Consider the following 57,671-nt stretch of genomic DNA (forward strand, 5'->3'; position numbering starts at 1 on the left):
GCTGACGCGGCCCTTCGGTGCTTGCGGAAAGCCTGGACTTACATGTCCATGCCCATGCCGCCCATGCCGCCAGGCATGGCCGGAGCCGCGGACTCTTCCTTCGGAGCCTCGGCGACCATGCACTCGGTGGTCAGCATCAGCGAGGCCACGGAGGCGGCGTTCTGCAGCGCGGTGCGGGTGACCTTGGTGGGATCCAGGATGCCCATCTCGATCATGTCGCCGTAGGTGTCGTTGGCCGCATTGAAGCCGTAGTTGCCCTTGCCGGCCAGCACGGCGTTGATCACCACGGAGGGCTCGCCACCGGCGTTGGCCACGATCTCGCGCAGCGGGGCTTCGATCGCCTTCAGCACCAGCTTGATGCCGGCGTCCTGGTCGGGGTTGTCGCCCTTGATCTCGCCAGCGGCTTGCTTGGCGCGCAGCAGGGCCACGCCACCGCCGGCCACGATGCCTTCTTCCACGGCAGCGCGGGTGGCGTGCAGCGCGTCTTCCACGCGAGCCTTCTTCTCCTTCATCTCGACTTCGGTGGCGGCACCGACCTTGATCACCGCCACGCCGCCGGCCAGCTTGGCCACGCGCTCTTGCAGCTTCTCGCGGTCATAGTCGCTGGTGGCTTCTTCGATCTGGATGCGGATCTGCTTGACGCGGGCTTCGATGTCGGCGGCCGCACCATTGCCATCGATGAGGGTGGTGTTTTCCTTGCCCACTTCGACGCGCTTGGCCTGGCCCAGGTCGGCCAGGGTCACCTTCTCCAGCGACAGGCCCACTTCCTCGGCGATCACCTTGCCGCCGGTCAGGATGGCGATGTCTTCCAGCATGGCCTTGCGACGGTCGCCGAAGCCCGGTGCCTTGACGGCCACGACCTTCAGGATGCCGCGGATGGTGTTCACCACCAGGGTGGCCAGGGCTTCGCCCTCGACATCCTCGGCGATGATCAGCAGCGGACGACCGGCCTTGGCCACGGCTTCCAGCGTGGGCAGCAGGTCACGGATGTTGCTGACCTTCTTGTCGTACAGCAGCACGAAGGGGTTGTCGAGGATCGCGGCCTGCTTCTCGGGGTTGTTGATGAAGTAGGGCGACAGGTAGCCGCGGTCGAACTGCATGCCTTCGACCACGTCCAGCTCGTTGTTCAGGCTCTTGCCGTCTTCGACGGTGATCACGCCTTCCTTGCCGACCTTGTCCATCGCGTCCGCGATGATCTGGCCGACGTCGGAGTCGCTGTTGGCCGAGATGGTGCCGACCTGGGCGATTTCCTTGGAGGTGGTGGTGGCCTTGGAGGCTGCCTTCAGCTGGGCGACCAGGGCCTGGACGGCCTTGTCGATGCCGCGCTTCAGGTCCATCGGGTTCATGCCGGCGGCCACGTACTTCATGCCTTCGCGCACGATGGCCTGGGCCAGCACGGTCGCGGTGGTGGTGCCGTCACCGGCGTTGTCCGAGGTCTTGGAAGCGACTTCCTTGACCATCTGGGCGCCCATGTTCTGCAGCTTGTCCTTCAGCTCGATTTCCTTGGCGACCGACACACCGTCCTTGGTCACGGTGGGGGCGCCGAAGGAGCGCTCCAGCACCACGTTACGGCCCTTGGGGCCCAGCGTGACCTTGACCGCGTTGGCCAGGATGTTCACGCCTTCGACCATGCGGGCACGGGCTTCGCCGCCGAAGACAACGTCTTTTGCTGCCATGTGTATTTCTCCGAAATCTCTAGATGAATGGGTTCAGCGGGGCGGGCAGGATTACTTCTGCACCACGGCGAAGAGGTCTTCCTCGCGCATCACCAGCAGTTCCTCGCCATCGACCTTGACGGTCTGGCCGCTGTACTTGCCGAACAGCACGCGGTCGCCGACGGCGACGTTCAGGGCCACGAAATCGCCCTTGTCATTGCGCTTGCCAGGACCCACGGCCAGCACTTCGCCCTGATCGGGCTTCTCGGCGGCGTTGTCGGGGATGACGATGCCGGAGGCCGTCTTGGTTTCGTTTTCCAGGCGCTTAACGATCACGCGATCGTGCAGAGGACGCAGTTTCATCTGATCTCCTTGACTGACTCGGTACTTGATTCCTGGGCCTGCCCACCATCCCGTGGTGCGGCGGGCCCCCTCACAAGATGGGGGCCGGGGGCGCTGTGCGCCTTCCGGCTGTTAGCACTCGGTGTGCTTGAGTGCTAGCAGCGGAATTATAGGGATGAGTTTTCCGGTTTCAAGAGGGGCGTGAATGGAGAGGCGACGCCGCACGGCGCCCCGGCCACCCGGTCTCGTGACCGTGGGACAACGGCGCGGTGTCCCGCCTTGCGGTTGCAAGAGCTGTGCGGAGCGGGCGGTCTGCCAGGGCGCGATGCGCGCCGCTTCTCCTCTGTGGCAGGCGCTTTGGGCTGGGGCGAAGTAATAAATTTACTTGCCTCCCCCGTGCTTACACCACATTGATCAATTTTCAGGGCGATCCCTAGCATGGCGGCGTAAGGAAATGACATCCGCCGAGTCCGCCTCGGCAGCTCCATGCGCCCCACCCGTTTGGTCCATCAGCTCAACCAGCAACTGCCCGCGCTGCCGTCCGCGCAGCAGAACGTGGTGCGCCTGATCCTGGCCGACCCCCGTGCGGCGATGGCGGCCACGGTGGAACTGCTGGCGGACCGGGCCGGGGTGTCCATGCCCACCATCGTGCGCACCTGCCGGGCCTTCGGCTTCGACAGCGTGCGCGAGTTCATGGTGGCGCTGGCGCAGGACATCGCCGTCGGCGGCTCCTACCTGCACCGCAGCGTGACACCGCAGGATGCCCCGCGCGAGGTGATCGGCAAGCTGATGGCGGCGGCGAGTTCCTCGCTGGCCCGGCTGCGGGACGAGCTCGACGAGCGCGCCGTGGTGGCGGCCGCCGACGCGATGGCGGGAGCCGAGCGCATCGACTGCTATTCGGCCGGCGCCACCTCGGCCTTCATGGCCAGCGACCTGCAGAGCCGGCTGTTCCGGCTGGGGTTGCACAGCAATGCCTTTTCCGACGCCCACCACCAGCTGGTGTCGGCGAGCAGCCTGGGGCGGCGCGGCGTGGCCTTCGCGGTCTCGCATGTCGGGCGCATGCCGCATCTGCTGGAAGCCGTGCGCTTTGCCCGTTCGCAGGGGGCGACCGTGGTCGCGCTGACCCAGCCGGAGACGCCGCTGGCCCTGGCCGCCGACATCGTGCTGCGGGTCTCGGTGCCGGCTGACGCGGTGATGCGCGTGGGCACCGAGGCCTACATCGCCCACCTGATGGTCCTGGACGTGCTCACCGTGCTGGTCGCCCAGCGTCTGGGCCCGCGCGCGGCCGAGCGGCTGCAGCAATTCAAGCGCGTGCTCGAGGACCACGGCATCGACAGCGATTCCCACTCGGCCCTGGCGTCCTGGGGCTGGCCCGCGATCGCGCGGCCGCCAGACGCCGCGGAGATGCCGCAGCACAGCCGCGCGCCGCCCGGCCCCGATCCCTGAGGCGCCCGGGCCGCCGACGCGCCCCGCCATTCCCTTTGCGAGATCAGCGCCCGCGCGACGGGCGAGGGACTCCCTTTGCCTGAACGCTCCGAGGCAGAGGTCTTGCGAGGAGCGAAACACCGAATCAACAGCCAAGGAGAATTCAATGAAACGCATCGCGATCGCATCGCTGGTCTGCCTGGGGACGGGCGGCGCGCTGGCCCAGTCCAGCGTCACGCTGTACGGCGTGTTCGACACCGGCCTGCGCTACACCAACCATGCCGCCGCCGGCGGTGGCCACAAGTCCGAGGTCGCGCCGGGCCTGATCCAGGGCTCGCGCTGGGGCGTGCGTGGCAGCGAAGACCTGGGCGGCGGCATCAGCGCCCAGTTCAACCTGGAGTCAGGCCTGAACCCCGACACCGGCACCTCGGGCCAGCAAGGTCAGATCTTCGGCCGCCAGGCCTGGGTGGCGCTGGGCACCCCCTATGGCAGCCTGACGCTGGGCCGCCAGTTTGGCGTGGCCTTCGACACCATGGGCAGCTTCGATCCCTACGGCATCGGCAACCAGGGCGCGATCAGCTGGCACCTGGACCTGACCGGCGCGCGCTTCGACAACACGGCCAAGTACAAGGGGGTCTTCGGCCCGGTAGCGGTGTCGCTGGCCTACAGCGCCGGCGAGCAGGCCGGCAGCCTGCGCAAGGGCCAGACCCTGGGGCTGGCGGGCGGCTACACGGGCAGCAACTTCACGGTCAACACCGGCGTCCAGCAGTCCTCCGACATCAACCTCAACAAGTCGACGGTCTGGATGATCGGCGGCACCGCGACCCTGGGTGCCTTCAAGGTGCTGGGCGGCTACGTCAACAGCAAGCGCGACAAGGGCTTCATCCGCTGCGCTGACAACAACGCGACCAGCCTGGCCGCCAGCACGCCCGCGGCCTGTGGCGTGTCGGCCTCCAATCCCTATGGCATCAACAGCGCGCTGTCCAACACCAATCTGCGCGCGGGCTCCACGCTGGGCAAGGCCAGCTCGGACCTGCTGTTGCTGGGCGGCGCCTGGCAGGCGACCGACGCGCTGCAGTTCACGCTGGGCTCGCTGTACGAGAAGGTCAAGGTGGACGCGGCCAACGTCGCCAACGCCAAGCGCGCCACGCTCTACGCGGTGGCCGACTACTACTTCTCCAAGCGCACCGACGTCTACGCCTCGGTGGACTACAACCGCGTCGCCAGCGGCGCGAACGCCGGCGGATCGGTGGCGTCCTTCAACGGCTTCAACTCGCAGACCGGGCTGATGCTGGGCATGCGCCACCGCTTCTGATCGACGTCGAACCATGCACCGGGACCGGCTTGCGCCGGCCCGCCCTGCGGGGCGCGCCGGACTTGTGCCGCCGCAATGGCCGCGCGGTTCAGCCGCGCGGCTTGTAGGCGACGGCGTCGATCTCGACGCGCGCGTCCACCATCAGCCGCGCCTCGGTGGTGGAGCGTGCCGGCTTGCTGCCAGGGAAATGCTCCAGGTAGACGCGGTTGAAGGCGCCGAAGTCGCGCGCATCGTGCAGCCAGACCGTGGTCTTGCAGACGTCGTCCAGCGTGCAGCCGGCCAGCGCCAGCACGCGGCGCAGGTTCTCCAAGACCTGGCGGGTCTGGATCTCGATGCCGCCGGACACGATCTCGCCCGCGTCGTTGGCGGGCACTTGGCCGGAGACATAGACGAAGTCGCCCGCGCGCACGGCCGGCGTGAAGGGGCGGGCCTGGCGGTCCGAGGCCAGGGGCGGGTTTCCGAAGTACTCGAGCGTCATGAGCGTCAGCCGCGAAGGCTGCCAAGTGGAAGAGGTATGAAAGTTACTTTCACAAAATCTGGGACAAATCCGGGATAACCCCAGCAAATGAGCGAATGTCACTTACTTAGAGTGGAGATTCTGAAATGAAATTTCAATCAACAACCGGGGTCCGGATCATGCGTCCAGTTCTTCGCCGTACGCTGCTGGGGGCCAGCGCTGCCACCGTCTTGGGGGTGTCTGTCCTGTCGGGTAGCGCCTTGGCGCAGACGGGCCATGCGGCGCTCAATCTCGCGATGGTCGGCGAGCCCCAGACCCTGGACCCGATGGCCACGACGGCCGATCTGGTCGGGACCATCATGCAGCACGTGTACGAGCCGCTCTACACCTTCGACGCGAAGTGGGCGGTGGTGCCGCTGCTGGCCGAATCGCTGCCCCAGGTGTCCAAGGACGGGCTGCGGTACACGATCGCGATCCGCAAGGGCGTGGCGCTGCACAACGGGCGCGAGCTGGTGGCCGAGGATGTGGTCGCCAGCCTGCTGCGCTGGATGGACATGGCGCCGCGCGGCAAGGCGCTGGCCAAGGAGGTGGCCGAGCTGAAGGTGCGCGGCACGCATGCCCTGGAGATCGTGCTGAAGAACGCCTACGCGCCGCTGCTGCCGCAGCTGGCCCTGCCCACCGGCATGGCGGCCATCATGGCGCGCGAGTCCATCGCCACGCCGTTGAAGGACTTCGTCGGCACCGGCCCCTACCGCTTCAAGGAGCGCCGTCCGGACCAGTATGTGCTGCTGACGCGCTTCGATCGCTACACCCCGCGCAAGGAGCCCGCCAGCGGCTACGGCGGCGCGCGCCAGGCGCTGGTGGAGGAGCTGCGCTTCATCCCCGTGCCCAATGCCAACACACGCGTCGAGGGCGCGCTGGCCGGGCAGTTCCATTTCGCCGACCTGCTGCCGGTCGAGGCGCTGCCGCGGCTGGAGGCCTCGGGCGGCAAGGCCGTGCCCGTGATGACGCCGTCCTTCGGCTTTCCCTACCTGGTCTTCAACACCAAGGAAGGCGTGATGGGCAGCGTCGCGCTGCGCCGCGCGGTGCAGACGGCCCTGGGCGCCGGCGAGATGCTGGCCGCGGGCTTTGGCGACACGCGCTTCTTCGTCGCCGAAGGCAACCACTTTCCCAAGGGCACCCCCTTCTATTCCGAGGCCGGCACCGGCGAGTACAACCAGCGCAACCCCGCCAAGGCCCGTGCCGCCGCCGCGCAGGCCGGCTACAAGGGCGATCCCATCCGCGTGCTGACCAGCCGCCAGTACGACTTTCACTACAACATGGCGCTGGTGATGGCCGAGCAGCTCAAGCGCGCCGGCTTCAAGGTGGAGCTCAACGTGGTGGACTGGGCCACGCTGGTCCAGCGCCGCAACGACGCCAAGCTGTGGGATCTCTACATCACCCACTCGGCCCTGTTTCCCGAACCCATGCTGTCGCCGCCGCAGCTGGGCGAGGGCGCGCCGGGCGGGTGGGGCACGCCGGCCAAGCAGGCCGCGCTGACCGCCTTCAACCAGGAGATCCAGCCCACCCGGCGCGCCGCGCTGTGGGGGCCGGTGCAGAAGCTGGTCTATGACGAGGTGCCCTACATCCACGTCGGCAAGTTCAACAGCCTGGCGGCCCGCTCGCCCGCGCTGGAGGGCTACCAGCCCGCGGCCTGGCCCTTCTTCTGGAACGTGAAGCTCAAGCCCTGAGCTGGGGAACAAGATGCGCTACCTCGGCTCCCGCCTGCTGGGCATGCTGATCGTGATGGCCCTGGTCGCCGTGATGGTGTTCGCGCTGACGCGCGCCGCCTCGGGCGACCCGGTCGCCGTGCTGCTGGGCGACCAGGCCAGCGCCGAGGACATCGTCCGCGTGCGCCAGCAGTACGGGCTGGACCGGCCGCTGGTGGTCCAGTTCGGCTACTGGGTGAAGGAGCTGGCGCAGGGCAACCTGGGCCAGTCCATCTTCCTGCAGCGGCCGGTCACGCAGGCGCTGTGGGAGCGCGCCGAGCCCACGCTGTGGCTGGCGCTGATGGCGGTCAGTGTCGCCACGCTGATCGGCGTGCCCTGCGGCGTGGTGTCGGCGGTGTTCCGCGGGCGCTGGATCGACCAGTGCTTCACGGGGCTGGCCATGCTGGGCGCCAGCATTCCCAGCTTCTGGCTGGGCCTGGTGCTGATGCAGGTCTTCGCGGTGTCGCTGGGCTGGTTCCCGGTCTCGGGCTATGGCGATCCGGGGGCGCCGCTGCTGGAGCGGCTGCGCCACCTGGTGCTGCCGGCCCTCGTGCTGGGCCTGCTGAACTCGGCGCTGATCATCCGCTTCACGCGCGCGTCCATGCTGGACGTGCTGGACGAAGACTATGTCCGCACCGCCCGAGCCAAGGGCCTCGCCGAAGGCACGGTGGTGCTCAAGCACGGGCTGCGCAACGCGCTGGTGCCCATCGTCACCGTCATCGGCCTGACCATCGCGTTGATGATCGGCGGCGCGGTGGTCACCGAAACCGTGTTCGGCCTGCCCGGCGTCGGCAACCTGGTCGTCAGCGCGGTGCTGCGGCGCGACTACCCGGTGATCCAGGGCGCGCTGCTGGTCGTGGCCATGGTCTATGTGCTGATCAACGTCCTCGTCGATCTGCTCTATCTGTGGGTCGACCCGCGCGTCAAATACTGAAGGCCCGCATGAAGCTCCTCCTGCGCAAGCTGTTCCGTCGCCGCATCGTGCTGCTGGCCGCGCTGATGCTGGCGGGCATCGTCATCGTCGCGCTCGGCGCGCAATGGCTGACGTCCTACGATCCCAACGACACCGCCGTGATGCAGCGCCTGACGCGCCCCGGCCCCGCCCACTGGCTGGGCACCGACGAGCTGGGCCGCGACCTGTTCGCGCGCATCGCCTACGGCGCCCGCTACTCGCTGCTCATCGCCGCGCTGACCGCGCTGGGCGCGATCGTGATGGGCGCGGCGCTGGGCGTGGCGGCGGGCTTCTTCCGCTGGCTGGATGCGCCGCTGATGCGCGTGGTGGATGCGCTGATGTCGCTGCCGGACATCCTGCTCGCGATCGCGCTGGTGGCCATCCTCGGGCCCTCGCTGCTCAACGTGGTGCTGGCGCTGGTGCTGGTCTATACGCCACGCGTGGCGCGCGTGGTGCGGGCGTCGACGCTGGTGGTGCGCGAGCTGCTGTTCGTCGAGGCGGCGCGCGCGGTGGGCGTGTCCAGCGCGCGCATCCTGTGGAGCCACATCCTGCCCAATATGTGGTCGCCCATCCTGGTCCAGGCCTCGTTCATCTTCGCCTACGCCATCCTCGCCGAGGCGGCGCTGTCCTTCCTGGGCGTGGGCGTGCCGCCCGAGCTGCCCACCTGGGGCACCATGGTGGCGGGCAGCCAGCCGTACGCGCACCAGTTCATGGGCGTCGTGCTGTTCCCGGGGCTGGCCATCATCGGCACCGCGCTGTCGCTGCAGCTGCTGGGCGACGGCGTGCGCGACCTGCTGGACCCCCGCCTGAAGAAGAACCTGTGATGCACCCGTCCCCCATGCCCCCGGAGGCTTCTGCCCGGCTGCAGGTGCGCCAGCTGCGCACCGTCTTTCACACCGACGAGGGCGCCGTGCCTTCGGTGGCCGAGGTCAGCTTCAGCATCGCGCCCGGCCGCACCACGGCGCTGGTCGGCGAATCCGGCTCCGGCAAGTCGGTGACCAGCCTCACGCTGATGCGCCTGCTGTCGCGCAACGCACGCACCGAGGTGTCGGGCCAGGCCCTGTTCCGTACCCGTGCGGGCCAGCTCGTGGACCTGCTCCGATTGCCCGAGAAGGACCTGCGCGCGCTGCGCGGCAACGAGCTGGCGATGATCTTCCAGGAGCCGATGACCAGCCTGAACCCGGTGCTGAGCATCGGCGAGCAGATCGCCGAATCGGTGCGCCTGCACAAGGGCCTGGACCGCGCCGCCGCGCTGGCCCACGCGCGGCGCATGCTGGAGCGGGTCGAGATTCCCGCCGCCGCGCAGCGCCTGCGCGAGTATCCGCACCAGCTCTCGGGCGGCATGCGCCAGCGCGTGATGATCGCGCTGGCCATGGCCTGCGAGCCCACGCTGCTGATCGCCGATGAACCCACCACCGCGCTGGACGTCACCATCCAGGCGCAGATCCTGGACCTGATGCACCGGCTGCAGCGCGACACCGGCATGAGCCTGCTCTTCATCACCCACAACCTCGGCGTGGTCGCGCACCATGCCGACGACGTGGCGGTGATGTATGCCGGACGCATTGTCGAGGCCGCGCCGGTGCGCGATCTCTTCGCGCGGCCGCGCCATCCCTACACCCAGGGCCTGCTTGCCTGCCTGCCAGGCAAATCGCGCGCGGCCGATGGCGCGAGGCCGCGCCGGCTCGCCGCGATACGCGGCCAGGTCGCCAGCCCGCTGCAGCCGCCGCCGGGATGCGCCTTCGCGCCGCGCTGCGACCGGGCCAGCGCCGACTGCGCGCGCGCCATGCCGGCGCTGCAGCCGGACGGTCCCGGACGCCTCACGCGCTGCCTTCTCGTCCACCCTCATTCCAGCCCGGAGGCGCAGTCCCTATGAACACGCCTTTGATCGAGGTCCGCCATCTGCACCGCCGCTTCGGGTCATCCGAGCGCCCGGTGCGCGCGGTGGACGATGTGTCCTTCAGCATCCAGCCCGGCGAGACCCTGGGCCTGGTCGGCGAAAGCGGCTCGGGCAAGAGCACCATCGGCCGCTCGCTGCTGCGCCTGATCGAGCCCAGCGAGGGCGAGGTGGTCTACCGCGGCGAACCGCTGGGCCGGGCGAGCGCGGCGCGCATGCGCCAGCTGCGCAGCCGGCTGCAGATGATTTTCCAGGACCCCTATGCCAGCCTGAACCCGCGCATGCGCATCGCCGAGATCCTCGCCGAGCCGCTGCGTACCCACGGCCTGGCGCGCGGGCCCGGCGAGCGCGCGCGCCGCATCGCCGAGCTGCTGACCCTGGTGGGCCTGCGGCCCGAGCATGCGCAGCGCCATCCGCACGAGTTCTCGGGCGGCCAGCGCCAGCGCATCGGCATCGCGCGCGCGCTCGCGGCCGAGCCCGAGTTCATCGTCGCCGACGAGCCGCTGTCGGCGCTGGACGTTTCCATCCAGGCCCAGGTCGTGAACCTGCTGTGCGAGTTGCGCGAGCGCTTCCAGCTCACGCTGCTTTTCATTTCGCACGACCTGGACGTGGTCGAGTACCTGTGCGACCGCGTCGTCGTGCTCTACCTGGGCCGCGTGATGGAGGTGGCGCCGACGCGCGAGTTGTTCGCGCGCCCGCTGCACCCCTACACGCGCGCGCTGCTGGCCGCCTCGCCGCGGCCCGATCCCGAGCAGCCGCCGCTGCGCCAGGTGCTCAAGGGCGACATTCCCAGCCCGCTGGACCCGCCGTCGGGCTGCGTGTTCCGCACCGGCTGCCCGCAGGCGATCGCGGCCTGCGCCGCCGAGCGTCCGCCGCTGCTTACCATGGCATCCGGCCGCCAGGTCGCCTGCATCAGAACGGAGCTGATGGGCGAGGGCGGCGACGGAGACACCGCATGAACCTCACGCTGCAAGACCTGCTGGACCCGCTGATCGACGCCAGCGCCAAGGGCTTTCCGCCGAACGCGCCGGCGCTGCGCCGCTCCGCGATTGGTGCCCAGGGCTGGCGGGTGCTGGCCGGCGACCTGCCGCTGCCGCTGGCCGTGCTGCGCCGCGACGCGCTGGCGCACAACCTCGGCTGGATGCGCGACTATGCGCGGGCGCAGGGCGTGGACCTCGCGCCGCATGGCAAGACGACGATGTCGCCGCAGCTGTTCCAGCAGCAGCTGGCCGCCGGGGCCTGGGGCCTCAGCGTGGCCAACGTGACGCAGGCCCGCGTCGCGCTGGCGGCCGGCGCGGCGCGCTGCGTGATCGCCAACCAGGTGCTCAATGCGGTCGAGCTGGACGGCATCGCGGCGTTGCTGGGCGCCTGGCCGGCGGCACGGCTGATCTTCCTCGTCGATTCGGTCGCGCAGGTCGAGCGGATCGAGGCCTGGCATGCCGCGCGTGACGGGGTGCCGCGGCTGGAGGTGTTGCTGGAAATCGGCGTGCCCGGCGCGCGCTGCGGCTGCCGCACCCACGAGCAGGCGCTGGCGCTGGCCCGGCGCATCCAGGCCAGTCCGGCGCTGCGTCTGGTCGGCGTCGAGTGCTACGAAGGCCTGGGCGTCAGCGGCGACACCGCCACCGACGCCGGCCCGGCCGACGCGCTGATGCAGCGCGTGCGGGCCCTCGCGCTGGAGGCCGACCGCGCCGGCTGGTTCGACGCGGACGAGGTGATCGTGTCGGCCGGCGGCAGCGCGATCTTTGACCTGGTGGCGGGACAGCTGAAGCCCGCGCTGTCGCGCCCGGTGCGCGCGCTGCTGCGCTCGGGCTGCTATGTGACGCACGACCACGGCTTTTACCGCCGCATGCTCGCCACCGTGGGCACGCGGCTGCGCTGCGACGCCACGCTGCATGCCGCGCTGGAGGTCTGGACCACGGTGCAATCGCTGCCCGAGCCGGGGCTCGCCATCCTGTCGGCCGGCAAGCGCGACCTGTCCTACGACCTGGACCTGCCGGTGCCCATCGCCTGGGCCGGCCTGTCCGAGCGCGCGCCGCGGCCGGCGCCGGCGTCCTGGCGCATCGCCGGCATGAACGACCAGCATGCCTATCTGCGCTGGGATGGCGACGCGGACCCGGCGCCGGACGCCGGGCTGCGCGTCGGCGACCGTGTCGCGCTGGGCATTTCCCATCCTTGCACCACCTTCGACAAGTGGCGCTGGCTGCCGGTGGTCGATGCCGACTACCGCGTCGTCGACGCCGTCGTGACCTGCTTCTGAGGCCCTCATGAACCCCGGCATTCTCGAACGCATCGACGCGATGCTCGCCGACGACGGCGAGCCCATGCCCAGCGCGCGGCGCGAAGTCCTGGAACTGATCCGGCACGACCCGGAGCGTGTCGTCGACGAGGGCTTCGAAGCTCTGGCCGCGCGCTCGGGCTGCTCGGTGCCCACCATCATGCGCACCTGCCGCGACCTGGGCTTTGCCGGGCTGCGCGAGTTCCGCCTCGCGCTGGTGCAGGAGCTGGCCGTGGGCGGCTCGCCGCTGCATCGCCGCGTGCAACTGGAAGACAGCACCGAGCAGGTGCTGGCCAAGGTGACCAAGAGCGCCGCCGCCGCGGTCAACAGCGTTCAGGCGCAGCTGGACCCGCGTGCGCTGGAGGCCGCCGCCACGGCCATTGCGCAGGCCAGCCGGGTCGACTGCTATTGTGTCGGCGCGACCTCGGGCTTCATGGCCTCGGACTTCCAGGCGCGGCTCTTTCGCATGGGCCTGAGCTCCAACGCCTATCTGGACCAGCACCTGCAGCTGGTGTCGGCGGCGACGCTGGATGGGCGCGGCGTGGCCTTCGCGATCTCGCACGTCGGCGGCATGCCCTCGCTGATCGAGGCGGTGGACGTGGCCCGCGCCCAGGGCGCACGGGTGATCGCGCTGACCCAGGCCGGCACGCGGCTGGCGCGCCATGCCGACATCGTGCTGGACATCCGCGTGCCCGAGGACCCGGTGATGCATGTCGGCACCGAGGCCTATCTGGCCCACCTGACGGTGATGGAGGTGCTGACCGTGCTGGTCGCGCAGCGCCTGGGCGATCAGGCGGTGCAGCGACTCAGCGACGTGCGCCGGGTGCTGGCCACGCATGGGCTGGACACGCGCAACCACCCGGTGCTGGCCTGGGGCCGGCCGGCGGTCAAGCGGGAGCGCCAGGCGTGACGCCGGCCCGCCTGCTGCGCGGCGGCTGGGTGGTCGACGGATCGGGCGGGCCGGGGTTCACCGGCGATGTGCTGCTGCAGGGCGACCGCATCGCCGCGCTCGGTCCGGATCTGATCGAGCGGCTGCCCGCCGGGGTCGACGCTCGCGCCGTCGAGGTGCTGGACTGCGCGGACCGGGTCATCGCGCCCGGCTTCATCGACGTGCACACGCACGACGACGCCATCGTGCTCAGCGACCCGGCCATGCTGCCCAAGCTCTCGCAGGGCATCACGACGGTGATCGCCGGCAACTGCGGCCTCTCGCTGGCGCCGCTGGTGACGGCCACCCCGCCGCCGCCGCTGAACCTGCTCGGCGCCGACTCCTTCCGCCATGCCAGCCTGGCCGACTACGCGCGCGCCTTCGCGGCCGCGCGCCCCTGCGTCAACCTCGCGGCGCTGGTGGGCCATACCACGCTGCGCGTCGCCACCCTGGCCGATCTGTCGCGCCCGGCGACGCCGGCCGAACTGGCGCGCATGGGCGCGCTGCTGGCGCAATGCCTGGACGAGGGCGCGATCGGCCTGTCCTCCGGCCTCTTTTACGAACCGGCGTATGCCGCACCGGCCGAGGAGCTGGTGGCGCTGGCGCGGATCGTCGCGCGCCAGGGCGGCGTCTACGCCGCGCATCTGCGCGACGAGATGGCGCAGGTGCTGGAGGCGTTGCAGGAAGCCGGCGACACCGCGCGGCGCGGTGGCGTGCCGCTGGTGATCTCTCACCACAAATGCGCCGGCCCGGCCAACTGGGGTCGCACGCGCGAGACCCTGCCGCTGATCGAGCGCCTGGCCCGGGACCAGCCGGTGGCCATGGACGTCTATCCCTATGTGGCCGGGTCCACCGTGCTGCGCGAGGACCTGGTGGACGGGCGGATCGACGTGCTGATCACCTGGTCGCAGACCCACCCCGAGGCCGCGGGCCGGCTGCTCAAATCGGTGGCGCGCGACTGGGGCGTGGACGAGCGCGGCGCCTGTCGCCGCCTGCAGCCGGGCGGCGCCTGCTATTTCCAGATGGCCGAGGAGGACGTGACACGCATCGTCGCGCACCGCCTGTCCATGATCGGCTCGGACGGCCTGCCGCACGACCGCCATCCGCACCCGCGGCTGTGGGGCGCCTTCCCGCGCGTGCTGGCGCGCTACTGGCGCGAACGCCGCGTGCTCGGGCTGGAAGAGGCGGTGCACAAGATGACCGGGCTCAGCGCGCGCAACTTCCGGCTTGCGTGGCGCGGGCTGCTGAAGCCGGGCTGGTTCGCCGATGTGGTGGTGTTCGACCCGCGACGCGTCCGCGACCTCGCCACCTACGAACAACCCACCGCGATGAGCGAGGGCATCGAGCGGGTGTTCGTCAACGGCGTCGAAAGCCTGCGCGCGCAACTCGCCGGGGGCGGCCCTGGCGGCGCCGGCCGGTTGCTGAAACGATCAACGATGGAGGAGTGGGCATGACCCAGGACAGGACGCAGGACAAGACACTGGATCTCGTGGCGATCGGCGAGGCGCTGGTGGAGTTCAACCGCCGCGATCCGGCCTCCACGGCCTATTGGATGGGCTTTGGCGGCGACACCTCCAACTGCGTGATCGCGGCGGCGCGGCTGGGCGCGCGCTGCGCCTACATCACCCAGCTGGGCGACGACGCCTTCGGCGGCGCGCTGCTGGCGCTGTGGCGGCGCGAGCGCATCGCCACCGAAGGCGTGCGCCTGCTGCCGGGCGCGCCGACCGGGCTCTACTTCGTCGAGCATGGCGCCGCCGGCCACCGCTTCAGCTACCGGCGCAGCGGCAGCGCGGCCAGCCTGATGACGCCGGCCGGCCTGCCGCGCGAGCTCATCGCGCGCGCGCGGCGGCTGCATTGCTCGGGCCTGTCGCAGGCCATCAGCGCCAGCGCGCGCGAGACCGTGGCGCAGGCGCTCGCCATCGCGCGCGCGCACGGCACCCTTGTCAGCTACGACCTCAACTACCGCCCGGCGCTGATCGCCGCCGCGGACGCCTTGCAGCTGCTGCGCGAGACCCTGCCGCATTGCGATCTCTTCCTGCCCAGCGTGGACGAATTCCAGGCCCTGACCGGCCTCTCGCAGCCGGACGACATCATGGCCTGGTGCCGCGACCATGGCGCGCGCGCCGTGGTGCTCAAGCAGGGCGCGCAGGGCTGCACGGTGTGGGAAGGCGGCGAGCGCGTCGCCGTTCCCGCGACGCCGGTGCGGCCGGTGGATGCCACCGGGGCCGGGGACGGCTTCGCCGGCGCCTGCCTGGCCGAGCTGTTGCGCGGTCAGCCGCTGCTGGCCGCGGCGCGCCTGGCCTGCCGCGCCGCGGCGCTCAGCACCCAGGTCCATGGCGCGGTCGATTCCTACCCACGGCGCGATCAGCTCGAGCCGCAGCCCGGCTGATCGGGCCGCGCGAAGGCCTGCGGGTAGCGCCGGCCATACCAGTCGCGCGCGGCCTCGTGCTCCAGGTTCAGGAAGGTGCGCAGCTCGGGGATGGCCAGCAGCAACAGGCCGCTGAGCAGGAAGCCGCCGGCCAGCCCCAGATAGACCGTGGCCACCGGCCAGGCCTGCAGCAGCAGGCCGGCGAGCGCCGGCGCGAGCGCGGCCGCGAGCTGCGCGATGCCCAGCTGCGCCGCCGCCATGCGGGCGCGGAAGGGCTCGGGCACCGCCAGCGTGCGGTGGGTCTGGCCGACCAGTTGCGTGATGGACATCCCCAGGCCGATCAGCGCCAAGCTCAGCACCAGCAGCGCCGGCCAGCGCGCGAGGCCGATGACGGCCATCGCCGCGCCGCACAGCACCACCGCAGCCGCGATGGCCGCCGGCCGGCCGACGCGGCGCATCAGCGCGTCGGCCAGCCCCGCGACCCCGGCCAGCACGCCCAGCGGCAGCGCCGCCGTGCAGGCGCCGAACCAGAGCGCGCCCAGCTGCAGCGACTGCAGCCGCAGCGGCAGCAGCAGGCCGATGGCCGGCGCCAGGAAGACCATCATCAGCGCGCCGGTGAGCGTCCACCAGCGGTCCAGCCGGGCCTGCCACTTCGCGCGCAGCCCGGCGCCCACGTCGGCCAGCCAGGGCGCGGCCGGCGCGCGTGCCGACGGGTAGGGTGGGGCGCCCAGCGCGCAGGCCGCCAGCGCGGACAGCCCGAACAGCAGCGCGTTCAGCGCCATCGCCTGTGCCAGGCCCGTGAAGGCCAGCGCCGCGCCGGCCAGGGCCGGGCCCAGCAGCCCGCCCAGCGCCTGCGCGCCACGGCGCAGCCGGATGGCGCGCGGCAGCGCGCGGGGCGACACCAGCTCGGCCAGCAGGCTGGCCTGCGCGGGCAGCAGCAAGGCATTCGCGAACAGCGACAGCACGCCGCAGGCGGCGATCAGCGACCACTGGTAGAGCCCGCGCCAGGCCAGCAGCGTGAGCAGCAGCGCGTCGACCAGCAGCAGCGCGCGTGCCATTCGGATCAGTCGCGGCTTGGGCCAGCGGTCGCCCATCGGCGCCATCAGCGCCAGCGCCGCCAGCGAGCCCAGCGCCATCAGGCTGCCGTAGCGCGCCAGGTCGGCGCCGCCGCCGGCCTGCGCGATCCACCAGGCCAGGCCGGTCTGCGCCGCGCTGCCGGCGAGCAGCCCCAGCCCCTCGCCCAGCAGCAGGTGCCGCAGATCCCTGTTGCCCGTGGTCGCGGGGCCCGTGTCGATGCCGATGTGGTCCATGGCGCGGCAGTCTAGGAAGCGCGGGCGCGGCCGGTAAGACTCAGGGCCGCGCGCGCCGGATCGATACAGCGGCGCGCTGTATCCATGGCCGGGCGGTGCACCTGTATCGATGCAGAGTCCGCGATTGCGGCTATCGTGCGCAGCTTTGGACTCCCGCCGCGACCGCCGTGACCTCCCGCCCCCACCGCTACCGCGCCCTGGCCCAGGCCCTGGCCGAGGACCTGCGCGCCGGCCGTTTCCCGGCTGGCAGCCGGCTGCCCTCGGTGCGCCAGCTCTGCGAGACCCACCGGGCCAGCCTGGCCACCGTCACCCATGCGCTGCATGAGCTGGAGGATGCGGGGCTGATCGAGGCCCGCGCGCGGCAGGGGTTCTTCGCCCGCGCGACGCCGGCACCGGGCCCGCTGCCCACGGGCGGGGTGGCGCTGGCGCTGGAGGCGCGGCGCGAGCGCCTGATGGCGCTGGCGGCGTCGCGGCCGGACTGGCTGTCGCTGGGGCATCTGGCGCTGCCGCCCGCGCTGCTGCCGCTGGCGGCGCTGCGCCGGCTGACGACGCAGGCGCTGCAGCAGGACGCGGCGTTGCTGGGCCAGGGCAGCGTGGCCGGCTCCGAAGCCTTGCGCGGCCAGATCGCGCGCCGCGCGCCGCGCATGGGCTGCGCCTTCGCGCCCGAAGATCTGGTCGTGGTGCAGGGCGAGTCCGAGGCGCTGCAGCTGTGCCTGCAGCTGGTGGCGCGCCCCGGCGACGTGGTGGCGGTGGCCAGCCCGGCGCCGCTGCGGGCGCTGGAGTTGATGGCCTGCCTGGGCCTGGAGGTGCTGGAGATCCCGCCGCAGGGCGGACGCCAGCGCTGGCCCGCGGCACTGGCGCGGGCGCTGCGCACGCGCCGCGTCGCGGCCTGCGTGATCGAGTCCGGCGCCGGGCGCGTCGATGGGGCGGGCCTGGACGACGCGGACCATCAGGCGCTGGCCGCGCTGCTGGCGCGCCATGCGCTGCCGCTGATCGAATGCGACATGATGGGCGAGCTCTACCGCGGGGCCTACCGGCCGCGGCCGCTGAAGGCCTTCGACGCCGACGACCGGGTGCTGTACTGCGGCAGCTTTGCCTGCACCGCGGGGCCGGGTCTGGGCCTGGGCTATGTGGCGAGCCGGCGCTACGGGCTGCGGCTGCGCGCGGCGCGCGCGGTGCAGGGCGAGCTGCTGCCGGCGCTGGCCGACCGGGTGCTGGCCCGCTTCATGGCCGGCGAGGGCTACGAGCGCCACCTGCGCCGGCTGCGCAAGCAGCTGGCGCTCCAGCTGCGCGCCTACGAGCAGGCGGTGCTGCGCCACTTTCCCGCGGGCACGCGGCTGCAGGTGGGCGAGGTCGGCTATGCGCTGTGGGTGGAGTTGCCCGCGGGGCTGGACGCGCTGGCGCTGCTGGCGCGGGCCCGCGAGCAGGGCTACAGCTTCGTGCCCGGTGCCGTGTTCAGTACCGGGACGGCGTTCGACCACTGCCTGCGCCTGAGCGCGCGCCATCCGCTGGACGAGGCGCACCGGCGCGGCATCGAGGTGCTGGGCGCGCTGGCCTGCACGCTGGCGTCCACGGTCGCGTGCGTGAATACCGCGGTCGCCGCGCCGTGTGGGCCGCGGCGGGCCGGGCGCGAGCGGAAGCTCGCTACAGTGCGGGGGTCAGAAACGGCAGGATGCTGAATCCGTGAGTGCACCAAGAGCCCTTGACCGCGAACAAGGCAAGCTGCGCCGGCCCCAGGCGGGGCGGCGCGCCGCGTCGCGCGGACTGGCGTTGCTGGTCCTGGGTCTGGCGCTGCGCGCGATGGCCGGGCCCCCCGCAACGCCGTCACCGCCAGTGCCGTCCGCGGGCGAGGAAGCACTGCTGGTGCTCTACCGCGACAAGCCGCCCTATTCCTACACCGAGGGCGGCCAGCCGCGCGGCCTGCTGATCGCGCAGACCCGCCTCGTGCTGGAGGCCGCGGGCATTCCCTTCCGACTGGAGGAGGCGCCGCTGAAGCGCATCCAGCGCGTGTTGCAGGCCGACGAGCAGGCGGTCTGCTCGCCGGGTTGGTACCGGCTGCCGGAGCGCGAACGCTATGCCCGCTTCAGCCGCCCCATGTCGCAGGACCCGCCGCAGGGCGTGCTGGTCGGTCGCCATGCGCTGGACGCGGTGCAGGCCCATGCCAGCTTGGCCACGCTGATGGCCGACCGGCGGCTGCGCATGGCCGTGTCGGACGGCATCTCCTACGGACCGCAGCTGGACGAGCTCATCCGCCGCCGCCAGCCACCGCCCGAGCGGGCCACCGTCACGCCAGCCCAGCTGGCGCGCATGCTCGCGGCCGGACGGGCCGACTACATGTTCATCGACCGCTACGACTACGAATGGCTCAACCAGCATGGCGAGCTGGGCAACGGCGCGGTGAGCCTGCAGAGCTTCCCGGACCTGCCGCCCGGGCTGCAGCGCCACATGTTGTGCAGCAGGCAGGTGGACGTGCGGCGCATGAAGGCCATGGACGCCGCGATCCAGCGCCTGGGCCTGCCGGCGCCGCTTCCCGCGCCCTGAGCGCGTCAGGCCGCGCTGAGCACGGCCTGCTTGGCGCCGTTGGCCGGCGGGGGCGGCAGCGCGTCGCGCGCGTCGCACTGCACCAGCAGCTCGCGCTGCCAGCGGTCGTGGCGCTCGAACAGCTCGGCCACCCAGTCGACGAAGACGCGCAGCTTGGTGCTCAGGTGGCGGTTGGGCGGGTACACCACATAGAGCGGCAGCGGGTCCGACTCCCAGTCGCACAGAAAGGGCAGCAGCTCGCCGCTGTCAATGTGAGGCTTGATCATGAAGTAGGGCGCCTGGATCACCCCCAGCCCATGCAGCCCGGCGGTCATGAAGGCATTGCCGTCGTTGACCGAGACCTGGTAGCGGCCGTAGACCTCGTAGCGCTGCCCGTTCTTGCTGAAGTCGAAGGGGAAGCGCTTGCCGGTGCGCGCGGAGAAGTAGCTGACGACCTGGTGTTGGTCCGACTCCAGTTCCAGCGGATGCTGGGGCACACCGTGGCGGCGCACATAGTCGGGCGAGGCGCAGCAGCCATAGCCCCAGTCGCCGATGCGCCGCGCCACCAGCGACTGGTCGGTGATCTCGCCGCCGCGCACCACGCAGTCCACGTTGTCGCTGATCAGGTCGACCGGGCGGTCCGAGACGCCCAGGTCGATCTGGATCTCGGGATGGCGGGCATAGAACTCGGGCAGCGCCGGGATGATGAGCATGCGCGCCACCGACGAGGCCACGTCCACGCGGATGCGCCCGCGCGGCGCCACGCGCGCATGCGAGACCGAGCCTTCCAGCTCCTCGATGTCCGACAGCAGCCGCGTGACGCGTTCGTAATAGGCGGCGCCGTCCGGCGTGACGCTGACGCGCCGCGTCGTGCGGTTGAGCAGCTTGACGCGCAGATGCTCTTCCAGCGACTGGATCAGCCGCGTGACCGCCGTCTTGGGCAGGTCCAGCGATTCGGCGGCCTTGGTGAAGGTGCCGCTCTCCACGACGCGCGCGAAGGCCTGCATCGCACTGAGCTTGTCCATCTGTGATTCCTCTCCTGTCCGGCCAGGCCCGGATGGTGGCGCAGGGATTGTTTCGGCGGCGAAACACTGCATCGCCGCCCGCCCCGTTTATCAAAGGCGGCGCGATCCCTAAATTTCGCGGCATTGCAACATGAACCCCTGCGCCCTGCTGCGCGCAGGCCTATTCCCATGATTGAGCTGCCGCTGACCTCGCGCCGGGACGAGCTGCTGTCGCTGGGGCGCGATCTCCAGCTGCCGGTGCGTGTCTACCGCGGCGCCGCGCGCCGCGCCGGCGCGCCGCTGGTGCTGCACCTGCATGCCGGTGCCTTCACCACGGGCGGGCTGGACAGCGGCGAGCTGGTCGCGCGGCTGCTGGCCGAGGCGGGCGCGGTCGTCGTCGACGCCGACTATCCCAAGGGCGAGGGTCAGGTCTTTCCCGCCGCGCTGACCCAGCTGGACGCCTTGCTGCGCGGCCTGCACCGGCGCCGCGCGCGCCTGGCCGACCCCGACAGCGCGCTGCTGGTGGCGGGCGAGGAGGCCGGCGGCAACCTGGCCGCGGCGCTGGCGCTGATGGCGCGCGACCAGGGCCATGGACGCCTGGCCGGGCAGATCCTGATCGGCCCCATGCTCAATCCCTGCCTGGGCACGGCCTCGCTGCGCGCGGCCGAGGCCGGCGATGCCGACTGCCGCTGGGCCCAGGGCTGGCGTGCCTACCTGGGCCCCTGCGAGGACGCCGACCACCCCTATGCCACGCCCGCCTGCACGCAGCGCCTGGCCGGCCTGGTCCCGGCCCTGGTGCTGAGCAGCGCCGACGACCCAATGCGCGACGAGGCCCTGGCCTATGCGCGCGCCATGCGCCAGGCCGGCGTGATCGTCCACCAAGCGCTGCTGCCGGCGCCCAGCGGCTGGCCCTGCGCGCTGATGCACCCGCTGCCTGCGCCCGCCGCGCAGCCCGCCTGGGTGGGCGCGCTGCGCCAGCGCCTGGGCGACTTTCTTTCGCTCTTCCTGCCGGGCCGGACCGCGCGCCCGCAACCGGCCTGATCCGCCGCATCTCCCCAAGACCTGTCCACGGAGTGACCGCCATGACTTCTTCCCTGATCGCCCCCAAGAACCGCCGCCCGCTGGCCATCGCCGCGACTTCGTTGACCGCGGTCGCCGCCGTCGCCGCGGCCCTGCTGAGCGGGTTGCACAGCCCGCAGGCCGAGGCCAATCCGACGGGCCAGGCCGCGCCGGCCATCCCCGTGTCCGTCGCCGCGGTGAGCAGCCAGCCGGTCGCCGCCTGGGAGGAGTTCTCCGGCCGCCTGGAGGCGGTGGAGCGCGTGGACCTGCGCTCGCGCGTCGCCGGCGCGGTGCAGGCCGTGCATTTCCGCGAGGGCGCGCTGGTCAAGGCCGGCGAGCTGCTGATCAGCATCGACCCCGCGCCCTACCAGGCCGAGGTGGATCGCGCCGAGGCCCAGGTGTTCGCCGCGCAGGCCCGCGTGGGCTACACGCGCAGCGAACTGGAGCGCGCCGACCGGCTGTGGCGTGAGCAGGCGATCGCGCAGCGCGAGCTGGACGAGCGCGCCAACGCCGCGCGCGAGGCCGAAGCCAACCTGCGCGCCGCGCAGGCGGCGCTGCAGTCGGCGCGCCTGAACCTGGGCTACACCCAGGTGCGCGCGCCGGTGGCCGGGCGCGTGGGCCGGCTGGAGGTGACCCAGGGCAACCTGGTCGCCGCCGGTCCCGGCGCGCCGGTGCTGACCACGCTGGTCTCGGTCAACCCGATGTACGCCAGTTTCGACGCCGATGAGAAGACGGTGGCACGCGCGCTCGCCGAGCTGCCCGGCGGCGCCGGGGCACGCCAGCAGCTGGAACGCATCCCGGTGCAGATCGGCGCCGCCGCGAACGGCGACGCGCCCTATGCGGGGCGCCTGCAGCTGGTGGACAACCAGGTCGACCCCAGGAGCGGCACGGTGCGCGTGCGCGCCGTGCTGGACAACCGCGACGGCGCGCTGATGCCGGGCCAATTCGTGCGCATACGGCTGGGCCAGGCGCGCAGCCGCCCCGCGCTGCTGGTCAACGAGCGCGCCATCGGCACCGACCAGAACAAGCGCTTCGTGATGGTGGTGGGCGCGGACAACCTGCTGAGCTACCGCGAGGTTCAGCTGGGCGCGCCGGTGGACGGGCTGCGCGTCGTCACCGCGGGGCTGAAGGCCGACGAGCGCATCGTCGTCAACGGCCTGCAGCGCGTGCGCCCCGGTGCCCGCGTCGTGCCGCAGCTGGTGCCCATGAACGCCCGGGCCGAGCAGCAGGCGCGCGCGGCCGACGGCGCCGGCAAGTCCTGACCCCCGCGCCGCCGCGCAACGAGACAAGACCATGAATATTTCCAAATTCTTCATCGACCGGCCCATCTTCGCGGGCGTGCTGTCGGTGCTGATCTTCGTCGCCGGGCTGCTGGCGCTGCGCGTGCTGCCGATCTCGGAATACCCCGAGGTCGTGCCGCCGCAGGTGGTGGTGCGCGCCCAGTACCCCGGCGCCAACCCCAAGGTCATCGCCGAGGCCGTCGCGACGCCGCTGGAGGAGGCCATCAACGGCGTGGAAGGCATGCTCTACATGGGCAGCCAGGCCACCACCGACGGCTTGCTCACGCTGACCGTGACCTTCAAGCTGGGCACCGACCCGGACAAGGCGCAGCAGCTGGTGCAGAACCGCGTCGCGCAGGCCGAACCGCGCCTGCCCGAGGAGGTGCGCCGGCTGGGGCTGGCCACCGTCAAGAGCAGCCCCGACCTGACCATGGTCGTGCACCTGTTGTCGCCCAACGGGCGCTACGACATGACCTATCTGCGCAACTACGCGGTGCTCAATGTCCGCGACCGGCTGGCGCGGCTGGCCGGCGTCGGGCAGGTGCAGCTCTTCGGCTCGGGCGACTATGCGATGCGCGTCTGGCTGGATCCGCAGAAGGTGGCCGAGCACGGGCTTTCCGCCAACGACGTGGTGCGCGCGGTCCGCGAGCAGAACGTGCAGGCGGCGGCCGGCGTCGTCGGCGCGTCGCCGGGCCTGCAGGGCGTGGACCTGCAGCTGCCCATCAACGCCCAGGGCCGGCTGCAGAACGAGGAGGACTTCGGCGACATCATCGTCAAGACCGGCGCCAACGGCCAGGTCACGCGGCTGCGCGAGCTGGGGCGCATCGAGCTGGGCGCGGCCGACTACGCGCTGCGCTCGCTGCTGGACAACCAGTCCGCCGTGGCCGTGCCCATCTTCCAGGCGCCGGGCTCCAACGCGATCGAGATCTCCAACCAGGTGCGCGCCACGATGGCCGAGCTGAAGAAGTCCATGCCCGAGGGCGTGGACTACGAGATCGTCTACGACCCCACGCAGTTCGTGCGCGCCTCCATCGAATCGGTGGTGCACACGCTGCTGGAGGCGGTGGCGCTGGTGGTGCTGGTGGTGATCCTGTTCCTGCAGACCTGGCGCGCCTCCATCATTCCGCTGCTGGCCGTGCCGGTGTCCATCATCGGCACCTTCGCGGTGATGCACCTGTTCGGCTTCTCGATCAACGCGCTGTCGCTGTTCGGGCTGGTGCTGGCCATCGGCATCGTGGTCGACGACGCCATCGTCGTGGTCGAGAACGTGGAGCGCAACATCGAGGCCGGGCTGAGCCCGCGCGCCGCGACCTACCGCGCGATGCAGGAGGTGTCCGGCCCCATCGTCGCGATCGCGCTGGTGCTGGTCGCGGTCTTCGTGCCGCTGGCCTTCATCACCGGGTTGACCGGGCAGTTCTACCGCCAGTTCGCGCTGACCATCGCGATCTCCACGGTGATCTCGGCGATCAACTCGCTGACCCTGTCACCGGCGCTGGCGGCCCTGCTGCTGAAAGGGCATGACGCGCCCAGGGACGCGCTGACGCGCGCGATGGACCGCGTGCTGGGCCGCTTCTTCGCCGCCTTCAACCGTCTGTTCCAGCGCGGCGCGCAGGCCTATGGCGGCGGCCTGCGCCGCGCGCTGGGGCGCAAGCTGGCCATGCTGCTGCTGTACGGCGGGCTGGTGGCGCTGACCGCGGGCCTGTTCAAGGCCGTGCCCGGCGGCTTCGTGCCGGCCCAGGACAAGCAGTACCTGATCGGCTTCGCGCAACTGCCCGACGGCGCCACGCTGGACCGCAGCGAGGCGGTGATCCGCCGCATGGGCGAGATCGCGCTGAAGACGCCCGGCGTCGAGCATGCGGTCTCCTTCCCGGGGCTGTCCATCAACGGCTTCACCAACAGCGCCAACTCCGGCATCGTCTTCGTCACGCTGGACGGCTTTGAGAAGCGCCGCGGCCCGGGCCTGTCGGCCGGCGAGATCGCGGCGCGCCTGAACCAGCAGTACGGGGCGATCCAGGACGCCTTCGTGGTGATGTTCCCGCCGCCGCCGGTCAACGGCCTGGGCACCACCGGGGGCTTCAAGCTGCAGCTGGAGGACCGCGGCGGGCTGGGCTATGAGGCGCTGGACCAGGCGGTCAAGGCCTTCATGGCGCGCGCCGCCCAGGCGAGCGAGCTGAGCGGCCTGTTCACCAGCTACCAGGTCAACGTGCCGCAGCTCTATGCCGACCTGGACCGCACCAAGGCGCGCCAGCTCGGCGTCGCGGTGACGGATGTGTTCGACACCCTGCAGATCTACCTGGGCAGCCTCTACGTCAACGACTTCAACCGCTTCGGCCGCACCTACACCGTGCGCGTGCAGGCGGACGCGCCCTTTCGCGCGCGCGCCGAGGACGTGGGCCTGCTCAAGGTCCGCTCGGCCGGCGGCGAGATGGTGCCGCTGTCGGCGCTGATGAAGGTGCAGCCCAGCTTCGGTCCCGAGCGCGCGATGCGCTACAACGGTTTCCTGTCCGCCGACGTCAACGGCGGCCCGGCCCCGGGCTTCTCCACCGGGCAGGCGCAGGCGGCCATCGCGCGCATCGCCGCGGAGACCCTGCCGCCGGGCATCAGCTACGAGTGGACCGAGCTGACCTACCAGGAAATCCTGGCCGGCAACTCGGCGCTGTGGGTGTTCCCGCTGGCCATTCTGCTGGTCTTCCTGGTGCTGGCCGCGCAGTACGAGAGCCTGGCGCTGCCGGTGGCCATTCTCCTGATCGTGCCGCTGGGCCTGTTCGCCGCGATGACGGGCGTCTGGCTGGGCGGCGGCGACAACAATGTGTTCACCCAGATCGGGCTCATCGTGCTGGTGGGCCTGAGCGCGAAGAACGCGATCCTGATCGTGGAGTTCGCGCGCGAGCTGGAGTTCGGCGGCCGCAGCCCGCTGCAGGCCGCGATCGAGGCCAGCCGGCTGCGCCTGCGCCCCATCCTGATGACCTCGCTGGCCTTCGTGATGGGCGTGCTGCCACTGGTGCTCGCCCGCGGTGCCGGCGCGGAGATGCGCAACGCGATGGGCGTCGCGGTGTTCGCCGGGATGATCGGCGTGACCGCCTTCGGTCTCTTCCTGACCCCGCTGTTCTATGTGCTGATGCGCGCGCTGACCGGCAACCGGGCGCTCAAACAGCACGGCGAGGGCAGCCATCCCGAGCCGCCGCTGAGTCCGCCCGTGGCGGGCGGCGCCGCCGACGCGCGTCCGCACCCGGCCGCGCCGCGCCATGAACACGAATGAGGAGCGCCTGATGAAACCTGCCCTGTTCCCCTTGCTGGCGGCCCTGGTGCTGGCCGGCTGTGCCAGCGTCCCCGCGCTGGACGAGCGCGCGCTGCCCGCCACGCCGCCGGCCTTCAAGAGCGCGGCCGCACCCGAGGCCCAGGCCGGCTGGGCGTTGGTGCCGCCCGCCGACGCCGAGCCGCGCGGCGACTGGTGGCGCGTCTTCGGCGACGCGACGCTGGACACGCTGGTGAGCCGCGCGCTGGAGGGCAACACCGGTCTGCAGTCCGCCGCCGCCCGCCTGGCGCAGGCGCGCGCGCTGCTGCGCGGCGCCGAGGCCGAGCGGCTGCCGCGTGTCGACCTGGGCGCCGGCGCGACGCGCGCCACCCGGCCCGGCGAGGGCCCGGCGGCGGCGACGCGCCTCAGCGCGGGCCTGAACCTGGCCTATGAGCTGGACCTGGCCGGCCGACTGGCGCAGGGCCGCGATGCCGCGGCGCTGGACGCGCAGTCGCGTGAGGCGCTGCTGCAGAGCGCGCGCCTGCTGGTGCAGGCCGAGGTGGCGCAGACCTATCTCGCGCTGCGCTTCGCCGACCAGGAGCGCCGCCTGGTGCGCGACACCGTGGCCGCCTACCGCGAGACCCTGGTGCTGACCGAGCGCCGCTACCGAGCTGGCGACGTGGCCGAGCTGGACCTGGCGCGGGTGCAGGCCGAAGTCGCCGCCACCGAGGCCGAGGCGCTGGCGCTGGAGCGCCGTCGCGTCGAACTGGAGAACGCGCTTGCGGCGCTGCTGGGCGAGCCCGCCTCGGGCTTCAGGCTCGCCGAGGCCGACGGGCCGGTGCTGTTGCCGCGCATTCCGGCCGGGCTGCCCAGCGCGGCGCTCGCGCGCCGGCCCGACGTGGCCGCCGCGCAGCGCGGCCTGCTCGCCGCGCAGGCGCGTCTGGGCGTGGCGCAGGCCGCCTGGTTCCCGCGCCTGGCGCTGAGCGCCAGCGGCGGCGGCGCGTCGGCGGAGCTGGGCGATGTGCTGCGCTGGTCTGCGCGCGCCTGGTCGCTGGAGGCGTTGCTGTCGCTGCCGCTGTGGGACGGAGGCCGCCGTCAGGCGGGCGTGGACGGCGCGCGCGCCGGCCTGGCGCTGGCGCTGGCCGACTACCGCGAGCAGCTGCTGCAGGCGCTGCGCGAGGTGGAGGACGCGCTCGCCGGCCTGCAGCTGCTGGAGCGCCAGGCGCAGGTGCAGGCGCAGGCGGTGCAGGCCGCGGCGCGTGCCACGGCGCTGTCGGACTCGCGCTATCGCAACGGCCTGGTCAGCCAGCTGGACCTGCTGGACGCGCGCCGCAGCGAGCTGCGCAACCGCCGCGCCGCGCTGCAGCTGCGGGCGGCGCAATACCAGGCCACCGTCGGCCTGGTGCGCGCGCTGGGCGGCGGCTGGGCGGGCTGAGCCCGCCCTCAGGCCTGTTCGCTGACGTAGCGGGGAAAGACCAGGCGTCCGAACAGAATGTCGCGCTGCACGCCGGCCATGTAGGTGGCCATGGGCGAAGGGTCGAAGGCGGTGGTGTCCAGCGGCGCCGGCGGGGCCGGCACCGCCGTGCCGTTGCGCACCGCCTGGCGGTACTCCTCGAGCGCGTTGCGGTCGTAGGGGCAGACTCTGAGTTGGACGTTGGTGACGGACACGCCGGCAGCGGTTCTGGCTTCTCTGCGAAAGCGCGCCATGCTAGCGGCGCCCGCGGCACCGCGGCGTGAATACGCCACGGCCCGGGCCGGCTGCGTGGCCGAGTGTGCGGAAGGCGCCCGGCTGCCTCAGCGCGAGGCAAGACCTGGCCCCTTTGCCGGCACGTCGCAGGCGACGAAGGCCCAGCGCATCGGCGCGCCGCCGCGCCGGGCCCGTTCCGCGTCGGCCTCGAACCAGCGCGCCAGGCGCGAGCGCGCGGCCTCGTCCACCGGGCCGTGGCTCCACTCGATGCGCTGCGCCAGCTCGTGGGCATCGGCGCAGCCGGCCAGGCGGCTGGGGGTTTCCAGAATGTCCACGCGCGGGCGCAGGCCGCGCTGCTCCAGCATGCCCAGCAGCAGCGTGTGCTCGGGCGCGCGCGGCGTGTCGCGGCCCAGCAGTGCCAGCACGCCGGGGTCCATGAAATGTCCGCCGACCAGGTAGGTCAGGTAGATGCGCAGCCGCGCGTGGTGCAGCAGCTTGGCCAGCGCGGCGTCCAGGTCTTCCACCAGCGTGGAGCGGGACGCGATGGCGATGTCGCACAGCGGCACGTTGCGCCAGTCGTCCTCCCAGGCCAGGTGCAGGGTCTCGATGCTGTCCTGGCGCGTCCGCGCGGCCTGCAGCCGCAGCTGCTCCAGCATGCCGGCGCTGTGGTCCAGCGCGAACACGCGGCGCAGCCGCGTGGCCAGCGGCAGCGCCAGCGTGCCGGGGCCGCTGCCCACGTCCAGCAGGGTGCGCGCGCCGCGCAGGTCCATGCGGGCGATGAAGTCCACCGCGTACTGGCTCTGGCGCCGGTTGGCGCCGTAGCCGGGCGCGCGCTGGTCCCAGTCCTGGGCCGGTCGGGGCTGCAGGCGCTGCTGGCGCATCTGTTCGCGGTATTGCGCGGCGTAGTCGTTCGCCGCCAGGGTCGTCGTCATGGGGTGTCCTCGGTGTCCAGGGGCGCGGCGGCCCAGGGCAGGCTGCGCCGCAGCAGGGTCGGATCGAGCGCGTACAGCGCGGCCAGCGCGTCCACGCGCAGCACCTGCGCGGGCCGGCCCTGGGCGCGCAGCCGGCCGCCGTGCATCAGCGCGACGCGGCTGGCGACCTGGCGCGCATGCTCGGGCTGGTGGGTGGACATCAGCACCGCCAGCCCGTCGGCGGCCAGCGCGGCGATCTCGGCAAGCACGCGCTGCTGGTGGCCGAAGTCCAGCGCCGCGGTGGGCTCGTCCATCACCAGCAGCGGCGCCTGCTGGACCAGCGCGCGGGCGATCAGCGCGAGCTGGCGCTCGCCGCCGCTGAGCTCGGTGCAGGGCCGCGCGGCCAGATGGGCCACGCCCAGGCGTTCGAGAGCGGCCAGCGCGAGCGCGCGGTCCGCGCGCGAGGGCGTGGAGAAGCGGCCGATGTGCGCGACCCGGCCCATCAACACCAGGTCCAGCACGCGGTAGGCGAACACGCCGGCATGGGCCTGGGGCACATAGGCCACCCGGCGCGCCAGCTCGGCGCGCGTGGCGCGCGCGCTGTCCAGCCCGGCGAGCTCGGCCTGCCCGCCCAGCGCGGGCAGCAGGCCCAGCAGGGTGCGGAACAGCGTGGTCTTGCCGCAGCCGTTGGGGCCCAGCAGGCAGAGGATCTCTCCGGCCCGCAGCTGCAGGTCCAGCCCCTGGTCGGCGAGCGCGCGGCCGCGGTGGCCGATGCGCAGGCCGCGCAGTTGCAGCGCGGGGGGCGGTGGCGTGCTCACCGCGCGGACCGCCGGCCCAGCAGCCAGAGGAAGAAGGGCGCGCCCACCGCCGAGCTGAGCACCGACAGCGGCAGCTCGATCGGCGCCAGCGTGCGCGCCAGCGTGTCGGCGACGACGACGAAGGCCGCGCCCAGCAGCAGCGCCATGGGCAGCAGGCGGCTGAACTCGGGGCCGGCGAGCAGGCGCGCGACATGGGGCACGACCAGGCCCACCCAGCCGACGATGCCGGCCATCGCGACCGCCGCCGCCGTCATCAGCGTCGCGGCGGCGATCACCGCCAGGCGCAGCGGGCCGACCTGCACGCCCAGCGCCGCGGCCTCCTCGTCGGGCAGGCTGAGCAGGTTGATGCGCCAGCGCAGCGCCAGCAGCAAGGTCGCGCCCAGGCCCAGCGCGGGCGCGGCCAGGCGCAGATCGGGCAGGCCCACCGCGCCGAGCCCGCCCAGCAGCCAGAAGGTGATGGCGGGCAGCTGCACGCTGGGGTCGGCCAGCAGCTTGACCAGCGCGATGCCGGCGCCCAGCAGCGCGCCGACGGCCACGCCGCACAGCACCAGCACCAGCACCGCCTCGTGGCCGCCGGTGCGGCGCGCCGCCAGCAGCACCACGCCCACCGCCAGCAGTCCGCCGGCAAAGGCCAGCGCCGAGACAGCGGCCAGCGGCAGCGCCAGCAGGATGGCCAGCGCCGCGCCCAGGCCGCAGCCGGCCGACACGCCGAGGATGTCGGGCGAGACCAGCGGGTTGCGGAACAGGCCCTGGTAGGCCGCGCCGGCCGCGCCCAGCGCCGCGCCGACCAGCGCGGCGGCGAGCACGCGCGGCAGGCGGATGTGCCAGATCACCGCGTCGCGCGTGGCGTCGGCGCTGGTGCCGTCGCCCAGGAGCCGGGCCCCCAGCGTGGCCGCGAGTTCCACCGGCGACACCGGGAACTTGCCCAGCGCCAGCGCGCCCATCAGCGCCAGCAGCAGCAGGGCGCCGGCGAGCAGCAGCGGGGCCGCCGGCGCGGCGTGTTCAGGCGTCGCCATGCAGCAGGCCCTGCAGCGCGGCGCGGCCAGGGTTGAGTCCGTAGAAGAGGCGGTAGAAGCGCTGCGCCTCGTCCAGCACCTGCGCGTTCGCGGCGTCGACGGGGGCGGGCTGGGCCAGCCGCATCGCCAGCCAGCGCAGGCCCAGCAGGCGGTTCAGCGCCGGCGGCCCGTCCAGCCAGCCGAAGGGCCGGTCCGGCGCCAGCAGCAGCCGGCCCTCGCGCAGCGCGGCCAGACTGCGCCAGCGCGTGTCCGTCATGGCCAGGCGGTGGAACTGGCGGTCCTGGGTTAGCACCCAGTCCGGCGCCCAGGCCAGCACCTGCTCCAGCGAGACGCGGGCGACGCCGGCATGGCCGGTGTCGGCGACGTTGCGGCCGCCGGCGGCCTCGATGATCTCGGCGTTGATCGCGCCGGCGGTAGCGGTCTCCAGGCCGTCGGCGCCACGCGCCAGGTAGACACCGGGCCGGCGTGCGGTGGCACTGCGCGCGGGCAGTGCGAGCGCCTGCTCGGCGTACTCGGCCAGCGCCTGAGCGTGCGCTTCGGTGCCCAGCAGGCGGCCCAGCTCGCGCAGCTGGCGCGGCGAGTCGGCCAGGCGGCCGTCGATGAGCAGACAAGGCAGGCCGGTCTGCTCGGCGACGCGGCGCGCGGTGGACGCCTGGGTGGCGTCCACGCTGCCCGCGTCGACGATCAGGTCGGGCTGGAGCGCCAGCAGCGCCTCCACACTGACCGTGCTGCCGCGCCCGGACAGCCGCCCCAGCGCGGGCTTGTCGCGCAGTGATTCGGGCAGCCAGCGGCGCGCCGCCTCGCTGGGGGCGGCGGGCCAGCCCAGCAGCCGCTCCGGCGCCAGGCAGGCCAGCAGCACGGCGGCCGGCGGTCCGGCCGCGAACAGGCGCATCGGCCGCGCGCGCAGGCGGCCGAAGAGCTGCAGCAGTGGGGCCGCGCTCGCCGTGGGCGCGGCGAGCAGGCGTGCCGCCGGAGCCAGCGCCGGCAGCGCGACCAGCGCCGCCAGCGCGCGGCGCCGGGCAGGGTGCCGGGCCTCAGTCATGCGCGTGGGCGGGCAGCGTGCGGGCCAGCCAGTCGCCGACGATTTCCGCGCGCGCCGGCAGCAGCGCCGCGCCGCCGCTGAAGTGCTGCCAGGCAGCCAGGTGGCGCGAGGCCACCGCGGTCAGCAGCGGCACGCCCGCGGCCATCAGCGCCAGCAGCTCGGCCGCGAAGCCGCCGCCCTCGGCTTCCAGACCGCCGAAGCGGTTGCAGACCACCAGTTCGGGCGCCTCGTCCAGCGCGCGGCGCAGCACCATGCTGGCGCGCGCAAAGCCCTGCGGGTCGGCGCGGCAGGCACCGGACCCCTGGCCCAGCGGCTGCGAGACCAGGTATTCGTCAAAGGTGGCGACGTCCACCAGCACCATGTCGCCGGCACAGCCCGCGCTGCCTTCGGCGCGCGTCATCACCAGCCCGTGCACGCGCCGTCCGGCGCGGCGCTGCTGGCAGGCGAAGCGGGCGAGCAGCGCATCCACGTCCTCGCCGCCGTTGTCCAGGATGGCCGCCACCGGCAGCGCGGGCTCGGCGGAGGCGGGCGCGGCCAGGCCGGCGCGGATCGGTGGCTCGGGGTTGGGCATCATGGGGCGGCTCCGGCAGGGGTGGGCTTAGAAGGTGTGGCGCAGGTTGGCGTACCAGCTGCGGCCGGCGGCGGGGAAGCCGGCGTCCAGTTCATAGAGCTTGTCCAGCAGGTTGTCCACGCCGGCCTCCAGCGTCAGGCGCGCCAGCGGCTGCCAGCTCGCCTTCAGGCCCAGCACGGTGGCGCCGGACAGGGCGCTGGTGTTGTTCACCCAGCGGTGGCTGTCGTGCTCCGCGCTGGCCTGCAGGTCCACGCCGGCGACGGGGGTGACGCGGGCATAGGCGAAGAGCTTGCGGTCGGGCACGCCGGTGACGCGGGTATCGGGGCTGCTGATGTTTTTCTGGTCCAGCAGAGTGAGATGGCCGCCCAGCTCCAGCCAGCGCAGCAGCCGGCCGCGGGCGCCCAGCTCCAGGCCGGTGACGCGCGCCTCGCCGACATTGCGCATCTGGCAGGGCGTCGCCGGGCCGCAGGCGTTGCCGTCCTTGACGAAGACGGACTGGATCTTGTCGTCCGCGCGGCTCTGGAACAGCGCGGCCTCGACGACCAGCGCCGGCAGCGCGGCCAGCGGCCGGCCCTGGTAGCCCAGCTCCAGGTTCAGCGAGGTCTCGGGGCCCAGTGCCGGGTTCTCGACATAGTTGCCCAGGCGCTGCGAGTAGCGGTCCTTCAGCGTCGGCAGCCGGGTCTTGCGCGCCAGCGTCAGGTAGACGCGGTCCTGCGCGCCCAGCGCATGGAAGAGGCCGGCCTGCAGGTTGGTGGCGCGGCGGGTGTCGGGCAACGCATAGGCGCCGCTGCTGCTGTACACCTGCGCGGGGCGCAGCTCGTGGCGCGCCGCGCCCAGCGAGAGCTGCCAGCGCGGCGCGAGATCGATCAGGTCTTCGACGCCCAGCGAGCGCAGCTCGTCCTCGTAGCGCGCCTGGACCGTGCCGTTGGCGTCGGTCTCGCGATGGCGGTCGCGCTTGAGCTGCAGCACGGCGCGCAGCAGGTGGCCGTCCCAGCGCCGCGATTCCAGCTCCAGCGCGCCGCCGCCGCTGCGGTCGCGGTAGTGGCTGCGGCCGCTCGCGACGCTGCCGCGCCCGTTGGTGAGCAGCCGGGTGTAGCTGTCGTCGGCATAGCTGACCACCTCGTTGTCGAAGCGGTCGTGGTAGAGACGCAGCTTCAGCGTCTCGGACTCGCCCAGCGCGGTGCGGGAGAGGAAGTACAGGCTGTCCTTGTCCCAGACCGGCCAGCGCCAGTAGCGCGCGGCCTTGAAGTCGGTGGACGGCGGCTGGCCCTTGCGGCCGTCCTGGCGCGTGTAGGACAGCGTGTACTCGTCGCTGGCATTGGGCAGGAAGCCGAGCTTGAAGGAGGCCTTGCGGTCGCGCCGATCGCTGTTGTTGCGCAGGCCGCCGTCCTCGACGAGGGTGACCGAGGGCTTGAAGTCGGCGGACATCGGCATGCCATCGGCGTCGCGCCAGGACAGCCCCAGCTGGGCATACCAGCGTCCCTGGCGCGTGCCCAGGTTCAGCGCCGCCTTGCGGTCGCCGCCGCGTGCGACGCCCAGCAGCGCGTCGCCTTCCAGCGCCTGCACGGGCTTGCGCGAAACCAGGTTGATCGCGCCGCCCAGCGCATTCGGCCCATAGGCGATGGAGCTGAAGCCCTTGGCGACCTGGATCGCGGCGAGGTCGTAGGTGGAGAAGCGGTTGAAGTCCACATAGCCGTCATAGGGCACATAGACCGGCACGCCGTCGATGAACAGCGGCACCTGGCGGGGGTCGTAGCCGCGCAGATAGACCAGCAGCTCGTTGCGCGAGTTGCTGGACCGGGTGACGCCGGGCAGCAGCGCCACCGCGTCGCCCACCGTCTCGCGGCCGAAGCGGCGCATGTCCTCCTGCGTGACCAGGCTGCCGGCCTGGTCCGTGGGCATTTCGCCGACCTGGGCGCGCGAACCGGTCACGGTGACGGTGCCGAGCTCGAACGGGGTGTCGGCGGCTCGCGCCGCGGGGGTGCCGAGCCAGGCGGCGCAGGCCAGAGTCAGGACGCTGAGGGAGGAGCGCGGGGGGAGCATGTGGGGAAGGTGTGTGGTTTTCGAAATGTATAAGTCAATATAACGATACATCAGGATTCAGTGATTAATGCCGACTGTGCATTGATCTATCGCACGCTCGATGGCGTCGGTTGGGCGTCTATCGTTATGTCATCTGATAAATTTCGGTGCCCGCCGGTTCGCGGCACACTGCTCCCCAGGAATCTGCTCATGACCTTGAAACGCCCGCTCCGTGCCCTGGCCCTGGCGCTGCTTGCCTGCAGCGCATGGGTGGCCCAGGCCGCCGAGGTGACCGTGTCCGCGGCCGCCAGCCTGACCCATGCCCTGCGCGAGATCGCGCCGCTGTACGAGGCCGCGCATCCGGGGCAGCGGCTGCAGCTGAACTTCGGCGCCTCGGGCGCGCTGCTGCAGCAGATCGCCAAGGGCGCGCCGGTGGACGTCTTCGCCAGCGCCGACCAGGAGACCATGGACCAGGCGCAGGCGCAGGGCCTGGTCAAGGCGGAGCAGCGGCGCGACTTCGTGTCCAACACCCTGGTCGTGATCGTGCCGGCCGCCGGCCGCGCGCCGGGCTCGCTGGCCGACCTGGCACGGCCGGGCTTCGCGCGCATCGCCGTCGGGCTGCCGGCCAGCGTGCCGGTCGGGCGCTACACCAAGTCCGTGCTCGATGGCGCGGGGCTGTGGGGTGCGATCGAGCCCAAGATGATCGGCGCCAACAACGTGCGCCAGGCGCTGGACTATGTGGCGCGCGGCGAGGTCGACGCGGGCTTCGTCTATGCCACCGACGCTGCGCTGATGACGGACAAGGTCCGGGTGGCGCTGACCGTGCCCACGCCCAAGCCCATCCGCTACCCGGTGGCGCCGCTCGCGCAGGCGCCCAACGCTGCCGGCGCGGCGAGCTTCGCGAAATTCCTGCTCGGCCCGCAGGCGCAGGCCGTGCTGGCGCGCTACGGCTTCGGCAAGCCCTGAGGACCAAGGAGCCGGCATGGATGCAGCCTGGGTCGCGCTGGCGCTGACGCTCAAGGTCGCGGGCTGGGCCACGCTGATCAACCTGGTGCTGGGCGTGGCGCTGGGCCACGCGGTGGCGCGCTGGCGCTTCCCCGGGCGCGAGCTGCTGGACGCCGCGCTGACCCTGCCCATGGTGATGCCGCCCACCGTGCTGGGCTACTACCTGCTGGTGCTGCTGGGCACGCAGGGCGTGCTGGGCGGCTGGCTGCTGCAGCACTTCGGCCTGCGGCTGATCTTCAGCTGGCAGGGCGCGGTGATCGCCGCCGCGGTGGTGGCCTTCCCGCTCGTGTACAAGGCGGCGCGCGCGGCCTTCGAGACCGTGGATCCGCAGCTGGAGGACGCGGCGCGCAGCCTGGGCCAGGGCGAGGTCGCGGTGCTGCTGCGCGTGTCGCTGCCGCTGGCCTGGCGCGGCATTCTGGCCGGGCTGCTGCTGTCCTTCGCGCGCGCGGTGGGCGAGTTCGGCGCCACGCTGATGGTGGCGGGCAGCATTCCCGGCAAGACCCAGACCCTGTCCATCGCCGTCTACGAGGCGGTGCAGGCCGGGCAGGACGACACGGCCAACTTCCTCGTCGCGGTGACCTCGGTCACCTGCATCGCGGTGCTGCTGGGCGCCGGCTGGCTGGCGCCGGGCCAGGTGCCCGGGCGCGGACCCCTGAGGCGCTGACGATGACACCGGTGTGGGACCTGGCGCTGCGCAAGCGGCTGGATGCGGGCGGCTCGCGCTTCGAGCTGGACCTGAGCCTGCGCAGCGACGCGCAGCGCGTCGTGCTGTTCGGTCCGTCCGGCGCGGGCAAGACCCAGGCGCTGCGCATGATCGCGGGCATCAGCCGCCCCGACAGCGGTCGCGTGGCCGTGGCCGGGCGGGTGTTGTACGACAGCGCGGCTGGCATCTCGCTGCCCGCGCGCGAGCGCCGCATGGGGCTGGTGTTCCAGGACTACGCGCTCTTTCCCCATCTCACGGTGAGGCAGAACATCGCCTTCGGCCTGCGCCGCGGCTGGCTCAATCCACGCCGCGGCGAACGCGCTCCCGAAGTCGAACGCTGGATCGAGGCGCTGCGCCTGCAGGCGGTGGCCGAGCACCACCCGCACCAGATTTCGGGCGGCCAGCGCCAGCGCTGCGCGCTGGCGCGCGCGCTGGTCAACGCGCCGCGGGCGCTGCTGCTGGACGAGCCCTTCGCCGCGCTGGACAAGGGCCTGCGCGAGCGCCTGCGCCAGGAGCTGCTGGCACTGCAGCAGGCGCTGGCGCTGCCCATGATGCTGATCACCCATGACGACGAGGATGTGCGCGTGCTGGCGCAGCAGGTGCTGCCGCTGGACGCGGGCCGGGTCGCGCCGCAGGACGGCCGCGGGCTGGCCGCCGGGTCGGCGAGCGACTAGCGCCGGCGCGGCGCCGTGCAGCGGCTATGCTTCGCGCGCCGGCGTGGTCCGGCGGCGGCGCAACCTTTGGAGAAAGACAGCAGCGATGGCGCGCAGACGCGAGGCAGGTGGCGGCGGACTGGAGGTCCGCGGATCGCTGTGGATCAATGCCGGCCAGCAAAGCCTGGGCGGCCACGGCCGCATGGCGCTGCTGCGCGCGGTGGACGAGCAGGGGTCGATCACGCGCGCGGCCAAGGTCTTCGGCATGAGCTACAAGGCCGCCTGGGAGGCAATCGACACGATGAACCGCGTCGCCGGCGAACCGCTGGTCGAGCGCGCGACCGGCGGGCGTGGCGGCGGCTCCACGCGGCTGACCGAGCATGGGCGCCGTCTGCTGCAGCGCTATGGCCAGCTCGACGCGGCGCACCAGCGTTTCGTCGCGCTGCTCAGCGGCGAGGCCTTCGACCTGGCGGCCGACTTCTCCATCCTGAAGGTGCTGAACATGAAGACCACCGCGCGCAACCAGTTCCATGCCACGGTCAGCGCGCTGCGCGCCGGGGCCGTCAACGACGAGGTGGAGCTGACCCTGGCCGGCGGCGCGCGCCTGGTCGCCATCGTCACGCGCGAAAGCACCGAGGAGCTGGGCTTGCGCATCCAGCAGCCGGCGCTGGTGCTGATCCAGGCCGCCCATGTGCTGCTGGCCAGCGAGCTGGGCGAGGCGCGGGTATCGGCGCGCAACCGACTCGATGGCCGCGTGGCGGCGGTCCGGCCCGGTGCCGTCAATGCCGAGGTGACGCTGGAGCTGGATCAGGGCGGGCAGCTGAACGCCATCGTGACCGAGGCCAGCGTGAAGTCGCTGGGGCTGGTGCCGGGCGCGCGCGCGACGGCGCTGATCAAGGCTTCGGACCTGATCCTGGCCGTCGCGGCCTGAGCTTCTTGTTGGCCTTTTTCGTTTGATGTCCATCAAACGGCCATCGTTCGAGAGCCGTAACAGCGCTATCTGAGACGTGCGATGAGCGCACGGTGACCAAGACGCCCCGCCCGGAACGGGCCGAGTGCTCATGTCCACCCCCAGGAGCGGCAGGGCTGCGTGCTAGCGTGCGGCCTCCTCAATTTGCCGGCATCGGGGGAGAGCGAACCGTGGCGATCTGGAATAAGGCGAGCAAGCGCGCACAGCAGGACAGCAGCAAGACGGCGACCGCTCGCTCCCGGCTGCGCATGCAGGCCTTGGAGCCGCGCGTGATGTTCGACGGCGCGCTGGCGGCCACGGCGGCGCAGGTGCAGGGCGATGCGCTGCACTCGGTGGCGGAGCGCGCCGCGGTCGAGGCGGCGGCACGCGCGCCGCAGGCCGAACGTCTGGCCGACGCGCGCGAGGCCCTGGCCGCGCTGACCGCCCGCCCGGCGGATCAGAAGCAGGTGGTCTTCGTCGACGCCAGCGTGGCGCAGTACCGCAACCTGCTGGCCCAGATTCCGCCGGGCATGGACCTGGTGGTGCTGCAGCCCGGGCGCGATGGGCTGGGCCAGATCGCCGACTGGGCGAAGACCCACCAGGGCTATGCGGCGATCCACATCCTCTCTCACGGGCAGAGCGGAGACCTGATCCTCGGCAGCACCGACCTGACGACGGCCGCGCTGGACGGCCGCCAGGCGGAGCTGAGGGCCATCGGCCAGGCGCTGACGCAGGATGGCGACATCCTGCTGTACGGCTGCAGCATCGGCGCGGGCAGCACGGGCGCGGCCTTCGTGGGCGCGCTGGCGCGCTACACGCAGGCGGACGTGGCGGCGTCGACGGACGCGACCGGCGCGGCGCGGCTGGGGGGCAACTGGACGCTGGAGCGCAGCAGCGGGCCGATCGACGTGGCTGGGTTGGATCTGGGCTATGACGCCTTGCTGACGCGGCCGATCACGGGCGTCACGGACTTCGGCAACAGGGATGGTGCCAACTACGGGCTTCCGGCGGGGACTTCCTCGTACGTCATTCCCGATGTGAACGGTTGGGACTTCACGATGCAACTGGGCGCGAACTTCAACGGCAGCCAGACCGTGGACGTCTCGAAGCTCGGCTCGGTCTCGATCACGACGGTGAATTTCACCACCGACGGCTCGATTCCCATTGCCTACATGGGGGGCAAACCGAATGACGGCAGCCGCTTCACGCTGAACTCGATCGGCGTGGTGGTCAGCGGCTATGACGGCGGCATCACGGGGGGCAATCTCCAGCTGGTCGGCTATGCCAATGGCCAGGCGGTGTCCGGCGCGGTGCTGGTTTTGAACGTCGGAGACGCGGTTCAGAACAACGCCCCCTTCGTCGTCTTCAATGTCTCCGGCAATGCCGCGTTCCAGGGCATCGATTCGTTCCAGGTGACAGCGGTCAATGGTCATTCCGTATTGGGCTTGATTGGCATCGGGGCTATCGATGCCATCGACTTCGGCTTCGCGCCGACGCTGACCGCCAGCGGCGGCGCCAGCGCCTACAGCAGCGGCACGGGCACCCCGGTGGTGGTGGACAACGGCATCACGCTGAGCGACTCCGACAGCAGCACCCAGGCCAGCGCGACGGTGTCCATCACCGGCAACTTCCGCAGCGGCGAGGACGTGCTGGCTTTCGTCAACAACAACAGCACGACCTACGGCAACATCGTGGCCAGCTACAACAGTGGCACGGGTGTGCTGTCGCTGAGTTCCGCGGGCAAGACCGCCACGCTGGCGCAGTGGCAGGCGGCGCTGCGCGCCGTGACCTACCAGGACAGTTCGCTGTCGCCCAACACCGGCAATCGCACCATCAGCTTCGCGATCAATGATGGCCTCAGCACCAGCCTTGCGGTGACCAAGACCTTGACGGTGGCGGCCGACGCCGCGCCGGTGCTGGGCAACCTCAACGGTGACAGCGCCACCTTTACCGAGAAGGGGGGGCCGGTGAAGCTGGACGTCAACACCGCGGCAACGGTGACCGACAGCGACACGCCCAATTTCAACAACGGCAACCTGACGGTGCATGTATCGGCCAACGGCCAGGCCAGCCAGGACGTGCTGGGCGTGGACACCAGCGGCACCGTGTCGCTGAGCAACGGCACCAACGTGGGCAGCGCGGTCTTGGTGGGCGGTGTGACGGTCGGCGTGATCGCGAGCAATGGCGATGGCCTCAATGGCCATGACCTGGTCATCAGCTTCGGCAGCAACGCCACGCCGCCCCGGGTCGCGACCCTGGTCCGCGCGCTGACCTACAGCAACAGCAACACCAACGATCCTTCCGCTGCGACGCGCACCATCAACGTGAGCGTCAACGACGGGCGCGGCGGCACCGGCTCGGCCAACGTGACGGTGGCGATCGCGGCGGTCAACGATGCGCCGACGGCGAGCGCGACGGCCAGCAACCCGACCTTCACGATGAACGGCGCGGCGGTGACGGTGTTCAGCGGCGCCAGCGTGAGCGCGGTGGAGGCGAGCCAGAGCGTGACGGCACTGACGCTGAGCGTGTCGGGGCTGTTGGACGGCAGCAGCGAAATCCTGTCGGTGGACGGCAGCAACGTCGCGCTGGTCAACGGCAACTCGGTGACGACCAGCGGCAACGGGCTGAGCGTGACGGTCTCGGTCAGCGGCGGCACGGCCACGGTGAGCCTCACCAGCAGCGGCATTTCGGGCAGCACCGCCGCCAGCGTGATCAACGGCATCACCTACCGCGACAGCAATGCCAATGCGACGCAGGGCAACCGCGTGGTGACACTGACCAGCGTGAAGGACAGCGGCGGCACCAGCAATGGCGGCGTGGACACCACCGTGCTGGCGCTGGCGTCCACGGTGCGCGTGGCGGTGGTGCCGGTGGTGACGACCAGCGGCGGCAGCGCGGCCTTCGTGGCGGGCGACAACACCGCGTCGACGCCGGTGGTGGTGGACGGTGGCATCACCGTGACCGACGCGGCGAGTTCGACGCTGGCCAGTGGTACGGTGCGCATCAGCGGCAACTTCCAAGCCGGCGAGGACGTGCTGGCGTTCAGCAACACCAACAGCACGACCTACGGCAACATCGTCGCCAGCTACAACGCTGGAACCGGCGTGCTGACGCTGACGTCGGCGGGCAGCACCGCCACGCTGGCGCAATGGCAGGCGGCGCTGCGCGCGGTGACCTATACAGACACAGCGGTCACGCCCCAGGCGGCGACGCGCACGATCAGCTTCCAGGTCAACAACGGCAGCGATCCGAGCGCCACGGTCGTGCGCAGCGTGACGGTGACGCCGGTGGACCAGACGCCCATCGCGACGAGCAGTGGCGGCAGCGCGGCGTTCACGGCGGGCGACAACGCGGCGTCCACGCCGGTGGCGGTGGACCCGGGGCTGACGCTCAGCGACCTGGACAACGCGACGCTGGCCAGCGCCACGGTGAGCATCACCGGCAACTTCCAGAGCGGCCAGGACCTGCTGGGCTTCAGCAACAGCAGCGCGACCACCTACGGCAACATCGTGGCCAGCTACAACGCGGGCACTGGCGTACTGACGCTGACGTCCAGCGGTGCGACGGCGACGCTGGCGCAGTGGCAGGCGGCGTTGCGCGCGGTGAGCTACACGGACACGGCGGTGACGCCCAACACGGCGACGCGCACGGTGAGCTTCCAGGTCAACGACGGCACCAAGAGCAGCGCGGTGGTGAGCCGCAGCGTCAGCGTGGCGGCCACCGACCAGACGCCCATCGCAACGACCAGTGGCGGCAGCGCGGCGTTCACGGCGGGCGACAACACCGCGTCGACGCCGGTGCTCGTGGATTCGGGCATCACCGTGTCGGACCTGGACAGCAGCACGCTGCTCAGTGCGCGGGTGTCCATCACGGGCAACTTCCAGAGCGGCCAGGACGTGCTGGCGTTCAGCAACACCAACAGCACGAGCTACGGCAACATCGTGGCCAGCTACAACGCGGCCACGGGCGTGCTGACGCTGAGCTCGGCGGGCGGCACGGCGACGCTGGCGCAGTGGCAGGCGGCGCTGCGCGCGGTGAGCTACACGGACACGGCGGTCACGCCCAACACGGCGACGCGCACGCTGAGCTTCCAGGTCAACGACGGGGTCAAGGACAGCGCGGTGGCGACCCGGACGCTGACCGTGGCGGCCACCGACCAGACGCCCATCCTGGGGGCCAGCGGTGGTTCGGGCAGCTTCACGGTGGGCGGTGCGGCCGTGCCGGTCGACGGCGGCCTGACGCTGAGCGACCGCGACAGCAGCACGCTGGCCAGCGCGCGGGTGGCCATCAGCGGCAACTTCCACAGTGGCGAAGACGTGCTGGGCTTCGTCAACAACAACAGCACGCTGTACGGCAACATCGTGGCCAGCTACAACGCCGGCACGGGCGTGCTGACGCTGACCTCCAGCGGCGCGACGGCGACACTGGCGCAATGGCAGGCGGCGCTGCGCGCGGTGAGCTACACGGACACGGCAGCCACGCCCAACATGGCCACGCGCACCTTCAGCATGGAGGTCAACGATGGCAGCAAGACCAGCGCGGCGGTGAGCCGCAGCGTGGCGATGGCGCTGCCGGCGCCCGGCATTGCGGGGCTGACGGCGGGCACCGACACTGGCAGCAGCGCCAGCGATGGCATCACGGGCAACAACGCGCCCACGGTGGCCGGCACGGCGGTGGCCGGCAGTCTGGTGACGATCTATGTCGATGGCGTGGCGGTGGACACCACGCTAGCCAACGGGTCGGGGGCCTGGAGCTACAGCTTTGCCACGCCGTTGAATGACGGCACCCATGCGATCCTGGTCCAGGCCAGCCTGGGTGGCGTCAACAGCGCGCCGTCCGCATCGTTGCAGGTGACGGTGGACACAGCTTCGCCGAATGCCCCCGTGGTGACGGGGCTGAGCAGCGCGACCGATACCGGCAGCAGCGCCAGCGACGGCCTCACGGGCAACAACCAACCGGTGATCGTGGGCACGGCTGAAGCGGGCAGCACGGTGACCGTCTACGTGGACGGCGTGGCGGTGGGTACGACGACGGCCAATGGCAGCGGTGCGTGGAGCTATGCGCTGAGCACCGCACTGGCGGACGGCAGCCACAGCCTGCGCGCGACGGCCGCGGACCTGGCGGGCAACGTCAGTGGTCCATCGACCGCGCGCAACATCACGGTGGACACGGCCGCGCCCAACGCGCCGATGGTGACCGGCTTGAGCAGCGCGACGGACACGGGCAGCAGCACCAGCGATGGCACGACGGGCAACAACCAGCCGGTGATCGTGGGCACGGCCGAGGCCGGGAGCACGGTGACGGTCTATGTCGACGGCGTGGCCGTGGGCACGACGACGGCCAATGGCAGCGGCGCGTGGAGCTATGCGCTGAGCACGGCGCTGGCGGACGGCCACCACAGCCTGCGCGCGACGGCGACCGATGTTTCGGGCAATGTCAGCGGCCTGTCGGCGGCGCGGTCGATCACGGTGGACACGGCCTCGCCGAATGCCCCGGTGGTGACGGGGCTGAGCAGCGCGACGGACACGGGCAGCAGCGCCAGCGATGGCATCACCGGCAACAACCAGCCGGTGATCGTGGGCACGGCCGAGGCCGGGAGCACGGTAACCGTCTACGTGGACGGCGTGGCCGTGGGCACGACGACGGCCAATGGCAGCGGCGCGTGGAGCTATGCGCTGAGCACCGCACTGGCGGACGGCCACCACAGCCTGCGCGCGACGGCCACGGACCTGGCGGGCAACGTCAGTGGTCCATCGACCGCGTGCAGCATCACGGTGGACACGGCCGCGCCCAATGTGCCGGTGGTGATGGGGCTGAGCCCGAGCACGGACACGGGCAGCAGCGCCAATGACGGCCTGACTGGGAACAACCAGCCGGTGATTGTGGGCACCGCCGAGGCCGGGAGCACGGTGACGGTTTACGTGGACGGCGTGGCCGTGGGCACGACGACGGCCAATGGCAGCGGCGCGTGGAGCTATGCGCTGAGCACGGCGCTGGCGGACGGCAACCACAGCCTGCGCGCGATGGCGACGGACGCGGCGGGCAACGTCAGTGCGCCATCGGCGGTGCGCAACATCACGGTGGACACGGCCGCGCCCAACGCGCCGGTGGTGACCGGCTTGAGCAGCGCGACGGACACGGGCAGCAGCACCAGCGATGGCCTGACCGGCAACAACCAGCCGGTGATCGTGGGCACGGCCGAGGCCGGGAGCACGGTGACGGTCTACGTGGACGGCGTGGCCGTGGGCACGACGACGGCCAATGGCAGTGGCGCGTGGCGCTATGCGCTGAGCACGGCGCTGGCGGACGGCCACCATAGCCTGCGCGCGACGGCGACCGATGTTGCGGGCAATGTCAGCGGCCAGTCCGCAACACGCAGCATCACGGTGGACACGGCCGCGCCCAGCGCGCCGGTGGTGACCGGCTTGAGCAGCGCGACGGACACGGGCAGCAGCGCCAGCGATGGCATCACCGCCAATACGCAGCCGGTGATCGTGGGCACGGCCGAGGCCGGGAGCACGGTGACGGTCTACGTGGACGGCCTGGCCGTGGGCACGACGACGGCCGATGGCAGCGGCGCCTGGAGCTATGCGCTGAGCACGGCGCTGGCCGACGGCCACCACAGCCTGCGCGCGACGGCGACCGATGTCTCGGGCAATGTCAGCGGCCTGTCCGCGACACGCAGCATCACGGTGGACACGGCCGCGCCCAACGCGCCGGTGGTGACCGGCTTGAGCAGCGCGACGGACACGGGCAGCAGCGCCAGCGATGGCCTGACCGGCAACAACCAGCCGGTGATCGTGGGCACGGCCGAGGCGGGCAGCACGGTAACCGTCTACGTGGACGGCGTGGCCGTGGGCACGACGACGGCCGATGGCAGTGGCGCCTGGAGCTATTCGCTGAGCACGGCGCTGGCGGACGGCCACCACAGCCTGCGCGCGACGGCGACCGATGTTTCGGGCAACGTCAGCGGACCGTCGGTGGCGCGGTCGATCACGGTGGACACGGCCGCGCCCAATGCGCCGGTGGTGACCGGCTTGAGCAGCGCGACGGACACGGGCAGCAACGCCAGCGATGGCCTGACCGGCAACAACCAGCCGGTGATCGTGGGCACGGCCGAGGCGGGCAGCACGGTAACCGTCTACGTGGACGGCGTGGCCGTGGGCACGACGACGGCCGATGGCAGCGGTGCGTGGCGCTATGCGTTGAGCACGGCGCTGGCCGACGGCCACCACAGCCTGCGCGCGACGGCGACCGATGTCTCGGGCAATGTCAGCGGCCCGTCGGCGGTGCGGTCGATCACGGTGGACACGGCCGCGCCCAACGCGCCGGTGGTGACCGGCTTGAGCAGCGCGACGGACACGGGCAGCAGCGCCAGCGACGGCATCACGGCCAATACGCAGCCGGTGATCGTGGGCACGGCCGAGGCCGGGAGCACGGTGACGGTCTACGTGGACGGCCTGGCCGTGGGCACGACGATGGCCGATGGCAGTGGTGCGTGGCGTTATGCGCTGAGCACGGCGCTGGCCGATGGCCGGCACGGCCTGAGCGCCGTCGCGACCGATGCGGCGGGCAATGTCAGTGCGCCGTCGGCGACGCGCACCCTGGCCGTGGACAGCGTGGCGCCGGGCGCACCGGTGGTGACCGGCCTGAGCCCCGCCACGGACACCGGCAGCAGTTCCAGTGATGGCCTGACCGGCAACGCCCGCCCCGTGATCGTCGGCACCGCCGAAGCCGGGAGCACGGTCACGGTCTACGTGGATGGCGTGGCCGTGGGCACGACGACGGCCGATGGCCGCGGTGCGTGGAGCTACGCGCTGAACACGGCGCTGGCCGATGGCCGGCACAGCCTGAGCGCCGTCGCGACCGATGCGGCGGGCAATGTCAGTGCGCCGTCGCTGACGCGCACCCTGGCCGTGGACAGCGTGGCGCCGAACGCACCGGTGGTGACCGGCCTGAGCCCCGCCACGGACACCGGCAGCAGTTCCAGTGATGGCCTGACCGGCAACGCCCGCCCCGTGGTCGTCGGCACCGCCGAAGCCGGAAGCACGGTGACCGTCTACGTGGACGGCGTGGCCGTGGGCACGGCGATGGCCGATGACAGCGGTGCCTGGCGTTATGCGCTCAGCACGGCGCTGGCCGATGGAACTCATGGGCTGCAGGCCACCGCCACCGATGCGGCAGGCAATGTCAGCGTGCCGTCGTCGGCGGGATCGGTCACGGTGGACACCCGTGCGCCGAATGCGCCCGTGGTGACGGGCCTGAGCGCGGACACGGACACCGGCAGCAGCCACAGCGATGGCGTCACGCGCCATCCGCAGCCGGTGATCGTGGGCACGGCCGAGGCGGGCAGCCGGGTGACGGTGATCGTCGACGGTGTGGCGGTGGGCACGACGATGGCCGACAGCCGCGGCGTCTGGCGTTATGCGCTGAACGCGGCGCTGGTCGACGGTCGGCACGACCTGAGCGCGAGCGCCACCGACGCCGCCGGCAATGTGAGTGCCCCGGCCGCTTCGCTGGGCATCACCATGGACACGGTGGCACCGCGGCTGCAGTCGGTGCAGGCGCTTGGCGAACGCATGACCAGTGCCGACACACTGAGCTACGAGCTGGTCTTCAGCAAGCCGCTGAGCGGGCTCGCGACCGAGGCGCTGGAGCTGGTGAGCTCGGGGACGGCTCAGGGCCGTATCGCCTCCATCGAAAAAATCAGCGAAGGCCGCTATGTCGTGACGCTGACGGGCGTGCATGGCGATGGCGATCTGGCGATCGCGCTGAAGGCCGACGCGGTGGCCGACGTGGCCGGCAACCGCAATGCCCAGCGTGTGCTGGCTCCGGCGTATCAGGTCTACACCCCTGTCGTGCCGCTCTCTCGACAGGAGGCGGAACCGATCCGGAGCCCCGTCGCGGTGCTGTCCGACTTGGGCCCGATGCCGTCCGCGCTCCTGGATGCCCTGGCCGGCCTCGGTCATTCCAGGCTGTTGACGGAGATCGTGGCTCCCCCGGTGCTGGCCGAACTGGGCCATCCCGACCATGTGGGCCGGTCAGCGTTGCTGGGCCAGGATCGCTTCCACGTGGTGTCGATGGGGCCGTTCGATGTCATACCGCTGCCGGTGGCCGCCACTCCGGCGCCGGCGTCCCCCGCCGCCGAGGCACCGCGGCTTGCGCCCGATCCGGACCGCCAGGAGGCGCGCGTGAGCCAGGGCTCCGCCCAGGGCCTGCCGCCCGATGCCATCGCCCCGCGCGATGGCCGCTCGGGCCTGGCGATCCAAGTGCGCCAGGCCAACGGCCGCCCGCTGCCGGCCTGGCTGTCTTTCGACGCCCGGACTGGCCATTTCAGCGGCAGCCCGCCGCAGGATCTGGACGAAACACTGCGGCTGGAGCTGACTGTGCGCGACCCGGCCGGCAACCGCAGCGTTTCGCAGCTGGAGCTGAAGGTCGGCCCGCCTGCCCAGCAGGCAAGCCCGGACCGGCCCCACGCGCCATCGGTGCTGGGCAAGGAGGCGTTGCAGCAGCAGTTCCGCCAGCATGGGCAACAGGCTTTCGAAAATCAGGTGGCGCAATGGCTGCAATCCGAAGAGCTGACGGGCTGAGCCCGCCATCGCCACCCATTCCCATGTCCACCACAGAGACCCGCATGAACAACAAGCAACAAACAACAGGGGGAGCGTTCCGCCGCGTTCCGGCTTTGACCGCCGTGGCGACCGCCTTGGTATTGGCCGGCTGCGCGGTCACGCCGCAACCCATCGCCAGCGCCGAAAGCAAGGCCACGCTGGAGACGGACCGCCAAGCCATGTTCGGGGCGCAGGAACCGCTGAGCGGACCGGTGACGCTGGAGCAGGCCATGGAGCGCGCGCTGCGCCACAACCTGGACTACCGCGTCAAGCTGATGGAAGAGGCGCTGGCGCAGCGCCAGCTGGACCTCTCCAGCGTGGAGATGCTGCCCAAGCTGGCGCTGGCCGCCGGCTATCGCGGCCGCGACAACGACAACGCCTCGTCCTCGCAGAACGTGGCGACCGGCCAGCAGTCGCTGGTGCCGTCGATCTCCACCGAGCGCAACACCCAGAACGGCGACCTGACGCTGAGCTGGAACGTGCTGGACTTCGGCGTCAGCTATTACTCGGCGCAGCAACAGTCCGACCGTCTGCTGATCCTGGAGCAGCGCAAGCGCAAGGTGGCGCAGCAGCTGATCCACCAGGTGCGCGAGGCCTGGTGGCAGGCCGTCGGCGCGCAGCAGTTGGAAGGCCGCATCGACGCGCTGCTGGTCGAAGCCCACAAGGCGCTGGAAGACGCGCGCCAGGTGGAGCAGCAGAAGCTGCGCTCGCCGCTGGAATCGCTGAACTACCGCCGCCAGCTGCTGGACGTGGTGCGGCAGATGGGCATGATCCGCAGCTCCATGGCCCAGGCCAAGCCCAAGCTGGCCGCGCTGATGAACGTGACGCCCGGCACGCAGTTCCAGGTGGCGGTGCCGGAGAGCATGCCGGTGCCGGTGCTGAACCTCAAGCTGGAGCAGATGGAGGAGCTGGCGCTGCTGAACCGCCCCGAGCTGCAGGAGGCGCGCTACAACGAGCGCATCGGCACGGTCGAAACCCGCAAGGCCATCGCCAAGCTGCTGCCCGGGCTGGAGTTCAGCGTCGGCACGCACCATGACAGCAACAAGTTCCTGGTCAACAAGTCCTGGAGTGACGCCGGGCTGCGGGTGAGCTGGAACCTGCTGAACCTGTTCAGCGCCGGCCCGATCAAGCAGGCCGCGAAGGCCCAGCTGGACGTCGCCAAGGCGCAGCGTCTGGCGCTCAACATGGCCGTGCTGACCCAGGTGAACGTGGCCTATCTGGAGCTGCAGGGTCGCAGCCTCCAGTTCGGCCTGGAAAAGGAATTGAGCGAGGTCGAACAGCGCATCTACGTGCAGAACCGCAATGCCAGCGACAGCGGCGTGCAGGGCCGCCTGCCGGCCATCCTGGCCGACGCCAACGCGGTGTTCTCGTCGCTGCGCTTCTACCAGGCCTATGGCAGCCTGCAGAACGCCTACGGGCAGATGGGCGCCAGCCTGGGGCTGGACCCCAAACCCGGCCACCCCACCGGCTATGAGCTGACGGCGGGCGCCCTCGACATGGCGGCGCGGCAGACCGCGCAGGTGCAATGAGCGGCCGCATCCGTCAGGCGGCCGCCCGCGGCGCGCTGATGAAGGCCCTGGGCGGCGCGCTGGTGGCGCTGGGTGCGGCGAGCGCGCTGGCCGCGCCACCCGCTCCGCCACCCGCCGCGGCGCCGGCGGCGGCCAACGATGGCCGCATCCGCGTGCAGCTGATGGCGCGCCAGGCGGTCACGCTGTCGGGCGAGCTGTCGGCGAAGATCGCGTCGCTGCCGGTGCCCGAGGGCGGCGGCTTCCGCAAAGGCCAGGTGCTGGTCGAATTCGACTGCGACAGCTACCGCGCCCAGCTCGCCAAGGCCCAGGCCGCACAGGAGGCGGCCAGCCAGCTGCTGGAGGTCAACCAGCAGCTGGTCAAGCTCAACTCCGCCGGCACGCTGGAAACCACCCAGGCCCAGGGCCGCGCCAAGGAGACCGCAGCCGAGCTCAGCTACATGAAGACGGTGGTGAACAAGTGCGCGATCTACGCGCCCTTCGCCGGCCGCGTGGCGCGCCGCGTCGCGGCCGTGCACCAGTACGTGAGCCCGGGCAACCCGGTGCTGGACATCGTCGATGCCGGTCCGCTGGAGCTGCGCATGCTGGTGCCGTCCAAGTGGCTGGCGCAGCTCAAGCCAGGCAGCCGCTTCACGGTGGCGGTGGATGAGCTGGGCAGCAGCTTCCCGGCGCGCATCGAACGCCTGGGCGCGCAGATTGACCCGGTGAGCCAGTCCGTGCTCGCGGTCGGCGTAGTGGACGGCGCGGCGCCGGCGCTGCTGCCGGGCATGAGCGGCTGGGCCAGCTTCAAGTAGATTGGCATGACGGTATCCATGGACCGCAGCCGGGAGCTGGCCACCCTGCTGCAGCTGCTGCGCCGTGCCCGCGAGGCGCAGAGCGCCGAGCAGCTGGGCTTTGTCGCCGTCAACGAGAGCCAGCAGCTGCTGAGCTATCGCCAGGCCGCGCTATGGCGCGAGGGGCTGCACCGCCATGTGGGCGCCTTGTCGGGGCTGGCCGAGCTGGACCCGACCGCGCCCTATGTGCAGTATCTGGGCCGCCTGTTCCGCCATCTGGCCGCGGAGGCGGGCGCGAGCGCCGAGCCGCGCCGGCTGCAGGCCGATCATCTGCCCGAGGCGCTGAGCGCCGAATGGGCCAGCGCGCTGCCGGCGCAGGCGCTGTGGCTGCCGCTGGGCGGGCAGGGCGCGCTGCTGCTGGCGCGCGAGCAGCCCTGGAGCGATTACGAACTCAAGCTCGCCGCCGAGCTGGCGCATGGCTATGGCCATGCGCTGCTGCGCTTTGCGCCGCGGCGCAACTGGCGCGAACTGCTGGCGCAGTGGCTGCGCGGGCCGCGGCGCCGCTGGCTGCTGGCGGCCCTGCTGGTGCTGGCGCTGATGCCGGTGCGGCTGAGCGTGCTGGCGCGCGGCGAGGTGGTGGCGCAGGACCCGCAGCTGCTGCGCGCGCCGCTGAGCGGCGTGATCGACCGCATCCATGTGAGTCCCAACCAGCCGGTCAAGGCCGGCGACCCGCTGTTCGAGCTCGACGCCACCTCGCTGACCGGGCAGTACGCGCTCGCCGCGCGCGAACGCGAGGCCGCGCAGGAGAGCTTCCGCGCCAGTGCCCAGCTTGCGGTGACCGATGACAAGGGCAAGCTGGCGATGGCGCAGGAGCGCGCCAAGCTGGAAGAGAAGAGCATCGCCGCCGAGTTCACCGGCCGCGAGCTCAAGCGCCTGCAGGTCAACGCCCCCGGGGCCGGCGTGGTGGTCTTCTCGGACCGCAACGACTGGCAGGGCAAGGCCGTGGTGGTGGGCGAGAAGGTGATGACGCTGGCCGATCCGGCGCGCGTCGAGCTGGCCGCCTGGATGCCCGCCGCCGAGGCGATCGACGTGGCGCCGGGCGGACGCCTCACGCTCTATCCCAACGCCTCGCCGCTGCAGTCCTACGAAGCCGAAATCCTGCGTGTGGCCTACCGCGCCGAGCCGGTCGAGGGCGGCCTGCTGGCCTATCGCATCCAGGCCCGCTTTCTCGACGGCGCGACGCCGCGGCTGGGGCAGATGGGCACGGCGCGCATCCAGGGCCGCTGGGTGCCGCTGGCCTACCATGCGCTGCGCCGGCCCCTGACCGCGCTGCGCCAGTGGCTGGGATGGTGAGCATGGCGAGCCGGACCGCCGCCCACGGGCAGGCCTGGCGCGGGGGCGCCCGGTGAGCGCCCGCAAGCTGCCCGCGCTGCGCCAGGAGCTGACCCTGCACCCCGGGCCGGTGCAGGCCGACGGCTCGCCCAGCTGGACGCTGCACGACCCCTGTGCCAACCGTTTCTACGAGCTCGGCTGGGACAGCTTCGAGCTGCTGTCGCGCTGGTCGCTGGGCGAGGTGCCGGCGCTGCTGCGGGCGGTCCACGCGCAGACCACGCTGCGGCTGGACGAGGACGATGTCGACGCGCTCATCCTCTTCCTGTCCCGCCACCAGCTGCTGCAGGCCGCCACGGTCGAGCAGAGCGACTGGCTGTGGCGCCTGCGCCAGGCCAACCGACCCGGCGCGGCGATGTGGTTGCTGAAAAACTACCTGTTCTTCCGCGTCCCGCTGCTGCGCCCGGAGGCGCTGCTGGACCGGCTGGCGCCGCTGCTGTCTTTCGTCTTCCATCCCCGCTTCTGGCGCGCGATGGGTCTGGTGCTGCTGCTGGCGCTGGGCCTGGTGTCGCGGCGCTGGGACGAGTTCACCCACACCTTCTCGGCCTACAGCGGGCTGGGCGCGGCGCTGGGCATCGGCCTGTCGCTGAGCCTGGCCAAGATCCTTCACGAGCTGGGCCACGCGCTGACGGCCCGTCGCTTCGGCTGCCGCGTGCCGGCGATGGGCGTGGCCTTCCTGGTGATGCTGCCGGTGCTCTACACCGACACCAACGATGCCTGGAAGCTGCGCTCGCGGCGCCAGCGCCTGCTGATCGGCGGCGCCGGCATGCTCGCCGAGCTGCTGCTGGCCGTCTTCGCGACGCTGGCGTGGAGCTTCCTGCCCGACGGGCCGCTGCGCGCCGGGGTCTTCCTGCTCGCGACCACCACCTGGGTGGCCACGCTGGCCATCAACGCCAGCCCTTTCATGCGCTTCGACGGCTATTTCCTGCTGTCGGATGCGCTGGGCATGCCCAATCTGCACCAGCGCTCCTTCGCGCTGGCGCGCTGGCAGCTGAGGCGCGCGCTGCTGGGGCTGGACGATGCGCCGCCCGAGCATTTCCCCGCGGCGCGGCGGCGTGGCCTGGTGCTGTTCGCCTGGGCCACCTGGCTGTACCGGCTGGTGCTCTTCCTGTCCATCGCGCTGCTGGTCTATCACCTGTTCTTCAAGGCCCTGGGCCTGCTGCTGATGCTGGTGGAGCTGGGCTGGTTCATCGCGCGCCCGCTCGCCGGCGAGCTGAGGGTGTGGTGGCAGCGGCGCGACGAGTTGCGCTGGGGCCGCGCGACGCGGCGCAGCGCGGGTGTCGTGCTGGCCGGCGCGCTGGTGCTGGTGCTGCCCTGGCGCACCGGGGTTTCGGAGCCGGCCGTGTTGGGCGCGCTGCAGTCGCAAGGCCTCTATGCGCCGGCGGCGGCGGAAGTCCAGGAGGTGCTGGTGCGCGAAGGCCAGGCCGTCGCGGCCGGCGCGGTGCTGGCGCGGCTGCGTTCGCCGCAGCTGGAGGCCCAGCTGGCGCTGGCCCAGGCCCGCGAGCGCGACTTCGCCTGGCAGGCCACGCAGCAGACCCTGCATCCGGAGCTGCAGCAGCGCGCCTCGGTGGCGAAGACGCAATGGGCGGTGGCGCAGGAGCAGGTGGCGGCTCTGCAGCAGCAGGCCGCGCGCCTGGTGCTCAGCGCGCCCTTCGCGGGCCGCGCGGTCGACCTCAGCGAGGCGCTGCGCGCCGGCACGGTGGTGGCCGAGGGCGAGCGCCTGCTGGACCTGATCGCGCCGCAGGGCGTGCGCGGAGAGGCCTATGTGGGCGAGGCGGCGCTGGCCGGATTGAAGGCCGGCAGCCCGGTGCGCTTCGTCGCCAACAGCGGTGAGCACGCGGCGCTGAACTGCCGCCTCGGGCCGGTGGACCCGTTGAACCTGCCGGTGCTGGACGCGCCGGTGCTGGCCTCGGTCTACGGCGGACCGATCGCCGCCGAACAGCGCGAGCGCGGCCTGGTGCCGCTGGCCGCCACTTTCCGCGTGCGGCTGGAGCACTGCGAGGCGCACGCGGCGCCGCTGCGCGAGCAGGCGGGCGTGGCGCGCATCGAGGGCGAGCGCGAAAGCCTGCTCGGGCGCGGGTTGCGCTGGCTGGGAGCTTTGCTCAGGCGCGAAGCGGGCTTGTGAGCGTGGCCCCGGCCGCGCGGCGGCTGCCATGCCGCCGCGAAGCGACTATGCTGGGCGTCTTGCCCGCGCGAAGGAGGACTCCATGAACCGGCTCCAATCTCTGTTGGCCGCGGCACCGGTGATCCAGGCGCCCATGGCCGGCTCGCAGGACGCCGCGCTGACGCTGGCCGTCAGCGAGGCCGGCGCCCTGGGGTCGCTGCCCGCGGCGATGCTGACCCCGGCCCAGCTGAAGCTGCAGCTGGAGATGCTGAAGGACCGCACGCCGCAGCCCTTCAACCTGAATTTCTTCGCGCACACGCCGCCACAGCCGGACGCGCAGCGCGAGGCCCATTGGCGCGGTCTGCTGGCGGGCTATTACGCCGAGCAGGGGCTGCGGCTCGACGACATTCCGTCCGGACCCGGGCGCCAGCCTTTTGGCGAGGAGACCCTGGCCCTGGTCGAGACCTATCGCCCCGCGGTGGTCAGCTTCCATTTCGGCCTGCCCGCGCCGGAGCTGCTGGCGCGTGTGAAGGCCAGCGGCGCGCTGGTGTTCTCCAGCGCGACCACGGTGGAAGAGGGTGTCTGGCTGCAGGACCATGGCGCTGACGCGGTGATCGCGCAGGGCCTGGAGGCCGGCGGCCACCGCGGCCATTTCCTCAGTCCGGACCTGAGCCTGCAGCAGGGCCTGTTCACGCTGCTGCCGCAATTGGTCGCGACGCTGGACCTGCCGGTGATCGCCGCCGGCGGCATCGCCGACGCGGCCGGCGTGCGCGCCGCGCGGGCCTTGGGCGCGGCGGCGGTGCAGGTGGGCACGGCCTATCTGCTGTGCGACGAAGCCAAGACCAGCGCGGTTCACCGCGCCGCGCTGGCAGACAGCACGCGGCGCCGGCATACCGCGCTGACGCATCTGTTCAGCGGCCGACCGGCGCGCGGCATCATGAACCGGCTGATGCAGGAGCTGGGACCGCTGGGCGAGGGACCGCCCGCCTTCCCGCTGGCCACCGCGGCGATCGCGCCGCTGCGCGCCGCGGCCGAGGCGCGCGGCTCGGACGAGTTCTCGCCGCTGTGGGCGGGCCAGAACTGCAGCGGCAGCCACGGCGGCCCGGCCGCCGAGCTGACGCGGCGCCTGCTACGCGCCTGGCCGGACTGAGTGCCTCTGGCTCCGCCGGGCGGGCGTTCAGGCCGGTCGCAGTCCGTTCCAGGCCTGCGGCGCGGCGCCCGCGACGCCGGCCAGCTCCAGCACGCGCTCCACGGTCTCGTCGACCATCTGCGCGATGCTGCTGGGGTGGTGGTAGAAGGCCGGCAGCGGCGGGAAGACGATGCCGCCCATCTCGGTCACGGCCGTCATGTTGCGCAGATGGGCCAGGTTGAACGGCGTCTCGCGCACCATCAGGATCAGGCGGCGGCGCTCCTTCAGAGTGACGTCGGCGGCGCGCGTCAGCAGGTTGTCGCCGAAGCCATGGGCGATGGCCGCCAGGCTCTTCATCGAGCAGGGTGCCACCACCATCGCGGCGGTGGCGAAGCTGCCGCTGGCCACGCAGGCCCCGACATCGCCGGGGGCATGGGCCGCGTCGGCCTCGGCCTCCAGCTCGGCGCGCGTCAGCCCCAGTTCATGGTGGGCATTGAGCACGCCGGCCGGCGTCAGGATCAGGTGGGTCTGCAGGCCCAGCGCGCGGGCGCGGCGCAGCAGCTGCAAGCCGTAGACGGCCCCGGTGGCGCCGGTGATGCCGACCACCAGGCGCTGTGCTGCGGCCGGCTGCATCAGCCCTGGGTCAGCAGCTGCTGCAGCTCGCCGCTCTCGTACATCTCCATCATGATGTCCGAGCCGCCGACGAACTCGCCGTTCACGTACAGCTGCGGGATGGTGGGCCAGTTGGCGTATTCCTTGATGCCCTGGCGCACGCCCTCGTCCTCCAGCACGTTGAAGGTCGACAGATCCTGCACGCCGCAGGCCTTCAGGATCTGCACCGCGCGGCCGGAGAAGCCGCACATCGGAAACTGGGCCGTGCCCTTCATGAACAGCATCACGCGGTGGGTCTTCACCAGGTCGTCGATGCGTTGCTGAACGTCGCTCATGGGATTTCTGTCCTCGGTCGAATCTCGGTCGGATGGGGCGGTCAGTCGGATGGGCTGGCCGGCGCTCCCCGGATTATCGGCCACGTCCAAAGGCCGGCGCGCGCGGCGGGCATCCGCGCCGCGTGACGGGCAAACCGCGGACCCGGACCCGCGCGTGTTCAGAAGCTGTAGCTCAGGCCCAGCTGCAGCACCGGCTTGAAGCGCAGGTCGCGCAGCGTGTCGTCCAGCGCCTGGCCGCGCGGGTCACCCAGGCGAGGCCCGTAGCTGCTGCCGGCCATCACGCCCAGGTCGGCGCTGAAGCCCCAGCCACCGCGCAGCGCATAGCTGCTGTAGCCCAGGCCCACATAGGACAGCGAGGCGCTGGGCTCGCGATCGGCGGGCGAGCCGGCGCTCCAGCCTCCGAGGTTGCGCAGGCTGGCGGACAGATAGGGTGAGACGCTGGCGCCGCGGCCCAGCGCCAGGCCGGCGCTGCTCTGCGTCAGCGACAGCGGACCCAGCAACAGGCCGCCGGTGGCGCGCAGGCCGCCGCCGATGTTCTGGCCCAGGCCGGACCCGGTCAGGTAATAGTCGCCCAGCAGGTTGGCGCTGAGCAGGCGGCTGCCGCGCAGCACGCCGTCGGGTCCGCTGTCCTGGCTGCTGCTGAGTTGCACGCGGGCCTGCCAGGCGCTCTGGACTTGGGGTTTGAGCTGCAGTCCCTGCGCGCGCACCGGCGTCGCGGTGCCGGCCAGCGCGGCCATCAGCAGGGCGGCCATCAGCGCGGCCGGGGCGAGGGATGGAGAGAGAGCGGGCTTCATCGCGGTTCTCCTTGAACGGCGGGGAACGCCACCCCACCGGTCCGATCAATGCTACGCCGCCGCCGGGCGGCTGTGCAGGGGAGATGAACCCGACTGCGGGGCTTGATGCGCAGATTGTGGCGTTCGCCGCGCTTCGCAAGGGCTCAGCCGGGCCAGCGCCCGCCACTGGCGCGCGGCTGATCGCCCAGATCGCGGCGTGTTTCGACCGCCTGGTAGCCCTGTTCGCACAAGAGGGCGCGGACCGCCTCGGCCTGGTCCCAGCCGTGCTCCAGCAGCAGCCAGCCGCCGGGCTTGAGCCGCGCGGGCGCCTCGCGGACCAGCTGTTGCAAATCCGCCAAACCGTCGCCTTCGGGCGTCAGCGCGCCGCGCGGCTCGTGGCGCAGCGCGGCCAGGTGCGGGTCCTGGCCCGCCACATAGGGCGGGTTGCTCAGGACGAGGTCAAAGGGCGGCAGGCCGCGCAGCGGTTCGAACCAACTGCCCAGGTGGGCCTGCACCGGCAGGCCCAGTCGGCGCGCGTTGTCCTCGGCGACGGCCAGCGCGGCGGCGCTGCGGTCCACCATGTGCAGCTCGGCGGCGCGATGGCGGGCGGCCACGGCCAGCGCGATCGCGCCGCTGCCGGTGCCCAGGTCGACCACGCGCGGTCGCGGCTGCGCCGGCAGCGCCTGCAGGTGCTCCAGCGCCCAGTCCACCAGCAGCTCGGTGTCGGGGCGGGGGATCAGTGTGTCGCGTGTCACGCGCAGCCGCAGGCCGTGGAACTCCTTCTCGCCGCTCAAATAGGCCAGCGGCACCTCGTCCAGGCGTTGCGCCAGCCAGTCCTCGAAGCGCGCGGCCTGCTCGGGCGTCAGCGCCTGGTCGTCATGGCGGATCAACCAGGCGCGGTCCACGTTGAGCAAGGCCTGCAGCAGGTAGTTGGCCTCCTGGCGGGGGAGGCCGCGGTGCTGGGCGTGGGTGAGGGCCTGGTGGAGCGTGAGGGGGTGGGGGGGCATGGCGGAGGGGGAGGCTTTTGTTTTGGCTTTGGCTTTGGCTGGATTGTGATGTTGGTGCGGTTTCTTTCTGCTGCGCGGCGCGCAAAGCCCGCCGGGTCCCGGCCCGGCAGCCGGGTAACTTTTCCTGCGGGCCCAGGAAAAGTCACCAAAAGGAGGGCCTGAAAGGCGATTTGACCGAGACCCGCGCTTGGCACGGAGTCCTGGCCCGACGACCATGGGAGCAGCTCCACCGCTCAGGCTTCAAGTCGCTCGCCGGGTACGGCTCGACTCCACATCGGGCCTCATGCCAGGACTCCTGCCGACTCCTGCTGACTCTTGCCGATGATTGCGGCCCCTGGCCGCGTGCGTCGGCGCCCCCCCCGGGGACCGGCCCGGGGTATGCCCGGACCGGGGAGCTCTGCCCTTCAGGAGAGGCGGTCAGTGCTCCAGCGCCGCCAACTGTTCCGCCGCCTGCGCCCGTTGCAGGCCCTGGATCACGTCGTCGAGGTCGCCGTCCATGATGGCGCCCAGCTTGTACAGGGTCAGGTTGATGCGGTGGTCGGTCAGCCGGCCCTGCGGGAAGTTGTAGGTGCGGATGCGGTCGCTGCGGTCGCCGCTGCCGATGAGGCTCTTGCGCGTCGCGGCTTCCTTGGCGGCACGCTCGGCACGGTCCTTGTCGCGCAGGCGGGCGGCGAGCACGGCCATGGCCTTGGCCTTGTTGCGATGCTGGCTGCGGTCGTCCTGGCATTCGGCCACCAGGCCGGTGGGCAAATGGGTGATGCGGATGGCACTGTCGGTCTTGTTGACGTGCTGGCCGCCGGCACCGCTGGCGCGGAAGGTGTCGATGCGCAGCTCGGCCGGATTGAGCTGGATTTCTTCGGCCTCGTCGGGCTCGGGCATCACGGCCACGGTGCAGGCACTGGTGTGGATGCGGCCCTGCGATTCGGTGGCGGGCACGCGCTGCACGCGGTGGCCGCCGGACTCGAACTTGAGCCGGCCGTAGACGCCGTCGCCGTCCAGCCGCAGCACGATTTCCTTGTAGCCGCCCAGATCGGATTCGTTGGCGGACAGCACCTCGACGCGCCAGCCCTGCGCGTCCGCATAGCGGGTGTACATGCGCGTCAGGTCGCCGGCGAAGAGCGCGGACTCGTCGCCGCCGGTGCCGGCACGGATCTCCAGGAAGGCAGGGCGCTCGTCGTCGGGATCCTTGGGCAGCAGCGCGAGCTGCAGATCCTGGTCCAGCCGCGCCAGGTCGGCCTCGGCCGCGGCGATCTCCTCGCGCGCCA

44 protein-coding genes (1 of these 44 running past the window's edge) are annotated in these 57,671 nt (G+C 71.8%); 27 read left to right on the forward strand and 17 right to left on the reverse strand.

The window, feature by feature from the left end; translation table 11 throughout:
• Window positions 1–38: 38 nt before the first annotated feature.
• The gene (groL, locus tag LZ017_RS12720; RefSeq protein WP_241397205.1) at window positions 39–1,676 is read right to left on the reverse strand and encodes a chaperonin GroEL; all 1,638 of its coding nucleotides are present in this window, start codon (window positions 1,674–1,676) and stop codon (window positions 39–41) included.
• A 51-nt stretch (window positions 1,677–1,727) separates the two neighbouring features.
• The gene (gene groES, locus LZ017_RS12725) at window positions 1,728–2,018 is read right to left on the reverse strand and encodes a co-chaperone GroES (protein WP_241397206.1); all 291 of its coding nucleotides are present in this window, start codon (window positions 2,016–2,018) and stop codon (window positions 1,728–1,730) included.
• A gap of 465 nt (window positions 2,019–2,483) precedes the next feature.
• Between groES and LZ017_RS12730 the strand changes: the two genes are divergently transcribed.
• Both LZ017_RS12730 and LZ017_RS12735 read left to right on the forward strand, forming a co-directional pair.
• Window positions 2,484–3,443 carry a MurR/RpiR family transcriptional regulator gene (locus LZ017_RS12730; protein ID WP_241397207.1) on the forward strand — a complete coding sequence of 320 codons (960 nt, stop codon included), beginning with the start codon at window positions 2,484–2,486 and terminating at the stop codon, window positions 3,441–3,443.
• Window positions 3,444–3,588: 145 nt separating this feature from the next.
• Window positions 3,589–4,737, forward strand: coding sequence for a porin (locus tag LZ017_RS12735; RefSeq protein WP_241397208.1), 1,149 nt, complete (start codon window positions 3,589–3,591; stop codon window positions 4,735–4,737).
• 88 nt (window positions 4,738–4,825) lie between these two features.
• On the opposite strand, the gene LZ017_RS12740 is transcribed toward LZ017_RS12735, so the two are convergent.
• Window positions 4,826–5,215 carry a RidA family protein gene (locus tag LZ017_RS12740; protein ID WP_241397209.1) on the reverse strand — a complete coding sequence of 130 codons (390 nt, stop codon included), beginning with the start codon at window positions 5,213–5,215 and terminating at the stop codon, window positions 4,826–4,828.
• Window positions 5,216–5,340: 125 nt separating this feature from the next.
• Between LZ017_RS12740 and LZ017_RS12745 the strand changes: the two genes are divergently transcribed.
• Genes LZ017_RS12745 through LZ017_RS12785 form a run of 9 tightly spaced genes read left to right on the forward strand, consistent with a single transcriptional unit; the run spans window position 5,341 to window position 15,383 of the window.
• Window positions 5,341–6,924, forward strand: a complete 1,584-nt coding sequence (locus tag LZ017_RS12745; protein ID WP_241397210.1) for an ABC transporter substrate-binding protein — start codon at window positions 5,341–5,343, stop codon at window positions 6,922–6,924.
• Between the two features lie 13 nt (window positions 6,925–6,937).
• Window positions 6,938–7,876 (forward strand): ABC transporter permease, encoded by a 939-nt coding sequence (locus LZ017_RS12750; protein WP_241397211.1) that lies wholly within the window; start codon window positions 6,938–6,940, stop codon window positions 7,874–7,876.
• 8 nt (window positions 7,877–7,884) lie between these two features.
• Complete coding sequence (locus LZ017_RS12755; RefSeq protein WP_241397212.1) at window positions 7,885–8,718, forward strand: ABC transporter permease; 834 nt, start codon at window positions 7,885–7,887, stop codon at window positions 8,716–8,718.
• Window positions 8,718–9,770 carry an ABC transporter ATP-binding protein gene (locus LZ017_RS12760; protein ID WP_241397213.1) on the forward strand — a complete coding sequence of 351 codons (1,053 nt, stop codon included), beginning with the start codon at window positions 8,718–8,720 and terminating at the stop codon, window positions 9,768–9,770. Before LZ017_RS12755 ends, LZ017_RS12760 begins: the two co-directional genes overlap by 1 nt.
• Window positions 9,767–10,750: an ABC transporter ATP-binding protein gene (locus LZ017_RS12765; protein ID WP_241397214.1), complete on the forward strand. Its 984-nt coding sequence runs from the start codon at window positions 9,767–9,769 to the stop codon at window positions 10,748–10,750. The genes LZ017_RS12760 and LZ017_RS12765 overlap by 4 nt, the downstream gene beginning before the upstream one ends.
• Complete coding sequence (locus LZ017_RS12770; protein WP_241397215.1) at window positions 10,747–12,048, forward strand: alanine racemase; 1,302 nt, start codon at window positions 10,747–10,749, stop codon at window positions 12,046–12,048. The genes LZ017_RS12765 and LZ017_RS12770 overlap by 4 nt, the downstream gene beginning before the upstream one ends.
• Before the next feature lie 7 nt (window positions 12,049–12,055).
• Window positions 12,056–12,976 carry a MurR/RpiR family transcriptional regulator gene (locus tag LZ017_RS12775; RefSeq protein ID WP_241397216.1) on the forward strand — a complete coding sequence of 307 codons (921 nt, stop codon included), beginning with the start codon at window positions 12,056–12,058 and terminating at the stop codon, window positions 12,974–12,976.
• Window positions 12,973–14,448 carry an amidohydrolase family protein gene (locus LZ017_RS12780; protein ID WP_241397217.1) on the forward strand — a complete coding sequence of 492 codons (1,476 nt, stop codon included), beginning with the start codon at window positions 12,973–12,975 and terminating at the stop codon, window positions 14,446–14,448. Before LZ017_RS12775 ends, LZ017_RS12780 begins: the two co-directional genes overlap by 4 nt.
• Window positions 14,445–15,383, forward strand: a complete 939-nt coding sequence (locus tag LZ017_RS12785) for a sugar kinase (RefSeq protein WP_241397218.1) — start codon at window positions 14,445–14,447, stop codon at window positions 15,381–15,383. The genes LZ017_RS12780 and LZ017_RS12785 overlap by 4 nt, the downstream gene beginning before the upstream one ends.
• On the opposite strand, the gene LZ017_RS12790 is transcribed toward LZ017_RS12785, so the two are convergent.
• On the reverse strand, window positions 15,359–16,672 hold the full coding sequence (locus LZ017_RS12790; protein WP_241397219.1) for an MFS transporter: 1,314 nt from the start codon (window positions 16,670–16,672) through the stop codon (window positions 15,359–15,361). The genes LZ017_RS12785 and LZ017_RS12790 overlap by 25 nt on opposite strands.
• Before the next feature lie 167 nt (window positions 16,673–16,839).
• Between LZ017_RS12790 and LZ017_RS12795 the strand changes: the two genes are divergently transcribed.
• Together LZ017_RS12795 and LZ017_RS12800 are read left to right on the forward strand one after the other, a co-directional pair.
• Window positions 16,840–18,351 (forward strand): PLP-dependent aminotransferase family protein, encoded by a 1,512-nt coding sequence (locus tag LZ017_RS12795; protein WP_241397220.1) that lies wholly within the window; start codon window positions 16,840–16,842, stop codon window positions 18,349–18,351.
• Between the two features lie 4 nt (window positions 18,352–18,355).
• On the forward strand, window positions 18,356–19,213 hold the full coding sequence (locus LZ017_RS12800) for an ABC transporter substrate-binding protein (protein WP_241397221.1): 858 nt from the start codon (window positions 18,356–18,358) through the stop codon (window positions 19,211–19,213).
• Window positions 19,214–19,218: 5 nt separating this feature from the next.
• Here the strand turns inward: LZ017_RS12800 and LZ017_RS12805 are convergent, their stop codons facing one another.
• Window positions 19,219–20,217, reverse strand: coding sequence for a LysR family transcriptional regulator (locus LZ017_RS12805; RefSeq protein ID WP_241397222.1), 999 nt, complete (start codon window positions 20,215–20,217; stop codon window positions 19,219–19,221).
• Window positions 20,218–20,385: 168 nt separating this feature from the next.
• Between LZ017_RS12805 and LZ017_RS12810 the strand changes: the two genes are divergently transcribed.
• From LZ017_RS12810 to LZ017_RS12825, 4 genes are read left to right on the forward strand one after another with little or no spacing between them, the layout of a single operon-like run.
• Window positions 20,386–21,237 carry an alpha/beta hydrolase fold domain-containing protein gene (locus tag LZ017_RS12810; RefSeq protein ID WP_241397223.1) on the forward strand — a complete coding sequence of 284 codons (852 nt, stop codon included), beginning with the start codon at window positions 20,386–20,388 and terminating at the stop codon, window positions 21,235–21,237.
• Window positions 21,238–21,278: 41 nt separating this feature from the next.
• Entirely contained in the window at window positions 21,279–22,517 is a 1,239-nt protein-coding gene (locus LZ017_RS12815) for an efflux RND transporter periplasmic adaptor subunit (RefSeq protein ID WP_241397224.1), read from the forward strand.
• 31 nt (window positions 22,518–22,548) lie between these two features.
• On the forward strand, window positions 22,549–25,794 hold the full coding sequence (locus LZ017_RS12820; RefSeq protein ID WP_241397225.1) for an efflux RND transporter permease subunit: 3,246 nt from the start codon (window positions 22,549–22,551) through the stop codon (window positions 25,792–25,794).
• Window positions 25,795–25,804: 10 nt separating this feature from the next.
• A complete protein-coding gene (locus LZ017_RS12825) occupies window positions 25,805–27,205 on the forward strand; it encodes an efflux transporter outer membrane subunit (protein ID WP_241397226.1) in 1,401 nt (466 codons plus the stop codon).
• A gap of 8 nt (window positions 27,206–27,213) precedes the next feature.
• On the opposite strand, the gene LZ017_RS12830 is transcribed toward LZ017_RS12825, so the two are convergent.
• The 7 genes from LZ017_RS12830 to LZ017_RS12860 all read right to left on the reverse strand — a co-directional run bounded on the left by LZ017_RS12830 (window position 27,214) and on the right by LZ017_RS12860 (window position 33,858).
• On the reverse strand, window positions 27,214–27,438 hold the full coding sequence (locus LZ017_RS12830; protein ID WP_241397227.1) for a hypothetical protein: 225 nt from the start codon (window positions 27,436–27,438) through the stop codon (window positions 27,214–27,216).
• A gap of 126 nt (window positions 27,439–27,564) precedes the next feature.
• Window positions 27,565–28,389 (reverse strand): class I SAM-dependent methyltransferase, encoded by an 825-nt coding sequence (locus LZ017_RS12835; protein ID WP_241397228.1) that lies wholly within the window; start codon window positions 28,387–28,389, stop codon window positions 27,565–27,567.
• Window positions 28,386–29,186 (reverse strand): ABC transporter ATP-binding protein, encoded by an 801-nt coding sequence (locus LZ017_RS12840; RefSeq protein WP_374109917.1) that lies wholly within the window; start codon window positions 29,184–29,186, stop codon window positions 28,386–28,388. Before LZ017_RS12840 ends, LZ017_RS12835 begins: the two co-directional genes overlap by 4 nt.
• A complete protein-coding gene (locus LZ017_RS12845) occupies window positions 29,183–30,202 on the reverse strand; it encodes an iron ABC transporter permease (protein ID WP_241397229.1) in 1,020 nt (339 codons plus the stop codon). Before LZ017_RS12845 ends, LZ017_RS12840 begins: the two co-directional genes overlap by 4 nt.
• Window positions 30,189–31,244 carry an ABC transporter substrate-binding protein gene (locus LZ017_RS12850; protein WP_241397230.1) on the reverse strand — a complete coding sequence of 352 codons (1,056 nt, stop codon included), beginning with the start codon at window positions 31,242–31,244 and terminating at the stop codon, window positions 30,189–30,191. The genes LZ017_RS12845 and LZ017_RS12850 overlap by 14 nt, the downstream gene beginning before the upstream one ends.
• On the reverse strand, window positions 31,237–31,818 hold the full coding sequence (locus LZ017_RS12855) for a DUF2478 domain-containing protein (protein WP_241397231.1): 582 nt from the start codon (window positions 31,816–31,818) through the stop codon (window positions 31,237–31,239). Before LZ017_RS12855 ends, LZ017_RS12850 begins: the two co-directional genes overlap by 8 nt.
• 24 nt (window positions 31,819–31,842) lie before the next feature.
• Window positions 31,843–33,858 (reverse strand): TonB-dependent siderophore receptor, encoded by a 2,016-nt coding sequence (locus LZ017_RS12860; protein ID WP_241397232.1) that lies wholly within the window; start codon window positions 33,856–33,858, stop codon window positions 31,843–31,845.
• Between the two features lie 189 nt (window positions 33,859–34,047).
• On the opposite strand from LZ017_RS12860, the gene modA reads away from it, so the two are divergent.
• The 10 genes from modA to LZ017_RS12910 all read left to right on the forward strand — a co-directional run bounded on the left by modA (window position 34,048) and on the right by LZ017_RS12910 (window position 53,700).
• Window positions 34,048–34,803: a molybdate ABC transporter substrate-binding protein gene (modA, locus tag LZ017_RS12865; protein WP_241397233.1), complete on the forward strand. Its 756-nt coding sequence runs from the start codon at window positions 34,048–34,050 to the stop codon at window positions 34,801–34,803.
• A 16-nt stretch (window positions 34,804–34,819) separates the two neighbouring features.
• Entirely contained in the window at window positions 34,820–35,506 is a 687-nt protein-coding gene (gene modB / locus LZ017_RS12870) for a molybdate ABC transporter permease subunit (RefSeq protein WP_241397234.1), read from the forward strand.
• A 2-nt stretch (window positions 35,507–35,508) separates the two neighbouring features.
• The gene (locus tag LZ017_RS12875; RefSeq protein ID WP_241397235.1) at window positions 35,509–36,219 is read left to right on the forward strand and encodes an ATP-binding cassette domain-containing protein; all 711 of its coding nucleotides are present in this window, start codon (window positions 35,509–35,511) and stop codon (window positions 36,217–36,219) included.
• Between the two features lie 85 nt (window positions 36,220–36,304).
• Window positions 36,305–37,129 carry a TOBE domain-containing protein gene (locus LZ017_RS12880; protein ID WP_241397236.1) on the forward strand — a complete coding sequence of 275 codons (825 nt, stop codon included), beginning with the start codon at window positions 36,305–36,307 and terminating at the stop codon, window positions 37,127–37,129.
• 209 nt (window positions 37,130–37,338) lie between these two features.
• Window positions 37,339–46,737, forward strand: a complete 9,399-nt coding sequence (locus LZ017_RS12885) for an Ig-like domain-containing protein (RefSeq protein WP_241397237.1) — start codon at window positions 37,339–37,341, stop codon at window positions 46,735–46,737.
• A gap of 104 nt (window positions 46,738–46,841) precedes the next feature.
• Window positions 46,842–48,287, forward strand: a complete 1,446-nt coding sequence (locus tag LZ017_RS12890) for a TolC family protein (RefSeq protein ID WP_241397238.1) — start codon at window positions 46,842–46,844, stop codon at window positions 48,285–48,287.
• Window positions 48,284–49,078 (forward strand): efflux RND transporter periplasmic adaptor subunit, encoded by a 795-nt coding sequence (locus LZ017_RS12895; protein ID WP_241397239.1) that lies wholly within the window; start codon window positions 48,284–48,286, stop codon window positions 49,076–49,078. Before LZ017_RS12890 ends, LZ017_RS12895 begins: the two co-directional genes overlap by 4 nt.
• Window positions 49,079–49,084: 6 nt before the next feature.
• Window positions 49,085–50,410: an efflux RND transporter periplasmic adaptor subunit gene (locus LZ017_RS12900; protein ID WP_241397240.1), complete on the forward strand. Its 1,326-nt coding sequence runs from the start codon at window positions 49,085–49,087 to the stop codon at window positions 50,408–50,410.
• A gap of 52 nt (window positions 50,411–50,462) precedes the next feature.
• On the forward strand, window positions 50,463–52,571 hold the full coding sequence (locus tag LZ017_RS12905) for an HlyD family efflux transporter periplasmic adaptor subunit (protein ID WP_241397241.1): 2,109 nt from the start codon (window positions 50,463–50,465) through the stop codon (window positions 52,569–52,571).
• Window positions 52,572–52,653: 82 nt separating this feature from the next.
• On the forward strand, window positions 52,654–53,700 hold the full coding sequence (locus LZ017_RS12910; protein WP_241397242.1) for a nitronate monooxygenase family protein: 1,047 nt from the start codon (window positions 52,654–52,656) through the stop codon (window positions 53,698–53,700).
• A 27-nt stretch (window positions 53,701–53,727) separates the two neighbouring features.
• On the opposite strand, the gene LZ017_RS12915 is transcribed toward LZ017_RS12910, so the two are convergent.
• From LZ017_RS12915 to prfA, 5 genes are all read right to left on the reverse strand, one after another.
• Window positions 53,728–54,312: a UbiX family flavin prenyltransferase gene (locus LZ017_RS12915; protein WP_241397243.1), complete on the reverse strand. Its 585-nt coding sequence runs from the start codon at window positions 54,310–54,312 to the stop codon at window positions 53,728–53,730.
• Window positions 54,312–54,626 (reverse strand): Grx4 family monothiol glutaredoxin, encoded by a 315-nt coding sequence (grxD, locus tag LZ017_RS12920; protein WP_241397244.1) that lies wholly within the window; start codon window positions 54,624–54,626, stop codon window positions 54,312–54,314. The genes LZ017_RS12915 and grxD overlap by 1 nt, the downstream gene beginning before the upstream one ends.
• Before the next feature lie 158 nt (window positions 54,627–54,784).
• Entirely contained in the window at window positions 54,785–55,420 is a 636-nt protein-coding gene (locus LZ017_RS12925; protein ID WP_241397245.1) for a hypothetical protein, read from the reverse strand.
• Window positions 55,421–55,563: 143 nt separating this feature from the next.
• On the reverse strand, window positions 55,564–56,406 hold the full coding sequence (gene prmC / locus LZ017_RS12930) for a peptide chain release factor N(5)-glutamine methyltransferase (RefSeq protein WP_241397246.1): 843 nt from the start codon (window positions 56,404–56,406) through the stop codon (window positions 55,564–55,566).
• A gap of 417 nt (window positions 56,407–56,823) precedes the next feature.
• Window positions 56,824–57,671 carry the 3' portion of a peptide chain release factor 1 gene (gene prfA, locus LZ017_RS12935; RefSeq protein WP_241397247.1) on the reverse strand. The gene runs 235 nt beyond the window's last position, so 848 of the gene's 1,083 nt are visible here — the last part of the coding sequence; its start codon lies off the right edge, out of view; it ends in the stop codon at window positions 56,824–56,826.

This window comes from Pelomonas sp. CA6, assembly GCF_022549225.1.
Taxonomy (GTDB): Bacteria; Pseudomonadota; Gammaproteobacteria; order Burkholderiales; family Burkholderiaceae_C; genus Roseateles.

Bases quoted from the DNA above. Each gene is read 5' to 3' on its own strand.
- groL (WP_241397205.1), bottom strand. From the start codon at position 1,676: ATGGCAGCAAAAGACGTTGTCTTCGGCGGCGAAGCCCGTGCCCGCATG.
- groES (WP_241397206.1), bottom strand. From the start codon at position 2,018: ATGAAACTGCGTCCTCTGCACGATCGCGTGATCGTTAAGCGCCTGGAA.
- LZ017_RS12730 (WP_241397207.1), top strand. From the start codon at position 2,484: ATGCGCCCCACCCGTTTGGTCCATCAGCTCAACCAGCAACTGCCCGCG.
- LZ017_RS12735 (WP_241397208.1), top strand. From the start codon at position 3,589: ATGAAACGCATCGCGATCGCATCGCTGGTCTGCCTGGGGACGGGCGGC.
- LZ017_RS12740 (WP_241397209.1), bottom strand. From the start codon at position 5,215: ATGACGCTCGAGTACTTCGGAAACCCGCCCCTGGCCTCGGACCGCCAG.
- LZ017_RS12745 (WP_241397210.1), top strand. From the start codon at position 5,341: ATGAAATTTCAATCAACAACCGGGGTCCGGATCATGCGTCCAGTTCTT.
- LZ017_RS12750 (WP_241397211.1), top strand. From the start codon at position 6,938: ATGCGCTACCTCGGCTCCCGCCTGCTGGGCATGCTGATCGTGATGGCC.
- LZ017_RS12755 (WP_241397212.1), top strand. From the start codon at position 7,885: ATGAAGCTCCTCCTGCGCAAGCTGTTCCGTCGCCGCATCGTGCTGCTG.
- LZ017_RS12760 (WP_241397213.1), top strand. From the start codon at position 8,718: ATGCACCCGTCCCCCATGCCCCCGGAGGCTTCTGCCCGGCTGCAGGTG.
- LZ017_RS12765 (WP_241397214.1), top strand. From the start codon at position 9,767: ATGAACACGCCTTTGATCGAGGTCCGCCATCTGCACCGCCGCTTCGGG.
- LZ017_RS12770 (WP_241397215.1), top strand. From the start codon at position 10,747: ATGAACCTCACGCTGCAAGACCTGCTGGACCCGCTGATCGACGCCAGC.
- LZ017_RS12775 (WP_241397216.1), top strand. From the start codon at position 12,056: ATGAACCCCGGCATTCTCGAACGCATCGACGCGATGCTCGCCGACGAC.
- LZ017_RS12785 (WP_241397218.1), top strand. From the start codon at position 14,445: ATGACCCAGGACAGGACGCAGGACAAGACACTGGATCTCGTGGCGATC.
- LZ017_RS12790 (WP_241397219.1), bottom strand. From the start codon at position 16,672: ATGGACCACATCGGCATCGACACGGGCCCCGCGACCACGGGCAACAGG.
- LZ017_RS12805 (WP_241397222.1), bottom strand. From the start codon at position 20,217: ATGGACAAGCTCAGTGCGATGCAGGCCTTCGCGCGCGTCGTGGAGAGC.
- LZ017_RS12810 (WP_241397223.1), top strand. From the start codon at position 20,386: ATGATTGAGCTGCCGCTGACCTCGCGCCGGGACGAGCTGCTGTCGCTG.
- LZ017_RS12815 (WP_241397224.1), top strand. From the start codon at position 21,279: ATGACTTCTTCCCTGATCGCCCCCAAGAACCGCCGCCCGCTGGCCATC.
- LZ017_RS12820 (WP_241397225.1), top strand. From the start codon at position 22,549: ATGAATATTTCCAAATTCTTCATCGACCGGCCCATCTTCGCGGGCGTG.
- LZ017_RS12825 (WP_241397226.1), top strand. From the start codon at position 25,805: ATGAAACCTGCCCTGTTCCCCTTGCTGGCGGCCCTGGTGCTGGCCGGC.
- LZ017_RS12835 (WP_241397228.1), bottom strand. From the start codon at position 28,389: ATGACGACGACCCTGGCGGCGAACGACTACGCCGCGCAATACCGCGAA.
- LZ017_RS12845 (WP_241397229.1), bottom strand. From the start codon at position 30,202: ATGGCGACGCCTGAACACGCCGCGCCGGCGGCCCCGCTGCTGCTCGCC.
- LZ017_RS12850 (WP_241397230.1), bottom strand. From the start codon at position 31,244: ATGACTGAGGCCCGGCACCCTGCCCGGCGCCGCGCGCTGGCGGCGCTG.
- LZ017_RS12855 (WP_241397231.1), bottom strand. From the start codon at position 31,818: ATGATGCCCAACCCCGAGCCACCGATCCGCGCCGGCCTGGCCGCGCCC.
- LZ017_RS12860 (WP_241397232.1), bottom strand. From the start codon at position 33,858: ATGCTCCCCCCGCGCTCCTCCCTCAGCGTCCTGACTCTGGCCTGCGCC.
- modA (WP_241397233.1), top strand. From the start codon at position 34,048: ATGACCTTGAAACGCCCGCTCCGTGCCCTGGCCCTGGCGCTGCTTGCC.
- modB (WP_241397234.1), top strand. From the start codon at position 34,820: ATGGATGCAGCCTGGGTCGCGCTGGCGCTGACGCTCAAGGTCGCGGGC.
- LZ017_RS12875 (WP_241397235.1), top strand. From the start codon at position 35,509: ATGACACCGGTGTGGGACCTGGCGCTGCGCAAGCGGCTGGATGCGGGC.
- LZ017_RS12880 (WP_241397236.1), top strand. From the start codon at position 36,305: ATGGCGCGCAGACGCGAGGCAGGTGGCGGCGGACTGGAGGTCCGCGGA.
- LZ017_RS12895 (WP_241397239.1), top strand. From the start codon at position 48,284: ATGAGCGGCCGCATCCGTCAGGCGGCCGCCCGCGGCGCGCTGATGAAG.
- LZ017_RS12900 (WP_241397240.1), top strand. From the start codon at position 49,085: ATGACGGTATCCATGGACCGCAGCCGGGAGCTGGCCACCCTGCTGCAG.
- LZ017_RS12910 (WP_241397242.1), top strand. From the start codon at position 52,654: ATGAACCGGCTCCAATCTCTGTTGGCCGCGGCACCGGTGATCCAGGCG.
- LZ017_RS12915 (WP_241397243.1), bottom strand. From the start codon at position 54,312: ATGCAGCCGGCCGCAGCACAGCGCCTGGTGGTCGGCATCACCGGCGCC.
- grxD (WP_241397244.1), bottom strand. From the start codon at position 54,626: ATGAGCGACGTTCAGCAACGCATCGACGACCTGGTGAAGACCCACCGC.
- LZ017_RS12925 (WP_241397245.1), bottom strand. From the start codon at position 55,420: ATGAAGCCCGCTCTCTCTCCATCCCTCGCCCCGGCCGCGCTGATGGCC.
- prmC (WP_241397246.1), bottom strand. From the start codon at position 56,406: ATGCCCCCCCACCCCCTCACGCTCCACCAGGCCCTCACCCACGCCCAG.